50 protein-coding genes and 1 pseudogene (2 of these 51 running past the window's edge) are annotated in these 57,671 nt (G+C 70.2%); 31 read left to right on the plus strand and 20 right to left on the minus strand.

All coding sequences use genetic code 11. The features are described 5' to 3' along the window. The 8 genes from IEZ11_RS02660 to IEZ11_RS02695 form a co-directional block, all read right to left on the minus strand. A protein-coding gene (locus tag IEZ11_RS02660; protein WP_229712789.1) for a peptidase domain-containing ABC transporter crosses the window boundary here: on the minus strand, positions 1 to 863 show its beginning. It extends 1,501 nt beyond the left edge of the window; 863 of the gene's 2,364 nt are visible here — the first part of the coding sequence; the start codon lies at positions 861 to 863; its stop codon lies beyond the left edge, outside the window. Between the two features lie 2 nt (positions 864 to 865). Next, positions 866 to 2,230 carry a condensation domain-containing protein gene (locus IEZ11_RS02665; RefSeq protein ID WP_189260873.1) on the minus strand — a complete coding sequence of 455 codons (1,365 nt, stop codon included), beginning with the start codon at positions 2,228 to 2,230 and terminating at the stop codon, positions 866 to 868. Between the two features lie 392 nt (positions 2,231 to 2,622). Next, complete coding sequence (locus tag IEZ11_RS02670; RefSeq protein ID WP_189260874.1) at positions 2,623 to 3,477, minus strand: phytanoyl-CoA dioxygenase family protein; 855 nt, start codon at positions 3,475 to 3,477, stop codon at positions 2,623 to 2,625. Beyond that, the gene (locus IEZ11_RS02675) at positions 3,474 to 5,288 is read right to left on the minus strand and encodes a transketolase C-terminal domain-containing protein (protein ID WP_189260875.1); all 1,815 of its coding nucleotides are present in this window, start codon (positions 5,286 to 5,288) and stop codon (positions 3,474 to 3,476) included. Before IEZ11_RS02675 ends, IEZ11_RS02670 begins: the two co-directional genes overlap by 4 nt. Further along, positions 5,285 to 6,064, minus strand: a complete 780-nt coding sequence (locus IEZ11_RS02680) for a transketolase (RefSeq protein WP_189260876.1) — start codon at positions 6,062 to 6,064, stop codon at positions 5,285 to 5,287. Before IEZ11_RS02680 ends, IEZ11_RS02675 begins: the two co-directional genes overlap by 4 nt. A 34-nt stretch (positions 6,065 to 6,098) precedes the next feature. Beyond that, complete coding sequence (locus IEZ11_RS02685; protein WP_189260877.1) at positions 6,099 to 6,620, minus strand: NUDIX hydrolase; 522 nt, start codon at positions 6,618 to 6,620, stop codon at positions 6,099 to 6,101. Between the two features lie 74 nt (positions 6,621 to 6,694). Beyond that, positions 6,695 to 7,642 (minus strand): HAD family hydrolase, encoded by a 948-nt coding sequence (locus tag IEZ11_RS02690; protein ID WP_189260878.1) that lies wholly within the window; start codon positions 7,640 to 7,642, stop codon positions 6,695 to 6,697. Positions 7,643 to 7,652: 10 nt separating this feature from the next. Next, the gene (locus tag IEZ11_RS02695; RefSeq protein ID WP_229712778.1) at positions 7,653 to 8,402 is read right to left on the minus strand and encodes a class I SAM-dependent methyltransferase; all 750 of its coding nucleotides are present in this window, start codon (positions 8,400 to 8,402) and stop codon (positions 7,653 to 7,655) included. Positions 8,403 to 8,732: 330 nt separating this feature from the next. On the opposite strand from IEZ11_RS02695, the gene IEZ11_RS02700 reads away from it, so the two are divergent. The 13 genes from IEZ11_RS02700 (at position 8,733) to IEZ11_RS02760 (ending at position 20,627) form a co-directional block, all read left to right on the plus strand. Next, a complete protein-coding gene (locus IEZ11_RS02700; protein WP_189260879.1) occupies positions 8,733 to 9,512 on the plus strand; it encodes an SDR family NAD(P)-dependent oxidoreductase in 780 nt (259 codons plus the stop codon). A gap of 10 nt (positions 9,513 to 9,522) precedes the next feature. After that, on the plus strand, positions 9,523 to 10,329 hold the full coding sequence (locus IEZ11_RS02705; RefSeq protein WP_189260880.1) for a histidinol-phosphatase: 807 nt from the start codon (positions 9,523 to 9,525) through the stop codon (positions 10,327 to 10,329). A gap of 104 nt (positions 10,330 to 10,433) precedes the next feature. Continuing rightward, positions 10,434 to 11,588: an inositol-3-phosphate synthase gene (locus IEZ11_RS02710; protein WP_189260881.1), complete on the plus strand. Its 1,155-nt coding sequence runs from the start codon at positions 10,434 to 10,436 to the stop codon at positions 11,586 to 11,588. Between the two features lies 1 nt (position 11,589). Beyond that, positions 11,590 to 11,835, plus strand: a complete 246-nt coding sequence (locus tag IEZ11_RS02715; protein WP_189260882.1) for a phosphopantetheine-binding protein — start codon at positions 11,590 to 11,592, stop codon at positions 11,833 to 11,835. After that, entirely contained in the window at positions 11,832 to 12,929 is a 1,098-nt protein-coding gene (locus tag IEZ11_RS02720) for a phosphotransferase (protein WP_189260883.1), read from the plus strand. Before IEZ11_RS02715 ends, IEZ11_RS02720 begins: the two co-directional genes overlap by 4 nt. 227 nt (positions 12,930 to 13,156) lie before the next feature. Beyond that, complete coding sequence (locus tag IEZ11_RS02725; protein ID WP_189260884.1) at positions 13,157 to 13,981, plus strand: hypothetical protein; 825 nt, start codon at positions 13,157 to 13,159, stop codon at positions 13,979 to 13,981. Between the two features lie 173 nt (positions 13,982 to 14,154). Continuing rightward, positions 14,155 to 15,387, plus strand: coding sequence for a methionine adenosyltransferase (locus IEZ11_RS02730; protein ID WP_189260885.1), 1,233 nt, complete (start codon positions 14,155 to 14,157; stop codon positions 15,385 to 15,387). Continuing rightward, positions 15,384 to 16,478 carry a nucleoside-diphosphate kinase gene (locus IEZ11_RS02735; protein WP_189260886.1) on the plus strand — a complete coding sequence of 365 codons (1,095 nt, stop codon included), beginning with the start codon at positions 15,384 to 15,386 and terminating at the stop codon, positions 16,476 to 16,478. Before IEZ11_RS02730 ends, IEZ11_RS02735 begins: the two co-directional genes overlap by 4 nt. Further along, positions 16,475 to 17,143 (plus strand): P-loop NTPase family protein, encoded by a 669-nt coding sequence (locus IEZ11_RS02740; protein ID WP_189260887.1) that lies wholly within the window; start codon positions 16,475 to 16,477, stop codon positions 17,141 to 17,143. The genes IEZ11_RS02735 and IEZ11_RS02740 overlap by 4 nt, the downstream gene beginning before the upstream one ends. Further along, a complete protein-coding gene (locus IEZ11_RS02745) occupies positions 17,143 to 18,435 on the plus strand; it encodes a DegT/DnrJ/EryC1/StrS family aminotransferase (protein ID WP_189260888.1) in 1,293 nt (430 codons plus the stop codon). Before IEZ11_RS02740 ends, IEZ11_RS02745 begins: the two co-directional genes overlap by 1 nt. 240 nt (positions 18,436 to 18,675) lie before the next feature. Then, positions 18,676 to 18,828, plus strand: a complete 153-nt coding sequence (locus IEZ11_RS02750; RefSeq protein ID WP_189260889.1) for a hypothetical protein — start codon at positions 18,676 to 18,678, stop codon at positions 18,826 to 18,828. Positions 18,829 to 19,417: 589 nt separating this feature from the next. Further along, complete coding sequence (locus IEZ11_RS02755; protein ID WP_189260890.1) at positions 19,418 to 19,651, plus strand: response regulator transcription factor; 234 nt, start codon at positions 19,418 to 19,420, stop codon at positions 19,649 to 19,651. Between the two features lie 61 nt (positions 19,652 to 19,712). Further along, complete coding sequence (locus IEZ11_RS02760; protein ID WP_189260891.1) at positions 19,713 to 20,627, plus strand: JmjC domain-containing protein; 915 nt, start codon at positions 19,713 to 19,715, stop codon at positions 20,625 to 20,627. A gap of 225 nt (positions 20,628 to 20,852) precedes the next feature. On the opposite strand, the pseudogene IEZ11_RS02765 reads toward IEZ11_RS02760, so the two are convergent. The 3 genes and pseudogenes from IEZ11_RS02765 to IEZ11_RS02775 form a co-directional block, all read right to left on the minus strand. Further along, a pseudogene (locus IEZ11_RS02765) lies at positions 20,853 to 21,179 on the minus strand (transposase); the annotation flags it as partial. Between the two features lie 265 nt (positions 21,180 to 21,444). Then, positions 21,445 to 22,095 (minus strand): MBL fold metallo-hydrolase, encoded by a 651-nt coding sequence (locus IEZ11_RS02770; protein WP_189260892.1) that lies wholly within the window; start codon positions 22,093 to 22,095, stop codon positions 21,445 to 21,447. A gap of 44 nt (positions 22,096 to 22,139) precedes the next feature. Continuing rightward, on the minus strand, positions 22,140 to 22,829 hold the full coding sequence (locus IEZ11_RS02775) for a maleylpyruvate isomerase family mycothiol-dependent enzyme (protein WP_189260893.1): 690 nt from the start codon (positions 22,827 to 22,829) through the stop codon (positions 22,140 to 22,142). A 225-nt stretch (positions 22,830 to 23,054) separates the two neighbouring features. Between IEZ11_RS02775 and uvrA the strand changes: the two genes are divergently transcribed. Then, on the plus strand, positions 23,055 to 26,111 hold the full coding sequence (uvrA, locus tag IEZ11_RS02780; protein ID WP_189260894.1) for an excinuclease ABC subunit UvrA: 3,057 nt from the start codon (positions 23,055 to 23,057) through the stop codon (positions 26,109 to 26,111). Between the two features lie 209 nt (positions 26,112 to 26,320). On the opposite strand, the gene IEZ11_RS02785 is transcribed toward uvrA, so the two are convergent. Then, positions 26,321 to 27,232: a carbohydrate kinase family protein gene (locus IEZ11_RS02785; RefSeq protein ID WP_189260895.1), complete on the minus strand. Its 912-nt coding sequence runs from the start codon at positions 27,230 to 27,232 to the stop codon at positions 26,321 to 26,323. Then, entirely contained in the window at positions 27,229 to 28,386 is a 1,158-nt protein-coding gene (locus IEZ11_RS02790) for a LacI family DNA-binding transcriptional regulator (RefSeq protein ID WP_189260896.1), read from the minus strand. Before IEZ11_RS02790 ends, IEZ11_RS02785 begins: the two co-directional genes overlap by 4 nt. Before the next feature lie 323 nt (positions 28,387 to 28,709). Here IEZ11_RS02790 and IEZ11_RS02795 point away from each other — a divergent pair, with 323 nt between their 5' ends. Continuing rightward, positions 28,710 to 29,138, plus strand: coding sequence for a Rieske (2Fe-2S) protein (locus IEZ11_RS02795; protein WP_189260897.1), 429 nt, complete (start codon positions 28,710 to 28,712; stop codon positions 29,136 to 29,138). A gap of 47 nt (positions 29,139 to 29,185) precedes the next feature. Here the strand turns inward: IEZ11_RS02795 and IEZ11_RS02800 are convergent, their stop codons facing one another. After that, positions 29,186 to 30,133 (minus strand): hypothetical protein, encoded by a 948-nt coding sequence (locus tag IEZ11_RS02800; protein WP_189260898.1) that lies wholly within the window; start codon positions 30,131 to 30,133, stop codon positions 29,186 to 29,188. Positions 30,134 to 30,721: 588 nt separating this feature from the next. On the opposite strand from IEZ11_RS02800, the gene uvrC reads away from it, so the two are divergent. The 12 genes from uvrC to pgi all read left to right on the plus strand — a co-directional run bounded on the left by uvrC (position 30,722) and on the right by pgi (position 46,493). Then, positions 30,722 to 32,872 (plus strand): excinuclease ABC subunit UvrC, encoded by a 2,151-nt coding sequence (gene uvrC, locus IEZ11_RS02805; RefSeq protein ID WP_189260899.1) that lies wholly within the window; start codon positions 30,722 to 30,724, stop codon positions 32,870 to 32,872. After that, the gene (rapZ, locus tag IEZ11_RS02810; RefSeq protein ID WP_189260900.1) at positions 32,869 to 33,915 is read left to right on the plus strand and encodes an RNase adapter RapZ; all 1,047 of its coding nucleotides are present in this window, start codon (positions 32,869 to 32,871) and stop codon (positions 33,913 to 33,915) included. Before uvrC ends, rapZ begins: the two co-directional genes overlap by 4 nt. Next, entirely contained in the window at positions 33,912 to 34,979 is a 1,068-nt protein-coding gene (locus tag IEZ11_RS02815) for a gluconeogenesis factor YvcK family protein (RefSeq protein WP_189260901.1), read from the plus strand. The genes rapZ and IEZ11_RS02815 overlap by 4 nt, the downstream gene beginning before the upstream one ends. Then, positions 34,970 to 35,959 (plus strand): DNA-binding protein WhiA, encoded by a 990-nt coding sequence (whiA, locus tag IEZ11_RS02820; RefSeq protein ID WP_089100932.1) that lies wholly within the window; start codon positions 34,970 to 34,972, stop codon positions 35,957 to 35,959. Before IEZ11_RS02815 ends, whiA begins: the two co-directional genes overlap by 10 nt. 168 nt (positions 35,960 to 36,127) lie before the next feature. Further along, complete coding sequence (locus IEZ11_RS02825; RefSeq protein WP_189260902.1) at positions 36,128 to 39,082, plus strand: M14 family metallopeptidase; 2,955 nt, start codon at positions 36,128 to 36,130, stop codon at positions 39,080 to 39,082. Between the two features lie 274 nt (positions 39,083 to 39,356). After that, positions 39,357 to 40,367: a type I glyceraldehyde-3-phosphate dehydrogenase gene (gene gap, locus IEZ11_RS02830; protein ID WP_189260903.1), complete on the plus strand. Its 1,011-nt coding sequence runs from the start codon at positions 39,357 to 39,359 to the stop codon at positions 40,365 to 40,367. Between the two features lie 151 nt (positions 40,368 to 40,518). Then, the gene (locus tag IEZ11_RS02835; RefSeq protein WP_189260904.1) at positions 40,519 to 41,730 is read left to right on the plus strand and encodes a phosphoglycerate kinase; all 1,212 of its coding nucleotides are present in this window, start codon (positions 40,519 to 40,521) and stop codon (positions 41,728 to 41,730) included. Between the two features lie 6 nt (positions 41,731 to 41,736). Further along, the gene (gene tpiA, locus IEZ11_RS02840; protein ID WP_189260905.1) at positions 41,737 to 42,513 is read left to right on the plus strand and encodes a triose-phosphate isomerase; all 777 of its coding nucleotides are present in this window, start codon (positions 41,737 to 41,739) and stop codon (positions 42,511 to 42,513) included. Positions 42,514 to 42,615: 102 nt separating this feature from the next. Beyond that, positions 42,616 to 42,846 carry a preprotein translocase subunit SecG gene (gene secG, locus IEZ11_RS02845; RefSeq protein ID WP_229712790.1) on the plus strand — a complete coding sequence of 77 codons (231 nt, stop codon included), beginning with the start codon at positions 42,616 to 42,618 and terminating at the stop codon, positions 42,844 to 42,846. Positions 42,847 to 43,056: 210 nt separating this feature from the next. Beyond that, positions 43,057 to 43,392, plus strand: coding sequence for an RNA polymerase-binding protein RbpA (locus IEZ11_RS02850; RefSeq protein WP_003976875.1), 336 nt, complete (start codon positions 43,057 to 43,059; stop codon positions 43,390 to 43,392). A gap of 121 nt (positions 43,393 to 43,513) precedes the next feature. After that, complete coding sequence (locus IEZ11_RS02855) at positions 43,514 to 44,770, plus strand: MFS transporter (protein ID WP_189260907.1); 1,257 nt, start codon at positions 43,514 to 43,516, stop codon at positions 44,768 to 44,770. Between the two features lie 70 nt (positions 44,771 to 44,840). Beyond that, complete coding sequence (gene pgi, locus IEZ11_RS02860) at positions 44,841 to 46,493, plus strand: glucose-6-phosphate isomerase (protein WP_189260908.1); 1,653 nt, start codon at positions 44,841 to 44,843, stop codon at positions 46,491 to 46,493. Positions 46,494 to 46,563: 70 nt separating this feature from the next. Here pgi and pgl read toward each other — a convergent pair whose 3' ends face one another. The 5 genes from pgl to tkt are packed head-to-tail and all read right to left on the minus strand — an operon-like array spanning position 46,564 to position 53,226. Further along, complete coding sequence (pgl, locus tag IEZ11_RS02865) at positions 46,564 to 47,346, minus strand: 6-phosphogluconolactonase (protein ID WP_189260909.1); 783 nt, start codon at positions 47,344 to 47,346, stop codon at positions 46,564 to 46,566. Then, positions 47,343 to 48,464, minus strand: a complete 1,122-nt coding sequence (gene opcA, locus IEZ11_RS02870; protein WP_189260910.1) for a glucose-6-phosphate dehydrogenase assembly protein OpcA — start codon at positions 48,462 to 48,464, stop codon at positions 47,343 to 47,345. Before opcA ends, pgl begins: the two co-directional genes overlap by 4 nt. Continuing rightward, positions 48,461 to 49,984, minus strand: a complete 1,524-nt coding sequence (zwf, locus tag IEZ11_RS02875) for a glucose-6-phosphate dehydrogenase (protein WP_189261112.1) — start codon at positions 49,982 to 49,984, stop codon at positions 48,461 to 48,463. Before zwf ends, opcA begins: the two co-directional genes overlap by 4 nt. A 3-nt stretch (positions 49,985 to 49,987) precedes the next feature. Then, positions 49,988 to 51,106: a transaldolase gene (gene tal / locus IEZ11_RS02880; protein WP_189260911.1), complete on the minus strand. Its 1,119-nt coding sequence runs from the start codon at positions 51,104 to 51,106 to the stop codon at positions 49,988 to 49,990. 32 nt (positions 51,107 to 51,138) lie between these two features. Then, entirely contained in the window at positions 51,139 to 53,226 is a 2,088-nt protein-coding gene (gene tkt, locus IEZ11_RS02885; protein WP_189260912.1) for a transketolase, read from the minus strand. A 377-nt stretch (positions 53,227 to 53,603) separates the two neighbouring features. Here tkt and IEZ11_RS02890 point away from each other — a divergent pair, with 377 nt between their 5' ends. The 4 genes from IEZ11_RS02890 to IEZ11_RS02905 all read left to right on the plus strand — a co-directional run bounded on the left by IEZ11_RS02890 (position 53,604) and on the right by IEZ11_RS02905 (position 57,011). Continuing rightward, entirely contained in the window at positions 53,604 to 54,557 is a 954-nt protein-coding gene (locus IEZ11_RS02890) for a heme o synthase (RefSeq protein ID WP_189260913.1), read from the plus strand. Positions 54,558 to 54,612: 55 nt separating this feature from the next. Continuing rightward, on the plus strand, positions 54,613 to 54,933 hold the full coding sequence (locus IEZ11_RS02895) for a hypothetical protein (protein ID WP_189260914.1): 321 nt from the start codon (positions 54,613 to 54,615) through the stop codon (positions 54,931 to 54,933). Between the two features lie 152 nt (positions 54,934 to 55,085). After that, entirely contained in the window at positions 55,086 to 56,192 is a 1,107-nt protein-coding gene (locus IEZ11_RS02900; protein WP_189260915.1) for an amidohydrolase family protein, read from the plus strand. 54 nt (positions 56,193 to 56,246) lie between these two features. Beyond that, positions 56,247 to 57,011 (plus strand): nucleotidyltransferase domain-containing protein, encoded by a 765-nt coding sequence (locus IEZ11_RS02905; protein WP_189261113.1) that lies wholly within the window; start codon positions 56,247 to 56,249, stop codon positions 57,009 to 57,011. Here the strand turns inward: IEZ11_RS02905 and IEZ11_RS02910 are convergent. Continuing rightward, on the minus strand, positions 56,966 to 57,671 hold the 3' portion of the coding sequence (locus IEZ11_RS02910) for a COX15/CtaA family protein (protein WP_189260916.1). It continues 320 nt past the right edge of the window; the window shows 706 of its 1,026 coding nt (coding positions 321-1,026); its start codon lies off the right edge, out of view — the gene reads right to left on this strand; it ends in the stop codon at positions 56,966 to 56,968. The two genes, IEZ11_RS02905 and IEZ11_RS02910, sit on opposite strands and share 46 nt — an antisense overlap.

Below are 57,671 nucleotides of genomic sequence, written 5' to 3' on the forward strand. Positions count from 1 at the left end.
ACCAGCCCGACGGCGAGGAACTCCAGGTGGCCGACGGCGTGCCCCGGCGCCACGCTCTCCACCACGTAGTTCGTGGCCAGCGGGGTGGCGAGGTTGAAGCCGAGCAGCAGCAGCGAGCACACCACGAAGGGCGTCCAGCGGCGCGTTCCGGGAAGGAACAGCCGCAGATAGCGCCAGGGCCGGGCGGTTCCGGCCGGGCGCTTCGGGGTATGCCCCGCGGAGGGATTTTTCAGCGGCGGGGTCAGGACCAGCGCCACACCGGTGAACGAGTCTCCGACCTGCTCCAGCGGCAGCCGCCTGCGGCCGTGCTGCGGGTCGACGAGGTAGACCCACGGCCCGCTGACCCGCTCCAGCACCACGAAGTGGTCGAAGTTCCAGAACAGGATGGCGCCGGTGGGCAGATCGTGCAGCCGCTGCAACGGCACCCGCACGCCCCGTCCCTCGAACCCGTACCCGCGGGCGACGTCCAGGAGCCGGCGGGCGGAGACGCCGTCCCTGCCGGTGGCGGTGGCATCACGCAGGTCCCGCACCGGCACGTCGACTCCGTGCAGGGCCAGCACCATGGAGAGGCTGGCCGCACCGCAGTCGCTGGTCTGCGCCTGGAGCCGCACCGGCACGCGCCGCCGATCGCGCGAGGGCAGCAACCTTTCGGCCAGGCGCCGCACCAGGAGCGGACGGCTCAGCAGTCGGCCAGTCTCCAGTGCCTGGCCGCACTCCCTGGATCCGCCGCGTGCCTTGACCGCCTGACGGCGGTAACGCAGCGGGCCGGAACGGGACGCCGCGGCCGGTGACGGGGTGTTCGCCGCGGGTGCGCCGTCCCTGTTCTGGGGCGACGCCGACCGGGGCGGGGAGGATGGGGACATGGTCACGAGGGGTCTCCCGGGAAGACGGCCCACGGCGATTCCGGGCGGGCAACGGCGCCGAGCGCCGAGTTCAGGTCCGCCGTGAAGCGGTCCGCCTGCGCCACCGAGAACTCACGGGGATCGAAACAGAGGACGAACGTCACGCCCTGGCCGTATTCGTTGATGATGAAACTGATGCCGTCGCAGGTGTAGCTGACGTGGGGGGCGAAAGCGTTGTGCGTGACACGCAGCCCGCCGGGACCGGCGTCCACGAAACGCTCTCCATGCAGGGTGTAGCGGACTGTGGCCTCGCGAAGACCGCCGCCCGCCCGGCCCGGCAGGTTCTGCGCCCGGTACAGATCGGCGTACGAGATGTGCTGATGACGCATCGTCTGCATCAGCTCGGAGCCGATCCGGCGAAGAAGCGTCGTGAATTCCTCCGAGCGTTCGACAAGAATCGGAAGACCCCGTGAGAATTTTCCCACGATGGCCCGTTCCCCGGCGCTCCGTGTGTCCAGTGGAAGCGTCATCGCCAGACCGGCCCGCGTCGTGCGCAGGAAAAAGGTCCGGGCGAAATGGGCGAGCGCAAACTGGAAGAACGTCACTTTGGCCTCCCGGCAGCTTCGCTGGACGGAGGCGACGGCCGGGCCGGGAATGAACGAAAAACGTGTGATCGCGGGAGGCGCCGGGCCGTCGGAGGGGGCGCCGGCTCTGCTCCCGGAATCCTCCGGGGGGTTGTCGGACAGCGCGGCCATGGTCTCGAATTTCCGCGACCAGTAGCGGTGCTCGACCGTGGCGGAGCGCTGGGCGTGCTTCTCACGGGCCTGCCCGATCGCGGCGAGCAACCCGTCCCCTTCGGCATCGCTCACGTAGTCCTGGCCCGCCAGCGCCGCGCCGTAGGCCTCCCACAGCCGGCCGCGGAAGAGGGACCGGCTGGCGAGGTCGGCGGTCAGCGCCGGCAGATCGGCGGTGAACGCGTGCAACTGCTCGGAGTAGCGGAAGAGACGGAAACGGAAGGGAGGCCGGCTCGTCAGGTCGAAGGGCTCCGAGAGGGCCCGGGCGCGGACCCCGGCCACGTACGTCCCGAACTGCTCGGGTGAACGGGCCTTGATCCGGCGGGCGTCGAGCAGGCCGTCGGGCGGGGGCGCATCGGCGAGCCACTGCACGGGCCGTCCGTCGGATGCCGGGCCCACCCGCAGCCGCAGGGCCTCGTGCATCCTCACCAGCGTCGACAGAGCGCGATGCAGGGCCCGCACGTCCAGCGGGCCCTCAATCCGCTCGGAGAGCTGAACGACCTTCATGGGCTGCCGTTTCTCCTGCTGCCGCCCGTACTCGTGCTCCTGTGCGTAGGAGAGCTCCGACGCGCCGCCGGTTCGCTGCTGGGTCACTGGGCTGCCTTTCCGTGCGTGCTCCAAACGCGACGGTGGCCGGGACAGGCGCGCAGCGCCCTCCCCGGCCACCGTGCTCACTCAACGGGTTTGTTCAGCGAGCTCAGATGCACGCGGAGGCGATGACGGGCGCCGTGCCGCCGACGATCTCGTCGAGCTCCTCGTCCGTGAGAGAGTCGATTTCGACGGTCTCGAAAGAAACATTCTCCATATGCCTACTCCTTTGTTGTGAAGGAATCCCCGGACAAAGATGTCGTTCCGGAGTTCACCGGAACAGCATCCACGTGACAGTTCGAGTGACGGTAATTCCGGGGCACAGGAAGAAAATATCAGGACGGCGCCGGACCATTCCAGTCACGCAAGTTCGTGACACGCGGACCGGAATACGCGACTTACCGAGCGCCCTTCGCGTCGCGCGCCAGAATATCCCGCTTGGACCTCAGCCGGCGCATTGCCTCGGCGCGGGAGATGGGGTGCGCGTCGTCCCACTCGATGGTGCGGCGCATCATTTCACGCAGCGTCGGATGGACCGTTTCGAGATAGCCGGGCTCGCGCATGAATTTCCACGAGGTCTGGCCGCCCACCGGCTCGTCCGCGGCCTGGAGGTTCATGTGGAGAGTCCGGCGGGGGCCGCCGTTCTCGCAGGAACCCCGGTGTACCGCGTGGTGGTTGAAGAAGAGGACGTCGCCCGCTTCGCACGGCACCAGCACCTCTCCCGGCAGCTCTCCGCTGCCCAGACGGCCGATCTCCTCGCGCTCGGCGTCGGTGAGAGGCCTGCGGTGCGAACCGGGCACCACACGAAAGGCGTCGTCCGCGGTGAGGCAGACGTTGAACTGGACATGGGTGGGCCGGCCCGACGCCTCGTGGTACTCGTGCTCCTCGTTGTCCTTGTGCCAGCTCAGCTCGTAGTCCACCATCTCGGGTGACCACAGCGCGTGCGCCGTCCAGAACCGCAGACGCGGGCCCAGCACCTCCTGCACGAAGCCCAGCAGGCCCGGATGGGCGAGAACCTCGGCGAGCCGGTCGTCGTACAGCTCGGGAGTCATGATGTTGCTGACACCCCACACGTCGATCGGGCCCGGCGGGCGCGAACTGTAGCGCACGGCATGCTTCTCGGGACCGGCCAGGACGGTGGTCCTGAGCTCCTCGAGGGCGGCCAGGGCCGGCGCCACCTCGGCGGGGGAGAACAGGCCGGGGACACGGACGAATCCGTCCCTCCGGAAGGCGTCCGCCTGCGCACTGGTCATCGGCTCTCCTCCTTGCTCTTGGCGCACACGAGAACCAGGTGCCGCGAGGTGGCGGTCCACGGCTCGCCGGCGAAACCCCCGTACCGCTGAGTCACGGTGAACCCGCCCTTGGCCAAAAGCCGCTCGGCCTGCTCCAGGGTGAGCATCCGGCTGTGCCTGGTCACCCGCTCGACGTGTTCGACGCCGTCCCGGCGGTACTCCATCTCGTCCACCAGGACCTGGCTGACCGGATCGTATTGCCGGGCCCGGCTCACCTCGACGGCCTGGCCACTGCGCGGGTCGCGGTACTGGAAGGCGGGGCGCCACCGGCCGTCCGCCTCGGCCGTCAGAGTGGCTGCCGGGTTCACCATGTCGAGGGCGAAGACGCCGTCGTCGGCGAGGTGTTCGCGCACCCGTGCCAAACAGGCGGCGATGTCGCTGTCGTTCAGCAGGTGACTGATCGAGTCGCACGGCAGCAGGACCAGGCGGAAACGCCGTCCCAGGTCGAAGTCGCGCATGTCGGCTTCGTGCAGCTTCAGGGGCAGCCCGGGGTTCCGCTTGCGCTCGGCCTCGCGCAGCATGGCAGGGGCGACGTCGATTCCCGTGACGTCGTGTCCGTCCTTTGCCAGCGGAATGCTGATCCGGCCGGTGCCGGTAGCCAGTTCGAGGACATCGGGACCGTGCCGGCGGGCGAGATCGCGCCAGAACGGCACGTCATCGGCGTAGTCGGCATAGCGCTGGTCGTACACTGCCCCGTCGTAGCAGAGATCGTCGACCAGAGCGGCGGCCTTCACGGGGCTCGGCCGCCGGGCGCGCGACGCGGACAGGAACCAGGCCAGCACATGCTCGGAACCGGGAACGTGGAGGACCTGCTTGAGGTAGTCCGCGCTCCCGGGGCGGCCGGGGTAGCGATCGGGCAGCCCGATGCGGCGGAAGGGCACACCGCCTCCCGCTTCCGCGACCGTCTCGGCGACCGCGCTGCCCAGGCCCCCGATCACCGAATGCTCCTCGAACGTGGCGATGGGGCGCCCCTCCGCGACGAGTTCCTCCACCCGCGCCGTGTCCAGCGGCTTGATGGAGGGCATGCTGACCAGCCGTACGGCAAAGCCCTTGCGGCGCCACTCGTCGACCCAGGCGACCGCCTGCTCCAGAACGTGACCGGTGGCGATCAGGGTGCCGAGATCGCCCTCACGCAGCACCGCGGAGCGGCCGAGCCGGATGCGGGTGCCCTGCGGATGCAGGACGGGCAGCACCGTGCTCTCCATCGGCAGGCGGATGTAGGCGGGCCCCGGCAACTGGTCGATCTCGGCCAGCAGATCGAGGAGTTCGGTGCGATCGCCCGGCGCGACCACGGTCATGTTGGGCAGGGCACGCAGGACCGCGATGTCCTCGATGGAGATGTGGGCGTTGCCGTACATCGCCCGGCTGAAGCCGGCGCTGGTGCCGATCAGCCGCAACCGCGCGTTCGCGTGGGCCGCGTCCAACCGGATCTGGTCGAACGGCCTGTACAGCAGGAACGTGCTGATGTTCGACAGGTAGACGTTCTTGCCGGACTGGGCCAGTCCGGAGCCGATGGACACGGCGTTCTGCTCGGCCATCCCCACGTTGACGAAGCGGTCCGGATACCGCTGGGGGAAGGGATCCGACTCGGACATGCTGTCCGCGGTGATGTAGTACAGGTCCTCGTCCACCGCGGCCCGGTCGGTGATGAAACGCCCGAACAGCTTGCTGACACCCTCCTCCTCCACAAAGCCGGCCGCGGGACGCGACGGCTCCGCCGCCTCTGCCGCCACTGCCGTGGAGCCGGCAGCGGGCATGACCGGGGCGCTCACCGCAGCTCCCGCAGGGCCTGCGCGAGTTCGGGCCTGGTGATCCTCCGGCCGTGCCAGGACACGTCGTTCTCCATGAATGTCAGTCCCTTCCCCTTGACCGTGTGAGCGACCACGCAGCGAGGGCCCTGCCTGGGCCGCAGCAGGACGTCCGCGAGCGCGTCGCAGTCGTGTCCGTCGACGTCGTGGGCGTCCCAGCCGAAGGCCGCGAAACGCCCGGAAGCGCCGGAGCGGGGCATCAGTGCCTCGGACGACGAGAACGCCTGGAAGCCGTTGTGATCGACGATCAGCGTGAGATTGTCCAGTCCCAGCGCGGGGGCCAGCGTCGCCGCCTCCCACACCTGGCCTTCCTGGCACTCACCGTCACCGGCCAGGACATACACCTGGTACGGGCGGTCCATCGACTGCGCCGCCAGCGCCATGCCGATACCCAGGGAGAGGCTGCGTCCCATGGACGTGGTGGAAGCCTCGACGCCCGGCAGCAGTTCCGAGCGTTCCGTGACCGGGAACAGGCCGCCGTCGGCCTTGTAGGCGGCCAGCCGCTCGGAGGGGAAGAACCCCCGGTCGGCGAGGACGGTGTAAAGAACCGCCGACGCGGTGCCCTTGCACACGAACCGGTCCCGGCCCTCCCAGTCGGGCCGGGCGGGGTCGACGTTGAGCACCCTCGAGTAGAGGGTGTGCACGATCTCCACCGCCGAGAGATTCCCGCCGATGTGCGCGCTTTCGGCCTGCGCGACCATCTTGATCATCGAGCGCCGGATGTCCTGTGGAGTGATCACACCATTCCTTTCTGTACGGTTCGGGTCCGATCGGTCATGGGGCCAGGTCGATCGGCTCGGCGGGCGCGCCGTCGGTGAGCAGGTCGACGAGCCTCGGGTGCAAGTCGTCGGGGATCAACCGGTCCGCCGTCGAGGCGAGTTCGTCCAGCGACCACCAGTGGTGCCCGACGATGGAGGTGCGTTCGTTCTCGGTGAAGCCGTCGGTGCTGATGTCGAAGGCGGGGACGCGGGCCAGGTAGTAGCGCTCATGGAAGAGGTAGGCGACGCCTCCCATCGACCCGGTCTTGCGCCGCCGCCACACCTCCGTCCTGGGAACGAGCCCGGTCAGCCCGGTCTCCTCCGCGACCTCGCGCGTTCCGGCCTGCTCGTAGGTCTCACCGTCCTCCACGCCGCCGCCGACCGGATACCAGAACGTGTGCCCGTCGCTCTCGTCCTGGCTGGAGAAGAGCAGCAGACGGTCGGCCTCGTCGAGCAGCAGCACCCGCACCGTGGGCCGCAGGACGAGTTCCGCTTCAGCGGGCTCGGCGTGTGCTTCATGCGCTGTTCTCTCGTGCACTTTCGAGTTCCTTTCCTTCAAAAACCTGACGACCACGCCCCGTGGGACATGTCCCGGGACGCCGGGCGTCGTCCTCAGGGACGTCCGGGTCGTGGGTCCTGATACGGGGGGTGCGTGCTCTTCGGCGCCGGCCTGCGGTGAGCCCCCGAGCACGGCGTGACATCACGTCGACGGGAGACGCCACGGGAGACGGCGGCCTGCGACAGGCGGGCCGCGCTGTCGGGGCCGAAGCCGGACAGGAAGTCGGCGAGAGGCTGGTCGAGGCAGACATGAGCACAGCGGGCGCAGACCTCGTCCGCCCCCTCCACCGCCACCCCCAACCGGCACGAGGCCAGCAGGCAGGCGTCGTTGAACGCGTCACCGAAGGCGGTCACCGCGTCCAGACCCGGACGCCCCGCCCGGTTTGCGAGATGGGCCGCGAGCCCGGACGCCTTGCACGTCCCACGCGGACGGATCAGCAACGCGGCGAACGGACCGATGCGGTCGGTGTCATGCCGCACCGCGAGCAGCCGGGCGAGGTCCTCAGGCGCGTCGAACACCGTGATCGCCGTCACCTCCCCCAGGGCGTGGGCCGGCTGGGGGTCCACCGTGACGACGGAGCGGCCCAGCGCGTACATGCGCGTGTACAGCAGGGCCGCGCGCCGGGACGAGGCGACGAGTTCACCGCCGGTCTCGGCCACGAGGTCACGCGCGCCGGCGTCGACAAGGGTGCGTACGACGCCCGCCGGCAGCCACCGCAATGCCGTGACCCGGCCGGTCGACCGCCGCAACACCACGGCGCCGTCCCCGAGCAGAACCTCGTCCGCGAGCACGGACGACGGAAGACGGGCCAGCGCGAGCTCGCGGAAGGAACGGACAGCCCGGCCGCTGACCACCAGCGGAGCCAGGCCGCTCGCGGCGAGTTCGGCGAGGCGGTCGGCCAGCTGTGGCCGTAACCGGCCACGCGCGTCGAGCAACGTCCCGTCGAGATCGAACGCCGCGAAACGCACGGCAGGCAAAGACTTGGCTGCGGCGACGACCATGGGGGGCGGCTCAGACGATCTGGTACTGGCGCAGGACGCGCGTTGCACCGTAACTGGCCGGCACCGGCCGGCCCGTCGACGGCGAGATGCTCGTGGTCCGGGCCACTCGCACCGGCTTGCGCCGGTCGGTGAGCAGCCGATGACCGCCGAGCGCCCGGTCCAGCAGGGCGGCGCCGTCCTCCTCGCCGACGAGCAACCGGCCCGGCGGGCGTTCCCCGGTGGAGTACGTGATGTCGCACAGGAGAGTGACCAGCACCGAACCGCCCGCTCGGGTCCGGCTGGCGAGCAGCGCGACCGTCTCCTCGACGCGCTCGGGGTCGGCACTGCTGTGATGGACCGAGTCGAAGCAGACGACGGCGTCGAGTGTCGACGGCGTCAGCTCGCGCAGCCAGGCGAACGCGTCACCCTGGATGACGTCGCAGCAGTCGATCCGCTCCTCGTCGACCGCGCCTTGGAGCGCGGCGACAGCGTGGGCGCTGTGGTCGATCGCGGTCACCCGCAGGCCCTGGCGGGCGGCGTGCAGAGCATGCCGGCCCGCACCGCACCCGAGGTCCGCCAGGTGAGGCCGCGGCCCGTCGGCCGAGGGGGCCAGCGCGTCGATCATCGCGCGCGCCGTGTCGGAGGGCGGACGAATTCCCTCTCGGGCCCAGACGTCCCGGTACACCAGGCGGTCACGGGCCGTCTGGCTCGCCCCGGTCGGCCGGGCACCGGGCTCCGACGCCGCGGCGGACCGGGCGGGAATCAGCCGGGATATTTCCATGGAAGTCCCTCGCATTGTTGGCTGAAAAGGCTTTGATGGTCTGCGCGCCTTCTGCCGAAGGGCCGTGGTCTTCGACCTGGTGTGACGGGATGAGGACATCGCAGCGGACGCTTTGCGTTTGATCTGCGGTGCGGTCGATTGTAGTCGGCGATACGGAGCGGCACACGCCGCAGGGCGTCACGAGATTTCGCTACTTTTGTGTCCTGCACCCCCTGTGACAGGCTGCTCGCCATAAGAAGCGCGGTGTTGTCCGGCAGTCGCCTCGCCGTACATGCCCCGAGACCGGGGCTGTCCATCGCGCCGCTCAGGCACCGTACTTGGGAGTGAAGAATGCGAGGGCTCGCGGGAAAGACTGTTATCGTCACCGGCGGCGCGCAGGGAATCGGGCGCGCGGTGGTCGACAGGGTTGTCCACGAAGGCGGAAACGTGGTGATCGCCGACTGCCATGCGGAATTCGGAAAGTCGGCCGCCCAGGAAGCCGACGAGATCGCGGGCCGACCTGCCGCCCTTTTCGTCCACACCGACGTGTCCGACGAGGAATCGGTCCGAAGCATGACCGAAAAAACGGTCGAGCATTTCGGCGGCCTCGACCAGCTGGTGAACTGCGCCGCAGTGTTCATCATGCGCGGCCTGGAGGCCACCGTCGAGGAATGGCGTCGGATCATGGACGTCAACATCATGGGCCAGGCGCTGTGCGTGAAGCACGCGGCACCGCACATGCGGGCACGCGGCGCGGGGTCCGTCGTCAACATCGCCTCGATATCCGGGCACATCGCGCAACCGGGATACCTGACGTACAACGCGACCAAGGCGGCGGTGGCCAACATGACCCGCTGCATGGCGATGGACCTGGCACCGGACGGCATCCGCGTGAACGCGGTCAACCCCGGCACGGTCTGGAACAAGAACAACGAACGCTTCCACCGCGAGCAACTCGGGATGGACCGCGCCGAGGCGGACGCGGACCCGGAGATCGGCGGCCGGCACATGCTGGGCCGCACCGCGGACCCCGAGGAGATCGCGTCCGCCGTGGCCTTCCTCCTCTCGGACGAGGCCAGTTACATCACCGGCGAGAACCTGATGGTCGACGCCGGCTACACGGCGATGTGAGGCGAGTGCGTTGATCTTCGACCTGCACACCCATCACCGCCGTTGCGGTCACGCCCGCGGAGAACTGCGGGACTACGTCGAGGCGGCGCTCGCCGCCGGCTTGGACACCCTGGGGTTCTCCGACCACTCGCCCTTCTTCGCCCAGGAAGCGGACCACCACAAGCCGTGGGTGGCGATGGCCAGGTCGGAGTTCGGGGCATACCTGGCCGAAGCGGCCCGGCTGCGCGAGGAGTACCGCGGCCGCATCCGGCTGCTCATCGGGGTGGAATCGGACTTCTTCCCGGAACACGCGCGGCTCTATGCGCAGACGTACGCGGGCCTCGACCTCGACTACATCATCGGCTCCGTGCACGTCGTAGGCGACACGGACATCTTCCACCTGGACCGATGGGCCGACGTCACCGAGGAATCTCTGCTCGCGGAGAAGGAGCGGTACTGCGACCTCGTCGCGGCCTCGGCCCGGTCGGGCATGTTCGACATCCTCGGCCACATCGACGCCCTACGGGGCAACTACCCCCGCTTGGACGAGATCGAGACGCCGGCCGAGGAACGCATGATCGAGGCCATTGCCGAATCCGGTGTCGTGGTGGAGGTCAACACTTCCGGAGACACCAAGCGGTGCGGCGGCTGGTATCCGAGCGACCGTTTGCTCCGGCGGTTGCGGGAACACGACATACCGCTGACCTTCGGCTCCGACGCCCACGATCCTGAACGCGTCGGGGACCGGTTCCAGGAAGTCCGCCGGCGCCTGCGGGCACTCGGCTACCGCGAATGGCACGTCTTCGAGCGCCGCCAACCCCGCCCGATCCCCCTGTGACCGCACCCGGCACGACGACCGGCACGACGGGCTGACCGACAACGCCCCGAACACCGGCGGAAATCCCAAAGAACTCTGCTTTCGCACTGATCGTGAGGTGTCTGATGACCAAACGCAACGTCAAGGTCGCGCTCGCCGGCGCCGGCTCGTGCGCGTCGAGCTTCGTCCAGGCGGTGGCCGCCTCCGCCCTCACCTGTGGTGAGGGACAGCCGGGCGTGATGTACGACCGGATCGGGGGTTACCACCTGTCCGACCTGACCTTCGTGGCGGCCTTCGAGGCGGATGCGAACAAGATCGGACGGGACCTCGCCGACGCCCTGCGCCAGCACCCCACCGTGGCCGTCCAGCACGTCCAGGTGCCCGACACCGGCGTGCTGGTCCGTCCCGGACCGGCACTGGACGGCATCGCCGGACGACTGGCTGACGTCGTCGACGTCGCACCGGCCGCGCGGACGACCACGGTTGAGGACGTCACCGCCGAACTGCGCAGGACGGCCGCCGACGTACTGGTGTGCTTCCTGCCCACAGGGGCCACCCACGCCGTGCGGGCCTATGCGCGTGCGTGCGCCGCGGCCGGCACGGCGTTCGTCAACGCGACGCCGGAGGCGGTCGCCAACGACGCCGACCTCGCCGCCCTCTTCGAGGACAGCGGCGTCCCCCTGCTCGGCGACGACCTGCGCAGCCACCTCGGGGCGACCACCCTGCACACCGCGCTGCTCGACCTGCTCATCGGCCGCGGACTCACGGTCAAGGACACCTACCAGCTCAACGTCGGCGGCAACACCGACTTCCTCAACCTCTCGGACCCCGTGCGGTCGGCCAGCAAGCAGGCCTCCAAGCGCCGCGCCCTCACCAACGCGGGGATCGACGCGACCGATGTGGCCGCCGGACCCAACGGCTATGTGAAGCACCTCGGCGACCGCAAGGTGTGCTTCCTGCGTATCGAGGCCGAGAACATCATCGGCGCGCCCGTCGCCATGGAAGTGCGGCTGGAGGTCGAGGACAGCCCGAACGCGGCGGCCGTGATCGCCAACGCCGTGCGGGTGGCGAAGGCCGCGGCCGACCGCGAACTCGCCGGCGTGGTCGACCCGGTCTGCGCCTTCCTCTTCAAGAGCCCCCGCGAGGGCATGTCCGAGCCGCAGGCACTCGCCGGCTTCCGCGCCTTCGTCACCGCCGTGCAGACGGAGCCCGGCGACGTCCACGCACCACTGCTCTTCACCGCTTCGTTGAACAACCACTCTCTCGTGAGGACGGCCTGACATGGACCGGAAGATCGTGCAGGACATCATCCGCACCGAGCTGGAGCGGCTGCTGGGCACCGCTGTGACGTTCGGCGACGACGAACCGCTCGTCGACCACGGGCTCGACTCGCTCCTCAGCGTGGAACTCACCCTCAACCTGGAGGACGCCTTCGCCATCACCTTCGAGGACGACGAGCTGTCGTTCGAGAACTTCGCCTCCGTGGCGGCCGTCACCGACCTCGTCCAGGCGAAGGACTCGGCGTGACCGCCGAGGTCACGGCCGGGCACCCGGCCGCCTCCGGCCCGGTGCCCGCCATGGCCGGGCCTGCGGACAAGACCGGCTGGCAGCCATGCGCCCCCGGCGCCCCCGGCCCGACAGTCCTCCTCACCGGCTGGGGCCTTCACGCCTCCCACGCCGAGCGGCTGTACCGCGAAAGCCTCAACGACCTCTGGCGGCTGCACACCGACCAGGGTGTCTTCATTCTCAAGGCGCTCGGCCAGCCCGCCACCACCGCCTGGCTCGACTTCCAGACGGCGGCCGGCGAACTGGCCGCCGGGGCCGGGCTCCCCGTCCCGCTGCCCGTGCCGACCCCCGACGGCGCCCCGACGGTGCACCGCCACGGCCGGCAGTGGCAGCTCCGCCCCTACCAGCAGGGACGGCCCTTCGCCCCCGACTCACCCGGCCACCTCGCGCAGACCGCACAGGCGCTGAACACACTGCACCGGCTGCCGGTGACGGCATTCGGGCACGCCCCGACGTGCCCCGGCGACGAGACCGCGTTCTGGCGCGCCGCTGGCGAGGAACCCTGGAACCACCTCGACCGTGCGCTCGCGCACGTGCTCACGGCGCCGGAGCGGGCGAACGCCCTGTCCACCTGGCGCACTGTCCACCAGCGGGCCCTCGCCGAGCTGGACGGCGCCGGATACGACACCCTGCCCGCCGTCCTCACACACGGCGAGATCGCCGGCTCCAACCTGGTCTTCGACCAGGAGGGCACACTGCGCGCGCTCCTGGACTGGGACGCCGTCCAGCTACGACCCCGTGCGTACGACCTGGCGAAGGCGGCGCTGTTCCTCGGCCGTGTGGCCCGCGGCAGCCTGGACATCGATCCGGACCGCGCCGCCACCGTGGTCGCGGACATCGCCGGCGGGCAGCCACTGGAGGACCGTGAGGCCGCGGTCCTCACCCCGCTCCTGGAGCTGTACTTCGTGCCCACACCCGAACGGCTGCACCGCATGGCGTACACCGCCCCCCAGCACCTCGACTGGTACGTCCACTGGACCCTCGACGGGGCCCACCGCGCCCGCCGTCTGCTGGCCCCGGTGATCCGGCGCCTCGTCGGCGCGAGCACGCCATGACAGCCGTGCGCAGTCCGGGCCGGGCCGGCGAGCATACTGCGGTCCACCTGTCCGTCCCCGGCGCACAGGTGCACCTGACGGGACCCGCGCGCCTCGTGAGCGGCGCGGCGACCCGGCTGGCGCCGTTCGTCGTCTCTTCGGACCCGGGCCTGTTGGATCAGCCGGGAGACACCTGGTCGATCCAGCACACGACCGACGCAAGGACGGACACAGGCGGACTCGAACACGTGACGATCACCACCCCCACGGAGCCCACGGCCACGCTCGCAGTGGACCACGAGCGACGCCGCCTGATCCTCGACCCCGCCTGCACCCTCGAGTTCGCCACACACCTCGCCGCCCGGTACGCGAGAATCCTGCTGCGCCTGCAACGGGCCACGCGGGCGCAGGAGCTGTTCCTGCACGCCGGGATGGCGGCGAGCGCGCCGGGCGCCGGCAAAGCCGACCGCGGCATCGCCGTGATCGGGCCCAAGCGCGCGGGGAAGACCTCCACCGTCATGGCGGCCATGCGCGCCGGCGCCGCCTTCGTCGGCAACGACGACCTCAGCGTCACCCGATCCCACGACGGATGGACCGGGCACGGCTGGCCCCGGTCGGTCTCCGTACGATCCGACACCTTCACCGCTCTGGGGATCTTGCCGCCCGAGCGATCCGCCCACCCGGCCCGCAGGAACCGGCCGCAGGAACCGGCCGCAGGAACCGACCCGGTCATGCTGCTGCCCTCGGAACTGGCGAGCCTGCTGGGCACACCCGCCGTCCGCCTGTCGGCACCGCTCACAGCACTGGTGTTCCCCCGCTTCGCCCCCGACGCCGGAGACACCGCACTACGGGAACTGACCCCTGCTCAGACGGCGCAGCGCCTGCGGAGTGAACTGCCCGTCCAAGTGGTCAAGCAGGCCGACTTCCTGCTGCCCCACTTCCCGCGTCCCTCGCCCGCCGAGACGGAAGAGACATGGCGGGCCCTCGCCACCGACGTACCAGGCTTCGAGCTGGCCCAGTCCTTCACCGGCCTGACCGCCGGAGCCCGGCGCCTGAAAAGCCTCTGGAGCTGAGGACCGCCCGCCTCCCGACACCCGACACGGCCCCGGCCCGGTCCGTGACACGCCCCCCACGCACCGCACGCGGCACCCCACGGTCGAGCAGGTCCATCCGCCGAGCACCCCCGCACCGATCCGTCCCCCGACCCTGAACAGGGCCGTTCGGCCCACCCGAATGAGGAGCAGCCATGTCCGCAGCCACTACTCCGCACAGCGTCTCGGTGTATGCCGACCACGCCCAGCAGATCGAGGAGCTGCCCTACGAGCTTGTAGAGCGCAAGGGCATCGGGCACCCCGACACGATGTGTGACGCCATCGCGGAGCGCGCCTCCCAGCTGTACTCCCAGTACTGCCTGGAACACTTCGGCCGGGTGGCACACCACTGGTTCGACAAGGTGATGATCTTCGGCGGAGAGGCCCACCTGGAGTACGGCCGAGGCGAGCTGACCAACCCGTACACCGTGCTCTTCGCCGGCAAGGGCGCCTACCGGTGCGGCGACCAGCCCATCCCCCTGGAACAGATCCTGCGACAGGCCGCCGCCGAGGTCCTCGACGCGGTGAGCACCGGCTTCGACGCCGACCGCCACCTCGTCATCGACTGCCGGATCGTGGACCACCAGGGCGCGGGGCGCCGCAACTCCCGCTACCGCCCGCAGTCCGCGGACGACCTGATCGCCATCGGCGACCCCGGCCTGGTCTCCAACGACACCAACCTCCTGCACGCGTACGCGCCCTTCAGCCGGCTGGAACAGGCGGTGCTGGACGTGGAGCGGTTCATCAACGGGCCCGACTTCAAGGGCCGCAACGCGGACACCGGCTGGGACGTCAAGGTGTTCGGCAGCCGCAGCGGCGAGGCGTTCAACTTCGTGGTGAACATGCCCTTCCTCGCAGGCCACATCACCTCCTTCGCCCACTACCTGGAGCGCAAGAAGGCCTGCCAGGCCGAGATCCTCGCCCTGCTCACCCGGAGCGTGGGCATCGCGCCGACGCTCACGGTCAACCCCACGGACCGCAACGGCCTGCCCTACCTCACCGCACTGGGTTCGGTCGCGGACACCGGCGACGTCGGCGCGGTAGGCCGGGGCAACCGCGTGACGGGGCTGATCACACCGATGCGATCGATGAGCATCGAGGCACCGGCCGGCAAGAACCCGCTCGACCACACGGGCAAGCTGTACGGCGTCCTGGCGAGGCAGCTCGCGGTCCGGCTGCACGACCTGCTCGGCAAGCCGGTCGAGACACACATCTTCACCTCCAAGGAAGCCCCGCTCAACCGGCCCGACGAGGTGGTGGTCCGGGTCCACGGGCTCTCGCAGGACCCGGCCGAGGAAGACCTCGTCCGCAAGACCGTGGACGACGCGCTGGCCGACACCGCCGAACTGACCCGCGAAATCATCGTCACCGGGGTGACGATGTGGTGACAGCACACCATTCGCTCGCCACCGACCTCCTCGCGGCGGTCGCCGCCGTCACCACGGACGGCCCCGCCGCCGCAGGGGCCGGCTGGGTCCGCCACTACACTCCGCCGGGCCCGGACGACGGCAGCCAGTTCCTGCTGATGCTGAAACCGGAACTGCTCGCGGAGGCCTCCACAGACGCCTCGGACGGCGGCGGACTGCTGGGCCGGGTACTGGACCGGCTGGCCGCCGGCGGCCTGCAGCTGGGCGCCGTCCGAGTGGTCGGCGCGGCCGAACTCACTGCGCGGTGCATGGTGGAGCACCACTACGCCGTTCTCAACCGAGTCTCCACCCAAGGCCTCGACGCCCTACCGCCCAACGCCCGGCACCGGCTCGCCCAGCGGTACACCCAGGACACCACCGAGCACTCGGACACCGTACGGACCCGCATCCTCGGCGGCCACCAACTGCTCGCGCAGCGCCCCGACCTGACGGCGACGGCCCTGGACGCGTTCGCCCGCAACCTGCCGGTCGCCAAGGCCGCGGCCGGGGTCTACACGACGGAACTCCTGCTGGACGGCGAGAGGTTCGTGGTACTCAACGCCTTCCACCCCCTGCAGCTGGCCCACTTCCAGCAGCCCGGCGGCGCGGTCGCCGTCCTGACCTGCACGACGCACCGGCCCACCGACCTGGTGCGACGCGAAGTGATCGGCGCGACCGACCCGGCCCAGGCACAGCCCGGCTCGGTCAAGCACATGCTCTACCAGGACCGCGCCACGTTCACCGAATGGAAGGTTTGCACGCGACTCAACGGCGTCCACCTGTCTCCCGGACCGGTCGAAGCGATGTTCACCATCCAGAGGTACTTCACCGACGACTGGACGCCGATGCCCCTCGCCCACACGACGCTGGGCATGAGGCTGCTGGCCACCGGCGCGGACGAGCGCGCACTGTCGGCGCTCGGCGACAACCCGGTGGTCGAGTACGGCGGCGGTGGACACCTCTTCGACGTCACGGAGGACCTGACCACTCAGGAGTGCGAGCACATGCTGCTCCGCCTGCTGGAGCGCCCGCCGGCCGCCCGCCCGTACGCGGACCAGGAGACGACGGCATGACCCGCGACCCCGAGGACACGGACCTGCCCGGATGCGCCTCGGCGCCCCAGCGGATCTGGCTGCTCGGGCCGCCCGGCGCGGGCAAGACCACACTAGGCCGACGGCTCGCCGAGGGACTCGCCTGCCCCCACCACGAACTGGACGCGTACTTCTGGCACCAGGGATGGACCCGCGCCGACAGCGATGGATTCCACGCCGCGGTGACCGAACTGGCGGCAAGGGAGACGTGGATAATCGACGGGCAATACCACGACGCGCACCCGGTGCTGGCCTCGCGAGCCGACACCGTCATCTGGCTGGACGTCCCGCTGGGCGTGGCCCTGTGGCGGGTGACACGCCGCACGTTGCGCCGTCTGCTCACCCGGACGGCGCTGTGGAACGACAACCGGGAGACCCTTGGCAGCGCCCTGGGGCTGCTGGTGTGGACCGCGCGCAGCCACCGCAATGTCGCCGCCGTCAACCGGCCGCTGCTGGCCCGCCTCGCGGCCCGTGACGTGCGCACGGTCCGCACCGCCTCGGCACAGGCCGCACTCACCGAACTGCTCGGCGCGCACCCGGCCGCTCCGGCAGCACGCCGGACCGCCGGAAGGACCCCGGCAGCTCCCTCCTCCGAACCGCCGGCTTCGGACGGAACCGACCCCCTCGCACCCGCCAGGAGACAGTGATGCCGCCCCCGCACACCACCACACTGGCGCTACTCGGCGGCGAACCCACGACAAGCAGGCTGCCGGACCCGCAGCCGAGGCCGCCCACGGAGGAGGACCTGGCCCTCGTCACGGCAATGCTCCGCCGGGGCGAGGGCGCCTACGTCGGCGACGAAGGCCAGGTACGCGAACTGGAAAGCGAGTTCGGCCAGCTGGTCGGAGCACGACACGCACTCGCCGTCAACTCCGGTACGTCCGCGTTGTACTCCGCGTTCTTCGGGATAGGCCTCGAACCCGGCGACGAGGTGCTCGCACCCACCTACACGTTCCTCGCCACCGTGATGCCGTTGTTCGCCGTGAACGCCGTACCCGTCCTCGCCGACGTGGACGAGCGGACCGGGAACCTCGACCCGGCCGACCTGGAAAGGCACCTGACCCCCCGCACCAGGGCCATCGTCGTCACCCACCTCAACGGCGTGCCCGCCGACATGCCCGCGCTGACGGCGTTCGCACGCCGGCACCAACTCGCCCTCGTCGAGGACTGCTCGCAGGCGCATGGCGCGATCTGCGCCGGGAAGCACGTGGGCTCGTTCGGCGACGCGGCCGCATTCAGCCTGCAGGCGAAGAAGACGGTGAGCGCCGGGACGGGTGGCATTCTGCTCACCAACGACCAGCGGGTGTACGAACGCGCCGTGATGCTGGGGCACTTCCTCGACCGCGCCGAACAAGCCGTGACCAGCGACGAGTACGCCCGCTTCGCAAGCACCGGGTTCGGCCACAACCTGCGCATGCACCCGGTCGGCGCCGCCCTGGCCCGAGGCTCGCTGCGAGCACTCCCCGAGACACTGCGCATCCGGAAGGCGAACTACGACCTCCTGGACCAGTTGCTGACCGGCATCCCCGGCCTTTGCCCACCGGTCCGCGAGCCCTACATGGACGAGCTCGGCTACTACAGCTACCAGCCGCTGTACGTCCCCGAGGAACTCGGCGGCCTATCCGCCGAGTTGTTCGTGCGCGCGGCGGTCGCGGAAGGGGTGCCGCTGTCAAAGCCGCGCTCAGCACCACTGCACTGCACGCCCGTCTTCACAGACCCCAGCTGGCACTCCCGGACCTTCACCCCGCACGCCGGCACGGACCGCGGCTACCGGCACTACCGCACAGAGCAGTTCCCCGGCTCGCTGCGCTACCTGGAGCGCGCTCTGCGCCTGCCGGTGTACTCGACCGACATCCGCGACCACGCGGAACGCTGGGCGCAGGCGCTGGCCAAGGTGGCCACACAGGCACACGTGCTCCGGGCCTACGAGTCACGCTGAGCCCGCGCCCCGGCAGCACCTCGCCCACTGGCCTGAGCTGCGCAAGCGCGCGGTAACTGGGCGACCACCCGCACGGCCCCCTGCGCGGGGGCGAGCAGCTCGTCCCAGGGGCCGGAGGTCCCGGGGAGTCCGGACGAGGTACGAACGGCCCTGAACCGGCAAGCGGCGCGGCGCCGCTGCAAGCTGATCATGTGCCAGCCGGGCGGGAGCTCGCGCAAGCCGAAGGCGACGTCCGAGGCGATGCAGCACGACGCCTCCCTCCACGAACTCTTCGGACGGCTCATCGCCTTCGGCCGTGAGGTCGCATTCATCCCCGTACAGGACGAGCCCTGGGGCGCCGTCGTGGTGTGGGGCCGGCATCCGACGACCTGCACGGACGGTCTCTTCTCATAGGCCGGGTGTTCGCCGGTGCGGGGCAGGAGCATCCAGGGCCCGCTTCCCGAGGTCTGGTGGACCAGAACGGCGCAGGGAGCCCGAGCCGCACGCTCAGCTGGGCCTGCTTGCTGAGGACGGTTCGCACGGGCCTGCCCAGCTGAGCGGCGAGCCTCTGAGCCGGCAGCATCCGGTCCGCATATCCCCACCGACTTCTGCGTGGTCGCAGGTGACGCCTCCCGGCGACCTTCCGCGGGCTTTCCGCCGACGACTGGCCAGAGCGCTCCCAGCGTTGCCCCCGCTACTCGCCCTCGTGTTTGCCGCTGGAGGTCCACAGAATTCAGATAAGTCTGGTTCGGCCTGTTCTGCTCGCCATTCCCCATGCTGCCAGGCCACTTGCTGAAGAGGGAGCGTGCTGGAGACCGGCGCCGACGCGATGACATTCTCGTCATGGGTCGCGGGCCGAAGTGGCATGTAATGCCACAAAGAATTGCTTCTCATGACTTTTCTTATAACCCCGTCATAGGCGACAACTCCTGGGGAGGGTGAGCGATCGCGCCCCCATGCTTCAACCGGAAATCGCGCTGTCCCGAAGAATCAGGGAGTCACGGTGAGCTCGACTAACTCGACACAACCCCTAATCACTCCTCGCGAAAAGCAGGTTCTCTCGCTCCTCGCCGAAGGTCTCACATACGGCAGTATCGCCAGAAGGCTCGGGATCAGCCCGCGTACCGTCGACACGCACTTGCGCCGCCTGCGGGCAAAGACAGGGGCGGCCAACCGCATGCAACTCGCCGTCATGAGCCACCTCTGGGGAAACAGCAGCATGCAGAGCGCTGGCTGACGGCACACCTCATGCAGTCGGCACACGCTGGGCGCGCATTTTCTCACGAAATAGGAATCCCATGAATTCGACCGAAATGCATCGTTGGGTGGGCGATGTCGAGGCATTTGGCTCCACGTATTGGCGGCGAGAACCCGCGGTTTTCGACACGGCGCCGCCTCCACCCATGAGCCTTGACGACATTGACGCCGCTCTGGCCGGGGGAACGCTCAGGTCTCCCCACGTCGAGATGGTCCGAGCGGGTAAGGACATGGCGCTCAAGGAATACACGGAAGCAGGTGAAGTGGGTTCGAAACCGGTCGTCGGTTTTGCTGACAGCACAGCGATACTCGCCCTTCTGCAGAAGGGAGCGACACTCCTTCTGCGGAACACCGAGCAGTGGCACCGCCCCACGGCCGAACTGGTAGCTCGGCTCGCAGACGAGGTGGGCCGGCGAGTGGAGGCCTTCTTCTTCGTCACGCCACCGGGAGGGCAAGGGCTTGCCGTGCATCGGGATGACGCGGATGTGCTCCTCCTGCAAGTGGCGGGCAGCAAGCGGTGGACAGTCCGAAGCGGCCCGCCTGATCACCATTGGCAGGCCGGAGAGGTGTCGGGAGACGCTGGCCCCGTTCTACTGAACGCCACAGTGACCAAAGGGCAAGTGCTCTACATCCCGCGCGGATATGCCCATTCCGCTGTGGGCGATCAGGGCTTGTCGGCTCATCTCTCCCTGACCGTCCGGGAGATAGGCGGACTTCACCTCACGCGCGCCATACCGCGACTGCTCTGCGAAGGGGTGCGGCTGCCTGCGCGCCCCCTTGAGGAGTCCGGACTGCTGGAGTCCGCGAGCAGGCTACTCGAGGCCGCACGTGAGCGGCTGGCGACCCTCGAGCCGTGCGACCTGGTGCGGTACGCGCGGGTGATGCAGCGTGACCAGAAGCTCAACAACACAGAACCCGCATCCGTGGCCCGATTCGCTGAACAACTGACCGAATAAAAATGCCTCCTCCGCAACCCAGGGTGGTGTGATGGGGCGGCTGTCGTCGCCCAGTTCTCATGGGTTGTTGCCGTGGCTGTGAGCTGGTGCTTCTCAGTTCTTCTGGGTGATGTTCGTGGTGTTGTATGTGAGCCGCGTCAAGCTCTCCGGTCGTGTCCCTCGCCGTGGTGTGGGGGATCGGCTGACGGGCGTTTTCGGGGTTTTGGGTAGCGCGAGGGCGCTTTCGGGGAGTTCGCGGTAGATCTCGCCCATGCTGCCTTCGGGGAGGTGGCGGCGGGGGAAGGCGATCCAATCGTCGTGCATCTCGAAGCGCACTGCGGTGACCAGTCGGATGAGCGCGTCGTCGTTGGGGAAGATCCGGACGACGTCGATCCTGCGCTTGATCTCCCGGTTCACCCGCTCCAGCGGGTTCGTCGACTGGATCTTCTTCCCGTGCCTGGGCGGGAAGTCCGCGAACGCGGTCAGATCCTCCTTCGCCTCCAGCGGCATCGCTTTGACCTTCGGGAACTGAGTTCCGAGCATGTCGGCAACGGTGTCCAGCTGAGTGCGCACGACGAGACTGACGCTCTTGAGAGCGAAGGAGCCGAGCCGACCCGGGGCCGCAGGATCATGCGTCGAATCGCACGCATCGTCACGCCTGCCCTGCCCTGCCCTGCCCGCAGCTGCGGCGGCGGGTGCCGATGCAGCTGTCCAGGCGGCCGTCGCGGCGGGTACGGAGCTCTTCGGCTGACCGTCCTCGCGCGGTGGCTGGTGGCTCCGACCGACTGCCAGGGACGCGGCTATTCCCCAGGGGCCACCGGGTGGCGATGCCGCCGACCTACCAGCCCCGCTCGTGCCACTCGCCGAGGTGAGGCCGCTCGGCGCCGAGCGTGGTGTCGTTGCCATGGCCCGGGTAGATCCAGGTCTCGTCCGGAAGCACGAAGACCTTCGCTTCCAGGCCCGACATCAACGACTCGAAGTCCTCGGGGCGTGTTGTCCGCCCAGGCCCCCCGGGGAAGAGGCAGTCCCCGGTGAAGACGTGCGGATGGCCGTGCGGGTCGTCGTAGACCAGGGCGATGGAGCCCGGGGTGTGCCCGACCAGATGGCGGGCGGTCAGCTCGACACGGCCGACCCGGATCACGTCGCCGTCGCCGACCAGGACGTCGGTGCTGACCGGAATGCCGGAGGCGTCCTCGCGGCCCGCGTACGTCCGCGCACCGGTCGCGGCGACGACCTCGGCCAGCGCCTGCCAGTGGTCGCCGTGCTGATGGGTGGTGACGACGGACGCGATGCCGTCGTCACCGATCATGCCCAGGAGCGTCTCCGCGTCGTTCGCCGCGTCGATCAGCAGTTGCTCGTCGGTGGCGCGGCAACGCAGCAGATAGGCGTTGTTGTCCATCGGACCGACCGCGATCTTGGTGATCATCAGGTCCTTGAGCTCGTGCACGTCCGCCGGTCCGCCGACCGTCACCGCTCCGCTGTACGTCATGGCGATCAGCCTATAGCGGCGAGCGGGCGCCGATGCGCCGCGCGTCACAGCGGCGGAAGCACGGGCAGGGTGCCGCCCTTCACGACCAGCGCCGAGCCGTCGCGGCGGCCGGCCAGCCACCCCAGCAGGTCGGCGGCGGATCCCTGCACGGCGACCGGCTCACCCGGCGCGCCGCCGCCGGTGGTCCAGACCCGGCCGCTGTCGCTGCGCAGACCGGTCGACGGGACCTCCCGGTGCCCGCCGAAGCGCTCCGCGAGAAAGTCGATCTCCCGCTCGGTGAACTCCGTCGGCAGGTCCTCCAGCTCGTACCCGATCCCGAGGTCGGCATGGTGCAGCTCCACCTCGGCCCAGCGGCGGAACGGCACCCGGGCCGCGCTGTCGGTGACCCCGTTGCGCAGCTCCACCGTGCGCGTCCAGTCCGCGGGCCCGGCCGCACGGGCCCGGAACCCGGCGTGGCTCTCGCGCAGGTCGTCGAGGTGCACGGCGAGCGCGCGCGGCGCGTCACGCTCGATGTCGGCGTCCCGTGCCCCGGCGGAGGCGTACATGGGACGTCCGTCCAGGACGTTGGCGAGCGCGTCCGCGTTGCGGGCGAGGTGGGCCAGGACATGGCCGACCGTCCAGCCGGGCAACCGTGACGGTCGCGCGCCGACCGCGTTGTCCAGCGCGGCGACCGCGGTGAGGAGCCGTTCGGTCGCTTCCTGTAGGGACGCCAGGTCATGAGCGTGATCAATCATGGGGCTGACAGTAGCCCCGCCACACCTTCGGGTGAAGGTTTCACGCGAGCTGCGTAAATCGAATGCGCGTGCTATATCGTCGGTGGCGGCGTCGGGCATGCTGGATGGTCCGGGATTGTTCGCACATCCAGGAATCCGACCGGCGTTGTCAGTGGCTCCCCCTAGTCTGAAGAAGGCACGGGGCCCTGCCCCTGCCACTTCTCTCAAGAAAGGTGCGGACCGGCTGTGGCCGACCGTCTCATCGTCCGTGGCGCGCGCGAGCACAACCTCAAGAATGTCTCGCTCGACCTGCCGCGTGACTCGCTCATCGTCTTCACGGGGCTGTCCGGGTCGGGCAAGTCCTCACTGGCCTTCGACACGATCTTCGCCGAGGGCCAGCGTCGCTACGTGGAATCGCTCTCCTCGTACGCCCGCCAGTTCCTCGGGCAGATGGACAAGCCGGACGTGGACTTCATCGAGGGCCTGTCCCCGGCGGTGTCCATCGACCAGAAGTCCACCTCGCGCAACCCACGCTCGACGGTCGGCACCATCACCGAGGTCTACGACTACCTGCGGCTGCTCTTCGCGCGCATCGGCAAGCCGCACTGCCCCGAGTGCCGGCGCCCGATCTCCCGCCAGTCGCCGCAGGCCATCGTCGACAAGGTCCTGGAGCTGCCGGAGGGGAGCCGCTTCCAGGTGCTCTCGCCGCTGGTGCGCGAGCGCAAGGGCGAGTTCGTCGACCTCTTCGCCGACCTCCAGACCAAGGGCTACAGCCGTGCACGGGTGGACGGCGAGACCATCCAGCTCTCCGAACCGCCGACCCTGAAGAAGCAGGAGAAGCACACCATCGAGGTGGTCATCGACCGCCTCACGGTGAAGGACACCGCCAAGCGCCGCCTCACCGACTCCGTCGAGACCGCGCTCGGCCTCTCCGGCGGCATGGTCGTGCTCGACTTCGTCGACCTCCCCGAGGACGACCCGGAGCGCGAGCGCATGTACTCGGAGCACCTGTACTGCCCTTACGACGACCTGTCCTTCGAGGAGCTGGAGCCCCGCTCCTTCTCCTTCAACTCGCCCTTCGGCGCCTGCCCCGAGTGCACCGGTATCGGCACCCGCATGGAGGTCGACCCGGAGCTGATCGTCCCGGACGAGGACAAGTCGCTCGACGAGGGTGCCATCCACCCCTGGTCGCACGGCCACACCAAGGACTACTTCGGCCGCCTGATCGGTGCCCTCGCGGACGCGCTGGGCTTCCGCACCGACATCCCCTTCGCCGGGCTGCCGCAGCGCGCCAGGAAGGCCCTGCTCTACGGCCACAAGACCCAGATCGAGGTCCGCTACCGCAACCGGTACGGCCGTGAGCGCGTGTACACCACGCCCTTCGAGGGCGCCGTGCCGTTCGTCAAGCGCCGGCACAGCGAGGCCGAGAGTGACGCCAGCCGCGAGCGCTTCGAGGGCTACATGCGCGAGGTGCCCTGCCCGACCTGCCAGGGCACGCGCCTGAAGCCGCTCGTCCTCGCGGTCACGATCATGGACAAGTCGATCGCCGAGGTCTCGGGCATGTCCATCAGCGACTGCGCGGACTTCCTCGGCGAGCTCAAGCTCAACGCCCGCGACAAGAAGATCGCCGAGCGGGTGCTGAAGGAGGTCAACGAGCGGCTGCGGTTCCTGGTCGACGTCGGCCTGGACTACCTGTCGCTGAACCGCGCGGCCGGCACCCTCTCCGGTGGCGAGGCCCAGCGCATCCGCCTGGCCACCCAGATCGGCTCCGGTCTCGTCGGCGTCCTGTACGTCCTCGACGAGCCGTCGATCGGCCTGCACCAGCGCGACAACCACCGGCTGATCGAGACCCTCGTCCGGCTGCGCGACATGGGCAACACGCTCATCGTCGTCGAGCACGACGAGGACACCATCAAGGTCGCCGACTGGGTCGTCGACATCGGCCCCGGCGCCGGCGAGCACGGCGGCAAGGTCGTGCACAGCGGCTCCCTCAAGGAACTGCTGGCCAACGACGAGTCGCAGACCGGCCAGTACCTGTCCGGCCGGAAGTCGATCCCGCTGCCCGACATCCGCCGCCCGCAGGACCCGTCCCGCCGGCTCACCGTGCACGGCGCCCGGGAGAACAACCTCCAGGACATCGACGTGTCCTTCCCCCTGGGTGTGTTCACGGCCGTCACGGGTGTCTCCGGCTCCGGCAAGTCGACGCTGGTCAACGACATCCTGTACACGCACCTGGCCCGCGAGCTGAACGGCGCGCGGAACGTCCCCGGCCGGCACACGCGCGTGGACGGCGACGACCTCGTCGACAAGGTCGTGCACGTCGACCAGTCGCCCATCGGCCGCACCCCGCGCTCGAACCCGGCGACGTACACCGGCGTCTTCGACCACATCCGCAAGCTGTTCGCCGAGACCACCGAGGCGAAGGTCCGCGGCTACCTGCCCGGCCGCTTCTCCTTCAACGTCAAGGGCGGCCGCTGCGAGAACTGCGCGGGCGACGGCACCATCAAGATCGAGATGAACTTCCTCCCGGACGTCTACGTCCCGTGCGAGGTCTGCCACGGCGCCCGGTACAACCGGGAGACCCTGGAGGTCCACTACAAGGGCAAGTCCATCTCCGAGGTGCTGAACATGCCGATCGAGGAGGCCACCGAGTTCTTCGAGGCCGTCCCGTCGATCGCCCGTCACCTCAACACGCTGAAGGACGTCGGCCTCGGCTATGTCCGCCTCGGCCAGTCCGCGACCACCCTGTCCGGCGGTGAGGCGCAGCGTGTGAAGCTCGCCAGCGAGTTGCAGAAGCGCTCCACCGGGCGCACCGTCTACGTCCTCGACGAGCCGACCACCGGCCTGCACTTCGAGGACATCAGCAAGCTGCTGAAGGTCCTCGGGGGCCTCGTCGACAAGGGCAACACGGTCATCGTCATCGAGCACAACCTCGATGTGATCAAGACCGCCGACTGGGTGGTCGACATGGGTCCGGAAGGCGGTGCCGGCGGCGGACTCGTCGTCGCGGAGGGCACACCCGAGGAGGTGGCCGGCGTCCCGGCCAGCCACACCGGCAAGTTCCTGCGCGAGATCCTCGGCGCCGACCGCGTCAGCGACGCCAGCTCGGTGAAGGCCCCGCGCAGGGCGCCGGCGAAGAAGACGGTCGCGGCGAAGACGACGGCCAGGAAGACGGCGACCGCCACGACCGCCACGACCGCCACGACCGTCACGACCGCCGACAACGCGACGGCGAAGAAGGCGGCCGGAGCCACGAAGAAGGCGACGCCCGCGAAGAGGACGACACGGGCCCGCAAGGCCTGAGGCCGCCGAGGCCGCCGGACGGACGGTTCGGAAAAATCCAGAAAAGTGCGGTGCCCCGCGGGAACTTCCCGCGGGGCACCGCTCGTTCCATCATCAGCCGCCCGATTCCCGCGGCCACGGTGAACCTTGACTCCTCAACAGCGAGATCAGAGCGAGATCAGTGCGATCGGCGGCATCGTGGGAAGCGGCGCGAGCGAGCCGAACACCCCCTACTGGTCCGTGAGTTCGGCGGCATACGGCGGTTCCGCGCCCGCCCGGGAGCAGGTGATCGCGGCTGCCCGCGCCGCGAAACGCAGCAGACTCGTCCAGCCGTCGGAGCCCAGTCCCAGGAGCGCCTCAACCGACAGGGCGTCCTGCGCCGCCAGGCCGTGCAGCAAAGCCGCGTTCACCGTGTCGCCGGCGCCGATCGTGTCCACGACGGCGACCTCCTCACCAGGGACGGCGTACACGGTGCCGTCGCGGGTGAAGGCGCTGAGACCGTCACCGCCGTGGGTGATCACCACGGCCGAGGGGCCCGCCGACAGCCATTCGTGCGGGGTGCCGCCCAGCCACAGAGCGTCCTCCTCCGAGAGCTTGAGGAGGGTCACCGAGGGCAGCCAGCTCTTGAAACGCGCCCGGTAGGCGTCCGGATCCGCGATCAGACTCGCCCGGATGTTCGGGTCGAGCGCGGTGAACAGGCCCTGCCCGGCCGCTTCGCGCATCAGTTCCTCATAGGCGCTCGCCCCCGGTTCCAGGACGAGCGAGAGCGTGCCGAAGGAGACGGCACGGGTCGTGGCGGGAAGACCGGCGGGGGCGGTGAACAGGCGGTCGGCGGTGCCCTCGACATAGAAGGAGTAGGAGGCCGAGCCCTGCGGACCGATCGTGGCGGCCGCGAGGGTGGTCGGTTCCGGACCGCGCTCCACGAGGGAGACGTCCACACCCGCCTGCCGCAACCCGTCCAGCAGGGCCGTGCCGAAGGCGTCGGCGGAGGCGCGGGAGCAGAACGCGGTGGGGGAGCCGAGGCGGCCGAGGGCCACGGCCGTGTTGTACGGGCCGCCGCCGAGCGCCGGTTGCAGGGCCGCGAGGGCGCCAGTGCCCTGCGGCACCAGGTCGATCAGTGCTTCACCGGCGACGACGATCACGAGAGGGTTCCTTTCTCCGGGTGTTCGGGGTGTTCGGGGTGTTCGGGGCGTTCGGGGTTCTCGGGCTGCCCGGGGTGCCGGGGGCGCGCGGACCGTGGGGCCCGTGGTCCCCGCGCGGCTGCCGGCCCCGCGCAGCCCTCCTCCGGGCACCCGCACGACGTCCGGTGCGCGAAGGTGCACGGCAGCCGTACGGTCCGGGCCGGCCGGTCGGGTGAGGCCAGCCGTTCGAGGAGCACCCGGACCGCCTCGGCGCCGAGCTCCCTGCTGGGCTGGGCGATGGCGGTGAGCCGGGGGGAGAAGAGGTCGGCCCAGGCGAAGTCGTCGAAGCAGCACAGGGCGATGTCGTCCGGTACGGAGAGGCCCCGCGCGCGCAATGTGCGCAGAGCGCCGATGGTCATCGCGTTGTTGGCGGTGACGAGCGCCGTGGGCGGGGCGGCGAGCGACAGCAGCGCGGCGGTGGCCTGCTCGGCGCCCGAGGATGCGGAGTCGCCGGGGGCGATCAGGGTGTCGTCGAGGGGCAGTCCGGCCGTGGCCAGCCCCTGCCGGTAGCCGGAGATCCGCTCGCCGGTGGTGCTCAGTCCGGGCAGCCCCGCGACCAGCCCGATCCGGCGGTGCCCGAGACCGGCGAGGTGGGTGACGAGCCGGGCCATCGGCCCGGTGTTCTCGGCGCAGACCTGGTCGAAGGGCGGGGCGCTGTCCGCACGGTCGTCGATGACCCGGTCCAGGAGGACGGTCGGCACGGCATGGCGGCCGAGGTAGTCGAGGAGTGCCCGAGGGGCGGCGGAGGGGGCGACGATCAGGCCGTCGACGCGGCGCTCGTGGAGGAGCTGGACGACCTTGCGTTCATGCTCGGGGTCGTCGTGCGGGTCGGCGATGAGCAGGCTGTAGCCGTGCTCCAGGACGGCGGCCTCGACGCCCTGGAGGATCTCCGTGAAGTAGGGGTTGCTGATCGCCGACACCGCGAGCCCGATGGACCGGGTGCGGGAGGTCACCAGCGAGCGGGCGAGGGTGTTGGGCGTGTAGCCCAGCTCGTCGATGGCGTCGAGGACTGCCTGACGGGTGTGGGGCAGCACCGGCCGGGTGTCGTTCAGCACGTGGGAGACGGTCGCCACGGAGACACCGGCGCTCCGCGCGACGTCGGCCATGGTGGGCATGAGGCTCCCCTCGTCGCTTCCCGTCGCCTCCGGACCTGGGCAGGAACTCCTCGGTTCCGGCTCGGGCCACCGGGATCCGCTCAGCCTTCCGTGGGCCCTGGGCCGGGAAGCTACCTCATGCGACGCGTCCGCGTAAACGCTTGCGCAAGCGTTTACGTCCTGCCGGGTCAGCCCCAGGCCCAGCCCCGTCCCCTTCACGCTCCAGTGCCGCACCCCACCCCGAAGCGGGACGATCCACCCAGGTAGGGTCGTCCCGCACCGCACCGCACCGCACCGCACCGCCCTGCACCGCTCTCACCGCACCGATCCGCCAGGAGCCTTTTGTGACCGCGTGTCCCTCTGCGAGTCGCCGTACCGTCCTGCGTGGAGCGGCCGTCACCTCGGTCGCCGGGCTGGGGGCGGCTGCCTGCAAGGCACCCGGCGGGGCGGCCACGGCGCAGGCCACGCCGACCGCGCCGGTCGACCTCGGAGCCGAGAGCGAGGTCGCGAGGGGCGGCGCCCAGCTCTACCGGGATCACAACGTGGTCGTCAGCCGGTCCGCCGGCGGCGTCCTGAAGGCGTTCAGCACGATCTGCACGCACGCGGGGTGCCCGATCAACAGACTCCAGGACACGACATTGGTCTGCCCCTGTCACGGCAGCGAGTTCGACGCCCTGACCGGGAAGGTGGTGCGGTCGCCGGCCACCGAGCCGTTGGACGAACTGCCGGTGAAGACGGCGAACGGCCGGATCGTGGCGGGACCCGGCGCCTGATCCCGGGGAACCGGGGGCGGGGCGAGGGGCGGGGTCTCAGCGTCGGCTCACTCCCAGTCCCAGCCGATCCCCAGCAGGCCCGGCCGTACCCGGGGCTCGACCAGGTGGACGGAGCGGTGCAGCCCGCTCAGCGGCAGGGTCTGCCGGCCGCTGCGCGGGGCCGCCGCCGAGTGCTGGGCGAACCGGTGGCAGCGGGTCGGCAGCGCGTCGGCGGCGAAACGCACCTGAAGGGTGTACTGGCCGCCGGGAAAGCCGAAACCGCGGACGTACTCGCGTGAGACACCGGCCGTGCCGTCCTCGACGGCGTAGCGGAACAGGAAGGTGTCGCCGGAGCGCAGCCGGGTGCCGAAGAGGAGTTCGGCGACGAGGAGCCCGGTCTCCTGGTCCGAACGGACGCGTCCCGCGCGGCAGTTCTCCAGTGCGTGCACGGTCATGTGCTGCGGGGCGCAACCGGGGTCGCCGTGGTGGACGGCGACGAAGCGGTCGACGCCGTCCCGGTGGGCGCGGACGATGTGCTGGGACTCGCGGGCGGCCAGTTCACGGTGGCCGCCGATCCGTATCCGCTCGTGGTGTCCCAGGGTGTGCAGGCCGCCGTCGAGGGACCAGTCGAGCTCGTCCTGCAACCGGTCCAGGACGTCACAGGCCTCGATCAGCGAGCGGTACGAGCGGGTGGCGGGGCGGCGCGCGGTCGGGCCCTGGTCGGTCTCGGCGAGCAGCCGGATCAGGGACTCGTCCGGGAGCTGGAGGATCTCCTCCAGTGCGCGGACGGCCCGCAGCGACTCCGGGCGCTGGGGGCGGCGGGCACCCTGCTGCCAGTAGCTCAGACTGGTGACCCCCACTTTGACGCCGTAGCGCGACAGGTGGTGTTGCACGCGCTGGAGCGGCAGCCCCCGGGCGGCGATGGCGGCGCGCAGGGCCACATGGAAGGGGCCGCCGCGCAGGGCCGAGTCCAGTTCCGCGGTGGCGACGTCCGCGTGCTGTGTGCCGTGCCGCATGCAGAGGGCCTTTCTGTCGGGGGGTTCAACGGCTGGTCAGGCCGTTGACGCGGTTCGGGGCCAGCCCGTCGGTGCCGGGGCGGCGGCACCAGGGGGGGTACGCCGCGTCCGCTGGCCGTCGCTCACGGCCCCGAGTTCCCCCGCATTGAAGCGTGTTGACCAATCCCCGACAACACCTTCGGCCGGTCCGGAGCGCCCACCTGGCCGAGGCACGACCCCGTGACCGGCGGGATTGCGCGGGCGCGGCGATAGCGCCGTCGGCCAGGAGGCCGGAGATCGTTCGTGCGGAAGGCGCAGATTTGGGGAGGAAGCCGCGCGAGATCCGTCACGATCGGCCCGGCGGCTCCGTGCCGGTCACGCACCGGGCCCGCGAGTGCGGCATGCCGGAACGGCTCGCGACGTCACCGAGGTGTCCGATTCCGTGATCCGCTCTCCAGGCGACCAGGCGACCAGGCGACCAGGCGACCAGGCGACCAGGCGACCAGGCGACCAGGCGACCAGGCGACCAGGCGACCCCGGGAGACCTCTGCTCGGACGGTTGTCCACAGGCCCGTCGCGGTGTCGGTGCTCGCCAGTAGGGTGTGAGACATGGCCGACCCCTCCAGCTACCGCCCCAAGCCGGGACAGATCCCCGACTCTCCCGGGGTGTACAGGTTCCGTGACGAGCACCGTCGGGTGATCTACGTCGGAAAGGCGAAGAGCCTGCGCCAGCGCCTGGCGAACTACTTCCAGGACCTGGCGAGCCTGCACCCCCGCACCCGGACGATGGTCACCACCGCCACGTCCGTGGAGTGGACCGTGGTGTCCACGGAGGTCGAGGCGCTCCAGCTGGAGTACTCCTGGATCAAGGAGTACGACCCCCGGTTCAACGTGAAGTACCGCGACGACAAGAGCTACCCGTACCTCGCGGTGACGATGAACGAGGAGTTCCCGCGGGTCCAGGTGATGCGCGGTCACAAGAAGAAGGGCGTGCGCTACTTCGGGCCGTACGGCCACGCGTGGGCGATCCGGGACACCGTCGACCTGCTGCTGCGCGTGTTCCCGGTGCGCACCTGCTCGGCCGGGGTGTTCAAGAACGCCGCCCGCACCGGCCGCCCCTGTCTGCTCGGCTACATCGGCAAGTGCTCGGCCCCCTGCGTCGGCCGGATCTCCCCGCAGGACCACGGCGAACTGGCCGAGGAGTTCTGCGACTTCATGGCCGGCCGCACCGGTACCTACCTGCGCCGTCTGGAGAAGCGGATGACGGAGGCCGCCGAGGAGATGGAGTACGAGCGGGCCGCCCGGCTGCGCGACGACATCGAGGCCCTGAAGAAGGCCATGGAGAAGAGCGCGGTCGTGCTCGCCGACGCGACCGACGCCGACCTCATCGCCGTCGCGGAGGACGAGCTGGAGGCGGCCGTGCAGATCTTCCACGTGCGCGGCGGACGCGTGCGCGGGCAGCGCGGCTGGGTGACGGACAAGGTGGAGGACGTCACCACGGGTGCCCTTGTCGAGCACGCCCTCCAGCAGCTGTACGGCGAGGAGACCGGGGACGCCGTCCCCAAGGAGGTGCTGGTCCCGGCCCTGCCCGAGCCGGTCGAGCCGGTCCAGCAGTGGCTCACCGACCGCCGCGGGGCCAATGTCTCGCTGCGCATCCCGCAGCGCGGCGACAAGAAGGCCCTGATGGAGACCGTGCAGCGGAACGCGCAGCAGTCGCTCGCCCTGCACAAGACCAAGCGTGCCTCCGACCTCACCACCCGCTCGCGCGCGTTGGAGGAGATCGCCGACGCCCTGGACCTGGACAGCGCCCCGCTGCGCATCGAGTGCTACGACATCTCGCATCTCCAGGGCGACGACGTGGTGGCCTCCATGGTCGTCTTCGAGGACGGCCTCCAGCGAAAGAGCGAGTACCGCCGCTTCCAGATCAAGGGCTTCGCCGGCCAGGACGACGTGCGCTCCATGCACGAGGTGATCACCCGCCGCTTCCGCCGCTACCTCGCCGAGAAGGAGCGGACCGGCGAGTGGGCGGAGGACGACGCCGAGGACACCCGCACGGACCAGGGCACCCCCGCCCCCTCCGAAACCGGAGGGGAAAGCGGAACGGAAAACGGAATCGGAACCGACCCCGACGCCGCCCCGGTCAACGGTTTCAAGGACGACGACGGACGCCCCAAGAAGTTCGCCTACCCGCCCCAGCTCGTGGTCGTCGACGGCGGCCGGCCGCAGGTCGCCGCCGCCCGGCGGGCGCTGGACGAGCTCGGTATCGACGACATCGCCGTCTGCGGTCTCGCCAAGCGCCTCGAAGAGGTCTGGCTGCCCGAGGACGACGACCCCGTGGTCCTGCCCCGCACCAGCGAGGGCCTCTACCTCCTCCAGCGCGTCCGGGACGAGGCGCACCGCTTCGCCATCACCTACCAGCGCACCAAGCGGGCCAAGCGGTTCCGCTCCGGCCCCCTGGACGACGTACCGGGCCTCGGCGAAACCCGCAAACAAGCGTTGATCAAGCATTTCGGCTCGGTGAAGAAGCTGCGGTCCGCCACAATCGAGCAGATCCAGGAAGTACCCGGGATAGGCCGCAAGACGGCCGAGACCATCGCGGTGGCCCTCGCCCAGGCGGCCCCGGCCGCACCCGCCGTGAACACGGCGACCGGAGAGATCATGGATGACAGGGAAGACGAGGCGCCCGAGACGACGGCGGACGCCTCGGGGGAGCCCGTACCCGCGGGCGCCCCGGACGATCGACGGGGCCAGGAGAGATGACCGAGCGCGACGCACACCCCACAGCACAGCGAGATCCGGCGTTCAGTGAGACGCAGGGCGAGCCCGAGGAAGCGCACGACGAGGCGCGCCAGGACCGGCCGCACGAAGCGGAAGCCGAAGCGGTCCAGGAAAACGGAGCAGAAGTGAGTACGGACGTCACCCCGGCCGGGGTGCCCGAGGCGGCCATCCCCGAGCTGGTGATCATCTCCGGCATGTCGGGAGCCGGCCGTTCGACGGCGGCGAAGTGTCTGGAGGACCTCGGCTGGTTCGTCGTGGACAACCTCCCGCCGGCCCTCATCCCCACCATGGTCGAGCTGGGCGCCCGCTCCCAGGGCAACGTGGCGCGGATCGCGGTCGTGGTCGACGTGCGCGGCCGGCGCTTCTTCGACAACCTGCGCGAGTCCCTCGCCGACCTGGACAGCCGGAGCGTCACCCGCCGGATCGTCTTCCTGGAGTCCTCCGACGACGCTCTGGTCCGCCGCTTCGAGTCGGTGCGCCGCCCGCACCCCCTCCAGGGCGACGGCCGGATCGTCGACGGCATCGCGGCCGAGCGGGAGCTGCTGCGCGAGCTGCGCGGCGACGCCGACCTGGTGATCGACACCTCCAGCCTCAACGTGCACGAGCTGCGCGCCAAGATGGACGCCCAGTTCGCCGGTGAGGAGGAGCCCGAGCTGCGGGCGACGGTGATGTCGTTCGGGTTCAAGTACGGCCTGCCGGTCGACGCCGACCTGGTCGCCGACATGCGGTTCCTGCCCAACCCGCACTGGGTGCCGGAGCTGCGCCCGTACACCGGCCTCAACGAGGAGGTGTCGGCGTACGTCTTCAATCAGCCGGGCGCCAAGGAGTTCCTCGACCGGTACGCCGAGCTGCTGCGGCTGATCGCGACCGGGTACCGGCGTGAGGGCAAGCGCTACGTGACGATCGCCATCGGCTGCACGGGCGGCAAGCACCGCTCGGTCGCCGTGTCCGAAAAGCTCGCCGCCCGCCTGGCCGCCGAGGGAGTGGAGACCGTAGTCGTGCACCGGGACATGGGGCGCGAGTGACCGAGCGCACTCCACGGCTGAGCCGGCTGCGCCGGATGGTGCCCGAGTCCCGCACGGGCCGTCCCGTCGAGGCCCGCGGCGCCCGGCCGCGCCGTCGCGGCACCCAGCCCAAGGTGGTCGCCCTGGGCGGCGGCATGGGACTGTCCGCGTCGCTCGCGGCCCTGCGCCGGATCACCGGCGACCTCACCGCCGTGGTCACCGTGGCCGACGACGGCGGCTCCAGCGGGCGTCTCCGTGACGAGCTGGGCGTCCTTCCCCCGGGTGATCTGCGCAAGGCGCTCGCCGCCCTGTGCGGTGACGACGACTGGGGTCAGACCTGGGCCCGGGTCATCCAGCACCGCTTCCAGTCCAAGGGCGACCTGCACGAGCACGCGGTCGGCAACCTGCTGATCGTCGCCCTGTGGGAACAGCTCGGCGACCACGTCCAGGCCCTGGACCTGGTCGGCAGGCTGCTCGGCGCGCACGGACGCGTGCTGCCGATGTCCGCGGTGCCACTGGAGCTGCAGGCCCTGGTCAAGGGGCACGATCCGGAGCGGCCCGAGGAGGTGGACATCGTCCGGGGGCAGGCCACCGTGGCGCTCACGCCCGGCGAGGTGCAGTCCGTGCACCTGGTGCCGCACGACCCGCCGGCCGTGCCCGAGGCGGTCGAGGCCGTGCTGGACGCGGACTGGGTGGTGCTGGGCCCGGGATCGTGGTTCTCGTCGGTGATCCCGCACCTGCTCGTCCCCGATCTGCTGGACGCGCTCACCGAGACCAAGGCCCGTAAGGTCCTGTCCCTGAACCTGGCGCCCCAGCCGGGAGAAACCGAGGGCTTCTCTCCGCAGCGTCATTTGGAGGTTTTGGGGCGACACGCCCCTAAACTCGCCCTGGACGTGGTGCTGGCCGACGAGGCCGCCGTGCCCGACCGCGACTCGCTCACCGAGGCCGCCAAGCGGCTGGGGGCCGCGGTCGAGCTGGGCCCCGTGGCCCGGACCGACGGTTCACCCCGGCATGACCCGGAGCTGTTGGCCGCCGCGTACGACCGTATTTTTCGGATGCATGGAAGGATCGGCCCATGGCGATGACGGCAGCGGTGAAGGACGAGATCTCCCGGCTACCCGTCACCCGGACCTGCTGCCGGAAGGCGGAGGTCTCCGCCATTCTGCGGTTCGCGGGCGGCCTCCACCTGGTGAGCGGGCGCATCGTGATCGAGGCGGAGCTGGACACCGCGATGGCGGCCCGGCGCCTCAAGCGGGACATCCTGGAGATCTTCGGCCACAGCTCCGAGCTGATCGTGATGGCACCCGGCGGGCTGCGCCGCGGCTCGCGGTACGTCGTGCGGGTGGTGGCGGGCGGCGACCAGCTGGCCCGCCAGACCGGCCTGGTGGACGGCCGGGGCAGGCCGATCCGGGGCCTTCCCCCGCAGGTCGTCTCCGGGGCCACCTGCGACGCCGAGGCGGCCTGGCGCGGCGCCTTCCTGGCGCACGGTTCGCTGACCGAGCCCGGCCGCTCCTCCTCCCTGGAGGTGACCTGCCCGGGCCCGGAGGCCGCGCTCGCGCTGGTCGGCGCCGCCCGTCGGCTGTCCATCGCCGCGAAGGCCCGTGAGGTGCGCGGGGTGGACCGGGTGGTCGTCCGTGACGGTGACGCGATCGGCGCCCTGCTGACCCGTCTCGGTGCCCACGAGTCGGTGCTGGCCTGGGAGGAGCGCCGGATGCGCCGCGAGGTCCGCGCCACCGCGAACCGCCTCGCCAACTTCGACGACGCCAACCTGCGCCGCTCCGCCCGTGCGGCCGTGGCCGCCGGGGCCAGGGTCCAGCGGGCCCTGGAGATCCTCGCCGACGAGGTTCCCGAGCACCTCGCGGCGGCCGGCCGGCTGCGCATGGAGCACAAGCAGGCCTCCCTGGAGGAGCTGGGCGCGCTCGCCGACCCGCCGCTCACCAAGGACGCCGTCGCCGGCCGGATCCGTCGTCTGCTCGCGATGGCCGACAAGCGGGCGTCCGATCTGGGCATCCCGGGCACCGAGGCCAACCTCTCCGAGGAGCTGGCCGACAACCTCGCAGGCTGAGGCACCGTCACCCCGTCGGTGCCGGCGTCCGTGACGGTCGCCGGCACCGGTGTTTGCATCTCTTTTAAGCCACCGTGAACTGGCCATGAGGCAGCCTTGACTGGATCATGAAGTGTCATGAGCCTGGCAGGAGTTCGCCGTCGTGGCGAACCACTGCTAGGGGGGTTCATGAGACACAGAGCGAGATCGATCCTCGCTGTCGGCGCGCTCCTGATCGGCGGGGCCGCGCTCGCGCCCGTGGCCCAGGCGCAGAACGGCGGTTCCGGGAAGACCGACCCCGACCAGGTCAAGGTCTTCCACGCGGACGTCACCAAGAAACAGATTCCCCTTCTGCTCGAAGCCGGGCAGGACGGCAATGAACTCGGTGACCAGGTCACCGGATCCGGCAGGACGGAGGTCGAGCTGTACCTGACCGACCAGCAGGCGAAGAAGCTGGCGAAGCAGGGCGTCGACCTCACCGAGCACACGGTGTCGGCCAGGGCCGAGGCGCGGGCCGAGAGCGCCGCGCAGGGTGTGTTCCGCCCGTACGGCGGCGCCGGCGGTCTCGAGGCGGAGATCCTCGCGACCGCGCAGGCCAACCCCGGTCTCACCAAGGTCGAGTCCATCGGGAAGACGGTCGACGGACAGGACATCCTCGCGCTCAGGCTGACCAAGGGCGCGAAGAGTTCGAAGGACGGCTCCAAGCCCTCCGTGCTGTACGTGTCCAACCAGCACGCGCGCGAGTGGATCACGCCGGAGATGACCCGCCGGCTGATGCACTACTACCTGGACAACTACCGCACCGACAAGCGCGTCAAGAAGATCGTCGACTCGACCGAGCTGTGGTTCGTGCTGTCCGCCAACCCGGACGGCTACGACTACACCTTCCAGAACTCCGACACCCGCCTGTGGCGCAAGAACCTGCGGGACGTCAACGGCGACGGGGTCATCGGCACGGGTGACGGCGTCGACCTCAACCGCAACTTCGGCTACAAGTGGGGCTACGACGACGAGGGTTCGTCCCCCAACCCCACCAGCGAGACCTACCGCGGCGCGAGCCCCGAGTCCGAGCCCGAGACCAGGGCGCTGGACGTCTTCGAGAAGCGGATCGGGTTCACGTACGGCATCAACTACCACTCCGCCGCGGAGCTCCTCCTCTACGGCGTCGGCTGGCAGGTGGCCACCCCGACCCCGGACGACGTCCTCTACAAGGCGCTGGCCGGCACCCCGGACAACCCGGCGATCCCCGGCTACCACTCGCAGGTCTCCTCCGAGCTGTACACCACCAACGGCGAGGCGGACGGCCACGCGTCGAACGTCAACGGCATGGCGATGTTCACCCCCGAGATGTCGACCTGCCAGACGGCCTCGAACATCGATCCGAACGACGCCTGGAACGCCGCCGACTGCCAGTCGGTCTTCAACTTCCCGGACGACGAGAAGCTGATCCAGGACGAGTTCGAGAAGAACATCCCCTTCGCGCTCTCGGTCGCCGAGACCGCCGCCCACCCCGACCAGCCGGTCTCCTCGGTCGGCCTGAGCGCCGCCGACTTCACCCCGGCGACGTTCACCACGTCCTACTCGCGCGGCGCCGACCAGGAGGTCTCCGCCGTCGTCCGCAAGGCGATCCGTGACAAGGAGCTCAAGTACCGCGTGAACGGCGGCCGCACGCTGGACAGGGCGCTCAAGCCCTGGAAGGGCGGCGAGACCTACGGCGGTCACGACAACCTCTACTTCGACGAGTACCGGGCCAAGGTGAAGGGCGGCGACCCGGGCGACAGGGTCGAGGTGTGGTTCACCGGGAAGACGAAGAGCGGCAAGAAGGTCTCCAGCGCGCACTTCACCTACACCGTCGCCGAGCTGCCCAGGGCGGACACCCTGGTGGTCGCCGAGGAGGGTGCCAAGGCCACCCAGGCGCAGACCTACGTCGACGCGCTCAAGGCGGCCGGGCACAAGGCGGTCGTCTGGGACGTGGCGAGCCAGGGCGCGCCGGACGCGCTCGGCGTGCTGAAGCACTTCAGGACGGTCGTCCACTACTCGGGCACCAGCGGCCCCGGCAACGACACCCAGCTCCAGCTGCGCGCCTACCTCAACGAGGGCGGCAGGCTGATCGAGGCGGGGGAGCTGGCCGGCGGCAGCGTGAACCTCGGTGACGGCACCCCGTCGGACGACTTCAGCCAGTACTACCTGGGCGCCTACTCCCGTACGTCGACACCCGGGGCCACCGGCTTCACCGGCTCCGGCACGCTGGACGGCTTCAGCGGGGCCCTGAGCGGCACGTCCGCCAACCCGCTCGACAAGGCGGGGACCTACGCCGTCACCTCCGACGAGCTCTCGCCCGGCACGTACCCGCAGTTCGCCAGCTCGGGCGCGGGCCAGTTCGCCGGGACCGTCAATCCGTACGGGCCGTACTCCGGGTCGTACATGGCCGCGGCCGTGCACACCGACGACGCCTACAAGCGCCTCACCCGCACCATCGACCTCACCGGTGTCACCGCGGCCGAGCAGCCGGCCCTCAGTGCCAAGCTGCTGTGGGACACCGAGCCCGGCTACGACCACGCGGTGGTCGAGGCGCACGTCGTCGGCAGCGACGACTGGACGACCCTGCCCGAGAAGGGCGGCGCCACCAGCAGCGCGGTACCGAGCGAGTGCGGGGCCGGCTTCCTGATCGCCGAGCACCCGTGGCTCAGGCACTACCTGACCATCGCGGACAACCAGTGCACCGCGGGCGGCACCAGCGGCGCCTGGAACAGCTTCACCGGCAGCTCGGCGGGCTGGCAGCCGGTGAGCTTCGACCTGAGCGCCTATGCGGGGAAGTCCGTCGAGGTCTCCCTCGCCTACATCACCGACCCGGGCACCGGCGGGCACGGCGTCCTCGTCGACGACGCCTCGCTCGTGGTCGGCGGCACGGCCACCGAGACCGAGGGCTTCGAGACCTCCCTCGGTCCCTGGAGCGTCACCGGACCGCCCGCGGGCAGCCCGGCCGTCCTCAAGGACTGGGAGCGGACCGGGGCGCTGTTCAAGACCTACGGAGCCGTCACCACCGACCGCACCGTGCTGCTCGGTTTCGGCCTGGAACAGGTGAGTTCCGCGGCCGATCGTGCCGCTCTGGTGAAGAAGGCGTTGACAGCACTCGACAACTGACCCCGACGGCAATCGACATGTGAGCCGACCCGCTCACGAACGAGTGAAACGGCGGTAAAAACTGGTCGACATTCCGTGACAAAACGGTGTGATACGACCCTCGATCCGAGGTGGTCCGTACCCCTACTGGCGGGTACGGACCGCCTCGCCGTGTATGAGGCATCTGGATGTCACCGCGGGAGCCTCAGGGAGGTAGGGTCATGGGTGGTCGGGGACATCCCAAATACAGCTCGCCGGCACCGCATGGCCGGCGTACCAACGAGGAGATCGGTTCGTGACGATCCGCGTAGGCATCAACGGCTTCGGTCGTATCGGTCGCAACTACTTCCGCGCGCTGCTGGAGCAGGGCGCTGACATCGAGATCGTGGCTGTCAACGACCTGGGTGACACCGCGACCACCGCGCACCTGCTGAAGTACGACACGATCCTCGGCCGGCTCAAGGCCGAGGTGACGCACACCGCCGACACGATCACCGTCGACGGCCACACCATCAAGGTGCTGTCCGAGCGCAACCCCGCCGACATCCCGTGGGGCGAGCTGGGCGTCGACATCGTCATCGAGTCGACCGGCATCTTCACCAAGAAGGCCGACGCCGCCAAGCACATCGCCGGCGGCGCCAAGAAGGTCCTCATCTCGGCTCCGGCCAAGGACGAGGACATCACCATCGTGATGGGCGTCAACCAGGACAAGTACGACGCGGCCAACCACCACGTCATCTCCAACGCCTCCTGCACCACCAACTGTGTGGCGCCGATGGCCAAGGTGCTCGACGAGAACTTCGGCATCGTCAAGGGCCTGATGACGACGGTCCACGCGTACACCAACGACCAGCGCATCCTGGACTTCCCGCACTCGGACCTGCGCCGCGCGCGGGCCGCCGCCGAGAACATCATCCCGACCACCACCGGTGCCGCGAAGGCCACCGCGCTGGTCCTCCCGCAGCTCAAGGGCAAGCTGGACGGCATCGCCATGCGCGTCCCGGTCCCGACCGGATCCGCCACCGACCTGGTGGTGACGCTCCAGCGCGAGGTCACCAAGGACGAGGTCAACGCCGCGTTCAAGAAGGCCGCCGACGACGGCGACCTGAAGGGCTACCTGGCCTACACCGAGGACCCGATCGTCTCCTCGGACATCGTCGGCGACCCGGCCTCCTGCACCTTCGACTCCTCCCTGACCATGGTCCAGGAGGGCAACACGGTGAAGATCCTGGGCTGGTACGACAACGAGTGGGGCTACTCCAACCGCCTCGTCGACCTCACGGTCTTCGTCGGCAACCAGCTCTGATCGGCCGAACAGGCACCTCGATGCGGTAGCAGGGCTCGGGCAGCGCACGGTCGCGCCGCCCGGGCCCTGACGCGCGTAAGGATCGACCCGGCCGCATACGGTTCGATCAGTCCTCGTACGATCAAGAGCCCTCCTGTAGGAGTCCCCAACCATGAAGACGATCGACGAACTCCTCACCGAAGGGGTCGACGGCAAGCGGGTCTTCGTCCGCGCCGATCTCAACGTCCCGATGGCCGACGGTCTCATCACCGACGACGGCCGGATCCGCGCTGTCCTGCCCACCGTCAAGGCCCTGGCCGACGCGGGCGCCAAGGTGGTCGTCGCCTCCCACCTGGGCCGCCCCAAGGGTGCCCCGGACCCGAAGTTCTCGCTGCTCCAGGCCGCCGAGCGGCTCGGTGAACTGCTCGGCGCCCCGGTCGCGTTCGCCCAGGACACCGTGGGCCCCGCCGCCCACGACGCGGTGAACGGCCTGCAGCCCGGCCAGGTCGCGGTCATCGAGAACCTGCGCTTCAACGCCGGCGAGACGTCCAAGGACGACACCGAGCGCGGCGAGTTCGCGGACCGGCTGGCCGCCCTCGCGGACGTCTACGTCGGCGACGGCTTCGGCGCCGTGCACCGGGGGCACGCCTCCGTCTACGACCTCCCGGCCCGGCTGCCGCACTACGCCGGCTACCTCATCGCCACCGAGGTCGGCGTCCTGAAGAAGCTCACCGAGGACGTCAAGCGCCCCTACGTGGTGGTGCTCGGCGGCGCCAAGGTCTCCGACAAGCTCGCCGTGATCGACCAGCTGCTCGGCAAGGCCGACCGCATCCTGATCGGCGGCGGCATGGTCTACACCTTCCTGAAGGCCAAGGGTTACGAGGTCGGCAGCTCCCTCCTCCAGGAGGACCAGCTCGCGACCGTCACCGAGTACCTGGAGCGCGCCGAGAAGACCGGCGTCGAGATCGTCCTGCCGGTCGACACCCTGGTCTCCGCCGGGTTCCCGGACCTGTCGGCCAAGGCGCCGTCCCACCCCGCCACGGTCGCCGCGGACGCCATGCCGGCCGGGCAGATGGGCCTGGACATCGGCCCGGAGACCGGCAAGCTGTACGCCTCGAAGCTCGCCGACGCGGCCACCGTCTTCTGGAACGGCCCGATGGGCGTCTTCGAGCACCCCGACTACGCCGAGGGCACTCGGGCCGTCGCCCAGGCCCTCGTCGAGTCCAAGGGCTTCACCGTCGTCGGCGGCGGGGACTCCGCAGCCGCCGTGCGCATCCTCGGCTTCGACGAGAACGCGTTCGGACACATCTCGACCGGTGGCGGCGCCTCCCTCGAATACCTTGAGGGCAAGACGCTCCCCGGCCTCGCCGCACTGGAGGACTGACCCCGTATGACCACTCGCACGCCGATCATGGCGGGCAACTGGAAGATGAACCTCAACCACCTCGAGGCCATCGCGCACGTCCAGAAGCTCGCCTTCGCCCTGGCCGACAAGGACTACGAGGCCGTCGAGGTCGCCGTCCTGCCGCCCTTCACCGACCTGCGCTCCGTGCAGACCCTGGTGGACGGCGACAAGCTCAAGATCAGGTACGGCGCCCAGGACCTCTCCGCGCACGACTCCGGCGCCTTCACCGGCGAGATCTCCGGCCCCATGCTGGCGAAGCTGAAGTGCACGTACGTGGTCATCGGCCACTCCGAGCGCCGCCAGTACCACGCCGAGACCGACGAGATCGTGAACGCCAAGGTCAAGGCCGCCTACAAGCACGGCCTGACCCCGATCCTGTGCGTCGGCGAGGAGCTGGAGGTCCGCGAGGCGGGCAACCACGTCTCCCACACCCTCGCCCAGGTCGAGGGCGGTCTCAAGGACATCCCGGCCGAGCAGGCCGAGACGGTCGTGATCGCCTATGAGCCCGTGTGGGCCATCGGCACCGGCAAGGTCTGCGGCGCCGCGGACGCCCAGGAGGTCTGCGCCGCGATCCGCGCCAAGCTCGCCGAGCTGTACAGCCAGGAGCTGGCCGACCAGGTCCGTATCCAGTACGGCGGCTCCGTCAAGGCCGGCAACGTGGCCGAGATCATGGCGCAGGGTGACATCGACGGTGCCCTGGTCGGCGGGGCCTCGCTGGACGCGGACGAATTCGTCAAGATCGTACGCTTCCGCGATCAGTGAGTATGCGGTAAGCGGGATCCGTCGTACCCTTGCGGGGGCGCAGCTCTGTCGCTGCGCCCCCGCAGCCCATCCGAATCCGAGGAAGTTGGTCCAGCCGTGGTTTTGGCGTTCTCGATCGCCCTGATCGTCTTCAGCCTGCTGCTGATGCTGCTGGTGCTGATGCACAAGGGCAAGGGCGGCGGCCTCTCCGACATGTTCGGTGGTGGCATGCAGTCCTCCGTCGGCGGCTCCTCGGTCGCCGAGCGGAACCTGGACCGGATCACCCTGATCATCGGTCTGCTGTGGTTCGCGTGCATCGTCGTCCTCGGCCTCCTGATGAAGACGAACAGCTGATCCGCGACTCGCACACACGCACAATCCGCACGTAAGGCCCCATGTTCGGTACGCGCACCTGAGCGCGGCCTATCATGGGGCTTGCGTCTAGGTGCGGGGGCGGTAACTCCCACCACTGGACGCGCGTTGGGCCTTACGTAGACTGAGGCGCTCGCAACGAAGCGACACGCCGACTCGCTTCGCGGCACCATCACGCAGGGAGTTACGACCGTGGCAAGTGGCAACGCGATCCGAGGTAGCCGGGTCGGGGCGGGGCCGATGGGCGAGGCCGAGCGCGGTGAGTCCGCGCCCCGTCTGCGCATCTCCTTCTGGTGCTCCAACGGGCACGAGACGCAGCCGAGCTTCGCCAGCGACGCGCAGGTGCCCGAGACCTGGGACTGCCCGCGCTGTGGCTTCCCGGCCGGTCAGGACCGGGACAACCCGCCGGACCCGCCGCGCACCGAGCCGTACAAGACGCACCTCGCGTACGTACGGGAGCGGCGCAGCGACGCGGACGGCGAGGCGATCCTCGCCGAGGCACTCGCCAAACTGCGCGGCGAGATCTAGGAGTTGAGACCGGCCGGGTGCCCGAGGGCGCCTGGCCGGAGGTGTCTTCGCGGCCGGGTCCCGGCCCGTTGTCAGTGCTGCCCTCTACGGTTCGGGTATCGGCGAACCGCGGGGGGCGAGGATGACGACGGGCGAGGAGGCACTCGCGTGGCGCGGGGGATTCGGACGGCTGTGGACGGCCGCCGTGGTCTCCCGGTTCGGGGACGCGTTACGGACGTCCGCGCTGCCCCTGCTGGCCGCGCGCCTGACCGACGACCCGCTCGCCATCGCCTCGGTGACCGCCTGCGGCTATCTGCCGTGGCTGCTGTTCGGGCTGCTCGGCGGTGCCGTCGCGGACCGGGTGGACCAGCGGCGCGCCATGTGGGCCGTGGACTCGGTACGAGGGCTGCTGGTCGCCGCCTTCGCACTCGCCGTGGCGCTCGGTCACGCCTCGGTCCCGCTGCTGCTCCTGCTCGCCTTCGCCCTCACCACCCTGCAGACACTCTTCGACAACGCCTCCACCGCCCTGCTGCCCTCGCTGGTGGACCGGCACGCCCTGGGCAGTGCCAACGCCCGGCTGATGACCGGCCAGCAGATCGCCGGCGGGCTGCTCGGGGCACCGCTCGTGCCGCTGCTCCTGGCGGCCGGCGCGGCCATGCCCTTCGCGGCCGACGCCGGCACCTACCTGGCGGCCGCCGCCCTGGTCGCCTCCCTCCGGACACGGCCACCGGACCGGGCGCCACGCCCGGCGGGCAGCACGCTGCGCACGGAGATCGCCGAGGGCCTGCGCGCCCTGTGGCAGGACCGCGCCCTGCGGGCGGTCTGCGTCGCCACCCTGCTCTGCAACATCGGCATGGGCGCCCTGATCGCCACCCTGGTGCTGCACGTGACGCGCTGGCTGCACGCCGGCACCGCGGGTTACGCGGCCGCGATGACCGCGTACGCGGCCGGCAGCATCACCGGCGGCTTCCTCGCCCAGCGCATCGCCCGCCGCACCGGCCGGGTGCGGGCCCTGCTGGCCGCCGGGACGGTGCAGACGTCGGCCCTGCTGCTCATGGGCACCCTCCGGCACCTGGGCGCGCTGGTCGCCGGCATGCTTCTGCTCGGCGCGATGAACATGGTGTGGAACGTCAACCAGGTCACGCTGATGCAGCAACGCGCGCCCGAGTCGATGACCGGCCGGATCGCCGCCGCCTTCCGTACCTCCGCCACGTCCGGCGCGCCGCTCGGCGCCCTGCTCGGCGGAGCCGTCGCGGGAGCCTGCGGACTGAACGGCCCCGCGCTGCTGGCCGCCGTCCTCTTCGGCCTGGCCGTCACCTCGTTGATACCGGTGCGCAAGCCGGACGTACCTGTTGTTGCGCCGCGGGACAGCGCGACGGTAGGCCGAGCCCTGAGCTGATCAACTAGGTTGGAACGGCAGCGGCGCAGGCACGCACAGGACAGGTGCAAGGAAGAAGGCTGAAGTCGGAATGAACGCAGACGGCCGTACCAGGCTCAACCAGACGCCCGAGTGGACCGCGCTCGCCAAGCACCGGGAGGAGCTCGCCGGCACCCACCTGCGGGACCTGTTCGCCGCCGACCCGGGACGCGGCACGAACTACACCCTCCAGGTCGGCGACCTCCACATCGACTACTCGAAGCACCTGGTCAACGACGAGACGCTGCGGCTGCTGCGGGAGCTGGCCGCGGCCACCGACGTCTTCGGCCTGCGGGACGCCATGTTCCGCGGCGAGAAGATCAACATCACCGAGAACCGCGCGGTGCTGCACACGGCCCTGCGCGCCCCGCGCGACGCGGTGGTCGAGGTCGACGGCGAGAACGTGGTGCCGCAGGTGCACGCGGTCCTCGACAAGATGGGCGCCTTCGCCGACCGGGTCCGCTCGGGCGAGTGGACCGGCCACACCGGCAGGCGCATCCGCAACGTCGTCAACATCGGCATCGGCGGCTCCGACCTCGGCCCGGCGATGGCCTACGAGGTGCTGCGCAGCTTCACCGACCGCGACCTCACGGTCCGCTTCGTCTCCAACGTCGACGGCGCCGACCTGCACGAGGCGACCCGCGACCTGGACCCGGCGGAGACCCTCTTCATCGTCGCTTCCAAGACGTTCACCACGATCGAGACGATCACCAACGCCACCTCCGCCCGCAACTGGCTCCTCACCGAGCTGAAGGCCGGTCAGGAAGCGGTCGCCAGGCACTTCGTGGCCCTCTCCACGAACGGCGGGAAGGTGTCGGAGTTCGGCATCGACCCGGACAACATGTTCGAGTTCTGGGACTGGGTCGGCGGCCGCTACTCCTACGACTCCGCCATCGGCCTCTCGCTGATGATCGCCATCGGCCCGGACCGGTTCCGCGAGATGCTCGACGGCTTCCACCTGGTCGACGAGCACTTCCGCACCGCCCCCGCCGAGGCCAACGTCCCTCTGCTGCTGGGCCTGTTGGGCATCTGGTACGGCAACTTCCACGACGCCCAGTCGCACGCGGTGCTGCCCTACAGCCACTACCTCTCCAAGTTCACCGCCTACCTGCAGCAGCTGGACATGGAGTCCAACGGCAAGTACGTGGCGCGGGACGGCAAGGAGGCCGACTGGCAGACCGGCCCGGTCGTCTGGGGCACGCCGGGCACCAACGGCCAGCACGCGTACTACCAGTTGATCCACCAGGGCACCAAGCTGATCCCGGCGGACTTCATCGGCTTCGCCGAGCCGGTCGCCGAGCTGAGCGGTGAACTGAAGGCGCAGCACGACCTGCTGATGGCGAACTTCTTCGCCCAGACCCAGGCGCTGGCCTTCGGCAAGACCGCCGACGAGGTCCGCGCGGAGGGCGTGGCCGAGGAGCAGGTGGCGCACCGCACCTTCAAGGGCAACCACCCCACGACGACCGTCCTGGCGAGGCAACTCACCCCGTCCGTCCTCGGCCAGCTGGTGGCGTTGTACGAGCACAAGGTCTTCACCCAGGGCGCCGTCTGGAACATCGACTCCTTCGACCAGTGGGGCGTGGAGCTGGGCAAGGTCCTCGCCAAGCGCGTCGAGCCGGTCCTGACGGAGGGCGCCGAGGTACCGGGCCTTGACGCCTCGACGAAGGCGCTGGTGGCCAAGTACCGGGAGCTGCGCGGGCGTTAGGCCGGGCATGAGAGAACCCGTACGGCCGTCCGGGCCGTACGGGTTCTCTTCGGCACCTCTCAGTACCTCGTCACGGCGAAGCCGGCGGATACAGCGACCGGGGCAGCTGGGAGGCCGCTGTCGAGTCCAGGAGCCACAGGGTGCGCTGGCGGCCCCGGGCACCCGCGGCCGGGGCCTGGATCTCGCCCGCGCCCGAGAGGGCGATGACGACGGCCTCGGCCTTGTCCTCGCCCGCCGCCAGCAGCCAGACCTCGCGGGCCGAGCGGATGGCGGGAAGGGTGAGGGAGACCCGGGTGGGCGGCGGCTTGGGAGCGCCGTGCACGCCGACCACCGTGCGTTCCGTCTCGCGGACCGCGGGGAGTTCCGGGAAGAGCGAGGCCACGTGGGTGTCCGGGCCGACGCCCAGCATCAGGACGTCGAAGGTGGGCACCGAGCCGTGGTTCTCGGGGCCGGCCGCACGGGCCAGCTCCGCCGCGTAGGACTCGGCCGCCGCGTCCACGTCCGTGCCCCAGGGGCCGTCCGACGCGGGCATGGCGTGCACGCGCTTCGGATCCACCGGGACCTGGTCGAGCAGGGCGTCCCGGGCCTGGGTGACGTTGCGCTCCGGGTCGCCCTCCGGCAGGAAGCGTTCGTCGCCCCACCAGAGGTCGAGCCGGCCCCAGTCGATGGCGTCCCGGGCCGGGGCCGCGGCCAGCGCCGCCAGCAGGCCGTTGCCGTTGCGGCCGCCGGTGAGGACCACGGACGCCTCGCCCCGGGAGGCCTGGGCGTCCACGATCTTCGTGATCAGACGGGCCGCGGCGGCCTGCGCCATCAGCTCCTTGTCGCGGTGCACGACCAGCTGGGGAGTGCTCATGTCGCCTTCGCCCTCTTCTTCAGCGGCGCCCGTTCCTGGGACGCCGCCTCTGTCGCGGGAGCCTCGCCAGCGGCGGCGGAGGCTGCTGCTGCGTGGGTGACCGGTTCTCCTTTGGGCGACGGGTCGGTCGTGGCGGCGGCGGCCGGTTCCGGGGCGGCCGGGACCGGTTCCGGAGCCGACGCCGGAGCCGCGGAGGCGTTCAGGCGCTCCACGCCGAACCGCAGCGCCGACGCGTAGGTGTCGTCCGGGTCGAGCCGGCGCAGTTCCTCCGCGATCAGCTCGGCCGTCTCACGCCGCTTCAGCGCCACCGCACGGTCGGGCTGCCCGTCGATGGACAGGGTGGCGAGGGAACCGTCCGCGCGGTCGAGCGCGATCGCGCCCTCGCTGGTGTCGAGCCGGACCGCGGTCAGACCGGGGCCGGCCGACAGCGAGCGCTTGACGGGGACGTCCAGCCGGTCCGCGAGCCACATCGCCAGCAGCTCGCAGCTCGGGTTGAACTCCTCGCCCTCCACCTCGACCGCCTTGACCTCGCAGACCACCTGGTCCAGGGCGGCCGCCAGCATCGAGCGCCAGGGCGTGATCCGGGTCCAGGACAGGTCCGTGTCGCCGGGGGTGTAGGCGTCCGCGCGGGCGGACAGCTCCCGTACCGGCTGCTCGGAGGAGTAGGTGTCGGTGACCCGGCGCTGGGCGAGGGCGCCCAGCGGGTCCTTCGCCGGGTCGAGCGGGGCGTTCACCGGCCACCAGACGACGACCGGGGCGTCCGGCAGCAGCAGCGGCAGCACGACCGAGTCGGCGTGGTCGGCGACCTCGCCGTACAGGCGGAGTATGACCGTCTCGCCGCTGCCCGCGTCCGCGCCCACCCGGACCTCGGCGTCCAGGCGGGACGCCGTACGGTCGCGGGGGGAGCGGGAGACGCGCTTGATGACGACCAGCGTGCGCGAGGGGTGCTCGTGCGAGGCGTCGCCGGCGGCCTTCAGGGCGTCGTACGCGTTCTCCTCGTCGGTGACGATGACGAGGGTCAGCACCATGCCCACGGCGGGCGTGCCGATGGCCCGGCGGCCCTGCACCAGCGCCTTGTTGACCTTGCCGGCCGTGGTGTCCGTGAGATCTATCTTCATGGGCGGCGCCAGCTCCGTCCGTCTCGTGCCAGCATCTCGTCGGCCTCGGCGGGGCCCCAGGTGCCGGACTTGTACTGGGCGGGCCTGCCGTGCTTGTCCCAGTGCTCCTCGATCGGGTCGAGGATCTTCCAGGACAGCTCGACCTCCTCCGTGCGCGGGAAGAGGTTGGAGTCGCCCAGCAGCACGTCCAGGATCAGCCGCTCGTACGCCTCGGGCGAGGACTCGGTGAACGACTCGCCGTAGGCGAAGTCCATCGAGACGTCCCGGATCTCCATCGAGGTGCCCGGCACCTTGGAGCCGAAGCGGACCGTGATGCCCTCGTCGGGCTGGACGCGGATGACGATCGCGTTCTGGCCCAGTTCCTCCGTCGCCGTGTGGTCGAAGGGGGAGTGCGGGGCCCGCTGGAAGACCACCGCGATCTCGGTGACCCGGCGGCCCAGCCGCTTGCCGGTGCGCAGGTAGAAGGGGACGCCCGCCCAGCGGCGGTTGTCGATCTCCAGCTTCACCGCGGCGTAGGTGTCGGTCTTCGACCTGGTGTCGATGCCGTCCTCTTCGAGGTAGCCGATGACCTTCTCGCCGCCCTGCCAGCCGGCCGCGTACTGGCCGCGCACGGTCGACTCGCCCAGGTCCTTCGGCAGCCGTACCGCGCCGAGCACCTTCTCCTTCTCGGCGGCCAGCGCGTCCGCGTCGAAGGAGGCCGGCTCCTCCATGGCCGTCAGGGCCATCAGCTGGAGCAGGTGGTTCTGGATGACGTCACGGGCCGAGCCGATGCCGTCGTAGTAGCCGGCGCGGCCGCCGATACCGATGTCCTCGGCCATGGTGATCTGGACATGGTCCACGAAGGACCGGTTCCAGATCGGCTCGTACATGGTGTTGGCGAAGCGCAGCGCCAGGATGTTCTGGACGGTCTCCTTGCCGAGGTAGTGGTCGATCCGGAACACCTGGTCCGGTTCGAACACCTCGTGCACGACCTTGTTGAGCTCCTCGGCCGACTTCAGGTCGTGGCCGAAGGGCTTCTCGATGACCGCGCGCCGCCAGGAGCCGCCCGACTGGTCCGCGAGACCGTGCTTCTTCAGCTGCTGGATGACCACCGGGAAGGAGCGCGGCGGCACGGACAGGTAGAAGGCGAAGTTGCCGCCCGTGCCCTGTGCCTTGTCCAGCTCCTCGATGGTGGAGCGCAGCCGCTCGAACGCGTCGTCGTCGTCGAAGGTGCCCTGGACGAAGCGCATCCCCTGGATGAGCTGCTGCCAGACCTCCTCACGGAACGGCGTGCGCGCGTGGTCCTTGACGGCGTCGTGGACCTCGGCGGCGAAGTCCTCGTGGGCCCACTCACGGCGGGCGAAGCCGACCAGGGAGAAGCCCGGCGGCAGCAGACCCCGGTTGGCGAGGTCGTAGACGGCGGGCATGAGCTTCTTACGGGAGAGGTCGCCCGTGACGCCGAAGATGACCAGCCCCGACGGCCCCGCGATACGCGGGAGCCGTCGGTCTGCGGGGTCACGCAGCGGATTGCTGCTTGACAGGGTTCAGCCCTCCGAGGGGGCCAGGCGCTCCAGCTCCGCCTGGGTCGACTTGAGCAGGTCGTTCCAGGACGCCTCGAACTTCTCGACGCCCTCGTCCTCCAGTACCTGGACCACGTCGTCGTACGAGATCCCGAGCGCCTCGACGGCGTCCAGGTCGGCGCGGGCCTGCTCGTACGTGCCGGTGATCGTGTCGCCGGTGATGCCGCCGTGGTCCTCGACCGCGAGGAGGGTGGCCTCCGGCATGGTGTTCACCGTGTTCGGCGCGACCAGGTCGTCGACGTACAGGGTGTCCTTGTACGACGGGTCCTTCACGCCGGTGGAGGCCCACAGCGGGCGCTGCTTGCGGGCGCCCGCGCTCTCCAGCGCCTGCCAGCGGCCGGAGGAGAAGACCTCCTCGTAGGCCTGGTAGGCGAGCCGGGCGTTGGCCACCGCGGCCTTCCCCTTCAGGGCGAGCGCCTCGTCGGTGCCCAGGTCGTTCAGGCGCTTGTCGATCTCGGTGTCCACGCGGGACACGAAGAACGACGCCACCGAACGGATGAGCGACAGGTCGAGGCCGCGCTCCTTGGCCTTCTCCAGACCGGCCAGGTAGGCGTCCATGACCGCGCGGTAGCGCTCCAGCGAGAAGATCAGCGTGACGTTGACGCTGATGCCGAGGCCGATGACCTCGGTGATCGCCGGGAGGCCCGCCCGGGTGGCCGGGATCTTGATGAGCGTGTTGGGGCGGTCGACCAGCCAGGCCAGCTGCTTGGCCTCGGCGACGGTCGCCACCGTGTGGTGCGCCAGGCGCGGGTCGACCTCGATCGACACCCGGCCGTCCTGGCCGTCGGTCGCGTCGAACACCGGGCGCAGGATGTCGGCGGCGTCGCGGACGTCCGCCGTGGTGATCATGCGGATGGCCTCTTCGACGGTGACCTTGCGGGCGGCGAGGTCGGAGACCTGCTGCTGGTAGCCGTCGCCCGAAGAGATCGCCTTCTGGAAGATCGTCGGGTTGGTGGTGACGCCCACGACGTGCTGCTGGTCGATCAGCTCGGCGAGGTTGCCGGACGTGATCCGCTTGCGCGACAGGTCGTCCAGCCAGATCGCGACGCCTTCCTCGGAGAGGCGCTTGAGTGCGTCTGTCATGGAATTACATCTCCTACGTGTCGTATAAAGCGTCAGCGCTGGGCGGCGGCGATGGATTCCCTGGCCTTGGCGGCCACGTTCTCGGCAGTGAAGCCGAACTCCTGGAAGAGCACCTTGCCGTCGGCCGAAGCACCGAAGTGCTCCAGGGAAACGATGCGGCCGGCGTCCCCGACGTACTTGTGCCAGGTGAGGCCGATACCCGCCTCCACCGACACCCGCGCCTTCACGGACGGCGGCAGGACGCTGTCCCGGTACCCCTGGTCCTGCTCCTCGAACCACTCCACGCACGGCATGGACACGACCCGCGTGGGCACGCCGTCGGCCTCCAGACGCTCGCGCGCCTCGACGGCGACGTGCACCTCGGAGCCGGTGGCCATGAGGATGACCTCGGGCGAACCGTTCGAGGCCTCGAACAGGACGTAACCGCCCTTGACCGTGTCCTCGTTGGACTCGTACACCGGCACGCCCTGGCGGGTCAGCGCCAGACCGTGCGGGGCGCCCTTGCCGAAGACCTTCGTGTAGCGCCGGAGGATCTCGCGCCAGGCGATCGCGGTCTCGTTGGCGTCGGCCGGCCGGACCACGTTCAGGCCCGGGATGGCGCGCAGCGAGGCGAGGTGCTCGACCGGCTGGTGGGTCGGGCCGTCCTCGCCGAGACCGATGGAGTCATGCGTCCACACGTACGTCACCGGCAGGTGCATCAGCGCCGAGAGTCGCACGGAGTTGCGCATGTAGTCGGAGAAGACGAGGAACGTACCGCCGTAGACACGGGTGTTTCCGTGCAGGGTGATGCCGTTCATCTCCGCGGCCATGGAGTGCTCGCGGATACCGAAGTGGATGGTGCGGCCGTAGGGGTTCGCACCCGGCAGCGGGTTGTCCGCCGGCAGGAACGAGCTGTCCTTGTCGATGGTCGTGTTGTTCGACCCGGCGAGGTCGGCGGAACCGCCCCACAGCTCGGGGATCACGGCGCCGAGGGCCTGGAGCACCTTGCCGGAGGCCGCGCGGGTCGCGACGCCCTTGCCGGGCTCGAAGACCGGGATCTTCTCCTCCCAGCCCTTGGGCAGCTCGCCCGCGGCGATGCGGTCGAACTCGGCCGCGCGCTCGGCGTTGTTGTCCCGCCACAGCTGGAAGGTCTTCTCCCACTCGGCCTTGGCGGCCGCGCCGCGCTCCCCGGCCAGCCGGGTGTGGGCGATGACCTCCTCGGCGACGTCGAAGTTCTTCTCCGGGTCGAAGCCGAGGACGCGCTTGGTGGCCGCGACCTCGTCCGCGCCGAGCGCCGAGCCGTGGGCGGCCTCGGTGTTCTGCGCGTTCGGGGCGGGCCAGGCGATGATCGAGCGCATCGCGATGAAGGACGGCTTGTCCGTCACCTTCTTCGCGGCCTCGATCGCGTTGTAGATGGCGTGCGGGTCCAGGTCGCCGTCCGGCTGCGGGGCGATGCGCTGGACGTGCCAGCCGTACGCCTCGAACCGCTTGACGGTGTCCTCGGAGACGGCCGTCTCGGTGTCGCCCTCGATCGAGATGTGGTTGTCGTCCCACAGCAGGACCAGGTTGCCGAGCTTCTGGTGGCCGGCCATCGAGGACGCCTCGGCGGAGATGCCCTCCTGGAGGCAGCCGTCACCGGCGATGCAGTAGACGAAGTGGTCGAACGGGGACTCGCCCTGCGGCGCGTCCGGGTCGAACAGCCCGCGCTCGTAGCGGGCGGCCATGGCCATGCCCACCGCGTTGGCGACACCCTGGCCCAGCGGACCGGTGGTGGTCTCCACGCCCTTGGTGTGGCCGTACTCCGGGTGGCCCGGGGTCTTCGAGCCCCAGGTGCGGAAGGCTTCGAGGTCTGCCAGCTCAAGGCCGAAACCGGCCAGGTAGAGCTGCGTGTAGAGGGTCAGCGACGAGTGACCGGCGGACAGCACGAAGCGGTCGCGGCCCACCCATTCGGGGTCGGACGGGTCGTGCCGCATCACCTTCTGGAAGAGGGTGTACGCGGCCGGCGCCAAACTCATCGCCGTACCCGGATGGCCGTTGCCGACCTTCTGTACGGCGTCGGCGGCCAGGACGCGGGCGGTGTCGACGGCCCGCTGGTCCAACTCGGTCCAGTCGAGGTCTGTGGTGGTCGGCTTGGTGCTCACCCTGGGTCAGGGCTCCTCTCCACATGTTCGGTTACCGGTCCTCGGGCACACGCCCGTACCGGCTGCCGGTGCACTGGGTGCCCACCGGCCGTTGTCGAGCCTACCCCCGTAAGGACGTGCATTTTTTCGAGTGTTTCCAGACTGCCGGGACTCTCGGGGATCCGCCTCCCGACTGGCCGAGAAGGCATTCGGCACATGAATACGGAACCGCTCATCTGACTGCTCAACCGAGCCCCCTCGCCCCTCTTCCGAGACGCCCCCCAACACGACCCCACCCCCGCGAAGGTCGAGGTATGGGCAACGTCTAAAGTGGCGTGGTACGCGCGAGCCTTTACCGTGAGTTCACACGGCGGGCTCGCTGGGAGTCTCTGTCAGGGGTGTGCGTGACGGCCGTCGAATCCCGTCCAGCGGGGGTGCTCGGTGCGAGCGAGAGCCCGAGCCACCGGCCGTTCGGGGCCCGTGTCAAAGCTTTCGTGGCGCTGACCAAGCCGCGGATCATCGAGCTGCTGCTCATCACCACCGTTCCGGTGATGTTCCTGGCGCAGCAGGGCGTGCCCGACCTGACGCTGGTGTTGCTCACCTGTGTCGGCGGCTACCTCTCGGCGGGCGGCGCCAACGCCCTGAACATGTACATCGACCGGGACATCGACGCGCTGATGGACCGCACCTCGCAGCGTCCGCTGGTGACCGGCATGGTCAGCCCGCGCGAGTGCCTCGCCTTCGGTATCACCCTGGCGGTCGTCTCCACACTGCTGTTCGGTCTCACCGTCAACTGGCTGAGCGCCTGGCTGTCACTCGGAGCGCTGCTCTTCTACGTCGTCGTCTATACGATGATCCTCAAACGCCGTACCTCGCAGAACATCGTGTGGGGTGGCATCGCCGGCTGTCTGCCGGTGCTGATCGGCTGGTCGGCCGTCACGGACTCCATGTCGTGGGCGCCGGTCATCCTCTTCCTCGTCATGTTCTTCTGGACGCCGCCGCACTACTGGCCGCTCTCCATGAAGGTGAAGGACGACTACGCGCGCGTGGGCGTGCCGATGCTGCCGGTCGTCGCCTCCAACAAGGTGGTCGCCAAGCAGATCGTCATCTACAGCTGGGTGATGGTCGGGGTCTCGCTGCTCCTCACCCCGCTCGGCTACACCGGCTGGTTCTACACGCTGGTCGCCCTGGTGGCGGGCGGCTGGTGGCTGTGGGAGGCGCACGGGCTGCAGAACCGTGCGAAGGCGGAGGTGACGGGCGGCAAGCTCAAGGAGATGCGCCTGTTCCACTGGTCCATCACCTATGTCTCGCTGCTGTTCGTGGCCGTCGCCGTGGACCCCTTCCTGAGGTAGGGGTCACTCACCCCGGCCGTCGCCATTCGATCTACTCGTCGGTAGCATCCTGCCCATGGCAGACACGCAGCAGGTTGACCAGAAGGCCGAGCGCAAGGTGGCGCGCCTCGCCAAGCAGATCGGCACCTTCGCCAGGGCCCACGGCGGCGCCGAGGGCCAGGTGGCCTACATCGGCGAACGCGGCGCCCGCATCGTCCTGGTCGGCGAGGACGGCGGCTGGGGCGACCTGGTGGCCCCGACCCGGGAGATCGCCGAGCAGGCGGTCGCCAAGTCCGGCATCACGACCCACGAGTCCTTCGACGGCGAGTTCGCGGCGAAGGTGCAGACGGGCCCGTACGAGTGGAAGCGCATGGCCGGCATCCAGATCGGCGGCTGAGCAGGCGCCCCCTTGGGTGCGCGGGGAACTGCGCGAGCAACCGCATACGGCCCGCAGCCGCCGATCAACCGGTACTCCCTCCCCGAACCGCGACCTCCATCCCGGTTCCCCCGTTAAGACGGTTAAGCAACCGTCCACCTCGGGGAGCCCGGATGATCGAGACGCCGTCCCTGGTGGACCAGTACTGCCACGGAGTCCTCCGCACCGAGCTGGGCCTGGGCACCTTCGAGGCCCAGCTCGCCCGCACCGAAGGCCCCCCGGCCCCCGGCACCACCCTCTTCGACACCCAGACCGGTTTCGCGGTACGGCGCTGGTGCCCCCCGCTGCTCGGCCTGGAACCGCACTGCGCGCCCGCCCGCTACCTGGCCCGGCGCCGCGAGGTCGGCGTCCTGGAGGCAGGCCGCCGTCTGCTGCGCGGCAGCGGCATCACCACCTACCTCGTCGACACCGGCCTGCCCGGCGACCTCACCGGCCCCGCCGAGATGGCCTCGACGGGCGACGCGCGAGCCCGCGAGATCGTCCGCCTGGAACTCCTCGCCGAGCAGGTCGCCGACACCTCCGGCACCGTCGAGTCCTTCCTCGCCAACCTCGCCGAGTCGGTGCACGGCGCGGCGGCGAACGCGGTCGCCTTCACCTCCCTCGCCGGGCTCCGGCACGGCCTGGCCCTGGCCCCCGAGCCCCCCGGCCCCGGTGAGGTGCGAGGCGCGGCCGGCCGCTGGCTGGCGGGCCGCCGGGTCGGCGGCGAGCTGACCGACCCGGTGCTGCTGCGCCACCTGCTCTGGATCGCCGTGGCCTCCGGTCTCCCCCTCCAGCTGCACGCGGGCCTCGGCGAGCCCGGCGCCCGGATCGACCGCACCGACCCGGTCCTGCTCACCGACTTCGTCCGGGCCACCGCGGGCCTGGGCACCGACCTGATCCTCCTGCACGGCTACCCGTACCACCGGCACGCCGCCCACCTCGCCGGCGTCTTCCCGCACGTCTACGCCGACTCGGGCGCGGCCCTGGTCCGCACCGGCGCCCGCGCCGCGACGATCCTCGCCGAGATCCTGGAGCTGGCCCCCTTCGGCAAGATCCTCTTCTCCAGCGGCGCCCACGGCCTGCCCGAGCTGCACGTGGTCGGCGCCCGCCTCTTCCGCGACTCCCTCACCCGGGTACTGGGCACCTGGGTCGCCGAGGGCGCGTGGTCGCTGGGCGACGCGCAGCGGGTGGCCGGGCTGATCGCGGCGGGGAACGCGAAACGGGTGTACGGGCTGGAGTGACCTGTACAGACTGGGCACGTGGACAACGAGACGCCGGACAACGAGACGCCGCACATCGAGGCGTCGCACATCGAGGCGTCGGACACCGGGACGTTGGTGAGCCGCTTCCTCCGCGAACTGACGCCGCTGCGGCCCGTCGCCGTCTGGGCGCACGGCTCGCTGGCCGGGGGCGACTACCAGGAGGGCCGCAGCGACCTGGACCTGATCGCGATGCTGCCGGGCAAGGTGACCGCGGGCGTCGTGTGGAGGATCGCCGCGGCGCACGCCCGGCTGCGCAGGCTGCCGCTCGCCGCCGCCCTGCACTGCACGTATCTGACCGCGTCCACCGCGGCCGACCCCGCCCGGCGCCATGTCACCTTCGCGCACCAGGAGCTGTTCAGGCGGTCGGTCACCCCGGTGACCCGGCGCGAGCTGCACTCCTTCGGGCGGGTACTGCACGGGGGTACGCCCTCCGCACTGCTGCCGCCGGTGACGGACCGGGAGCTCGGCGACTTCGTCCTGCGCGACCAGCGGGACTTCTGGCGCCCCGCCGTGGACAACGCCCCGCTGTGGACCCGGGACATCTGGGTCGACCTGGGCCTGGTCACCTTCGCCCGCGCCTGCGTCACCGTCCGCGAGGGCCGCCTGATCTCCAAGCGCGAGGCGCTGGACCTGCTGCCCGGCCTGGGCGCCCCCGCCGAGGTCGTCGAGGACATTCGGAGCCGCCGTTACGGCGCCCCCGTGCGGCCGCCCAACGAGGAGTGGACGGCGCGCCGGGCCCGGCTGACCCGGGACTACCTGGGCCCGGAGATCGACGCGCTCACGGCGTCGTACGACTGAGCGGGCAGTGCGGCGTCGCCCGTGACGTCGGCGCGCTCCCGCAGCGACAGCAGGACCCGCAGCACGCCGATCCACACCAGGCAGGAGCCGAACATGTGCAGGCCGACCAGGACCGTCGGCAGGTGCGTGAAGTACTGGACGTAACCGATCACGCCCTGCCCGAGCAGGATCAGGAACAGCTCGCGGACGCGGTCCCGCGGCCCCTGGGGCGCGCCGACACCCTTGAGGAAGAACCACAGCGCGAAGGTCAGCGACACCACGATCCAGGCGAACACCGCGTGCAGCTCGGCGACGCCCGACCAGCTGACGTCGATGCGCTCGACGTCACCGGAGTCGCCCGGGTGCGGTCCCGCGCCGGTCACCACCGTGCCCGCGGCGATGAGCAGCAGCGACACCGCCACCAGGGCCCACACCAGCTGCTGCACGGCCTTGCCGACCAGCGGCCGGGGCTCCCCGTCGCCCTCGCGGGTGCGCTGCCACATCAGGGCGGCGACCGTGATGAGGGCGGTCGCCAGCAGGAAGTGCGCGGCGACGGTGTACGGGTTGAGGCCGACGAGCACCACGATGCCGCCGAGGATCGCGTTGCTCATCACGAGCCAGAACTGCGCCCAGCCCAGCCGGGTCAGACTGCGCCGGAACGGCTTCTGGGACCGGGCGGCG

It is taken from the genome of Streptomyces fuscichromogenes (genome assembly GCF_014645815.1).
GTDB lineage: Bacteria > Actinomycetota > Actinomycetes > Streptomycetales > Streptomycetaceae > Streptomyces > Streptomyces fuscichromogenes.

Bases quoted from the DNA above. Each gene is read 5' to 3' on its own strand.
- IEZ11_RS02775 (WP_189260893.1), bottom strand. From the start codon at position 22,829: ATGATTGATCACGCTCATGACCTGGCGTCCCTACAGGAAGCGACCGAA.
- IEZ11_RS02740 (WP_189260887.1), top strand. From the start codon at position 16,475: ATGACCCGCGACCCCGAGGACACGGACCTGCCCGGATGCGCCTCGGCG.
- IEZ11_RS02825 (WP_189260902.1), top strand. From the start codon at position 36,128: ATGAGACACAGAGCGAGATCGATCCTCGCTGTCGGCGCGCTCCTGATC.
- IEZ11_RS02770 (WP_189260892.1), bottom strand. From the start codon at position 22,095: ATGACGTACAGCGGAGCGGTGACGGTCGGCGGACCGGCGGACGTGCAC.
- IEZ11_RS02760 (WP_189260891.1), top strand. From the start codon at position 19,713: ATGAATTCGACCGAAATGCATCGTTGGGTGGGCGATGTCGAGGCATTT.
- IEZ11_RS02790 (WP_189260896.1), bottom strand. From the start codon at position 28,386: ATGCCCACCATGGCCGACGTCGCGCGGAGCGCCGGTGTCTCCGTGGCG.
- IEZ11_RS02895 (WP_189260914.1), top strand. From the start codon at position 54,613: ATGGCAGACACGCAGCAGGTTGACCAGAAGGCCGAGCGCAAGGTGGCG.
- IEZ11_RS02715 (WP_189260882.1), top strand. From the start codon at position 11,590: ATGGACCGGAAGATCGTGCAGGACATCATCCGCACCGAGCTGGAGCGG.
- IEZ11_RS02750 (WP_189260889.1), top strand. From the start codon at position 18,676: ATGCAGCACGACGCCTCCCTCCACGAACTCTTCGGACGGCTCATCGCC.
- uvrC (WP_189260899.1), top strand. From the start codon at position 30,722: ATGGCCGACCCCTCCAGCTACCGCCCCAAGCCGGGACAGATCCCCGAC.
- rapZ (WP_189260900.1), top strand. From the start codon at position 32,869: ATGACCGAGCGCGACGCACACCCCACAGCACAGCGAGATCCGGCGTTC.
- tal (WP_189260911.1), bottom strand. From the start codon at position 51,106: ATGACAGACGCACTCAAGCGCCTCTCCGAGGAAGGCGTCGCGATCTGG.
- IEZ11_RS02835 (WP_189260904.1), top strand. From the start codon at position 40,519: ATGAAGACGATCGACGAACTCCTCACCGAAGGGGTCGACGGCAAGCGG.
- opcA (WP_189260910.1), bottom strand. From the start codon at position 48,464: ATGAAGATAGATCTCACGGACACCACGGCCGGCAAGGTCAACAAGGCG.
- IEZ11_RS02855 (WP_189260907.1), top strand. From the start codon at position 43,514: ATGACGACGGGCGAGGAGGCACTCGCGTGGCGCGGGGGATTCGGACGG.
- pgi (WP_189260908.1), top strand. From the start codon at position 44,841: ATGAACGCAGACGGCCGTACCAGGCTCAACCAGACGCCCGAGTGGACC.
- tpiA (WP_189260905.1), top strand. From the start codon at position 41,737: ATGACCACTCGCACGCCGATCATGGCGGGCAACTGGAAGATGAACCTC.
- IEZ11_RS02700 (WP_189260879.1), top strand. From the start codon at position 8,733: ATGCGAGGGCTCGCGGGAAAGACTGTTATCGTCACCGGCGGCGCGCAG.
- IEZ11_RS02800 (WP_189260898.1), bottom strand. From the start codon at position 30,133: ATGCGGCACGGCACACAGCACGCGGACGTCGCCACCGCGGAACTGGAC.
- IEZ11_RS02695 (WP_229712778.1), bottom strand. From the start codon at position 8,402: ATGGAAATATCCCGGCTGATTCCCGCCCGGTCCGCCGCGGCGTCGGAG.
- whiA (WP_089100932.1), top strand. From the start codon at position 34,970: ATGGCGATGACGGCAGCGGTGAAGGACGAGATCTCCCGGCTACCCGTC.
- IEZ11_RS02745 (WP_189260888.1), top strand. From the start codon at position 17,143: ATGCCGCCCCCGCACACCACCACACTGGCGCTACTCGGCGGCGAACCC.
- IEZ11_RS02730 (WP_189260885.1), top strand. From the start codon at position 14,155: ATGTCCGCAGCCACTACTCCGCACAGCGTCTCGGTGTATGCCGACCAC.
- IEZ11_RS02710 (WP_189260881.1), top strand. From the start codon at position 10,434: ATGACCAAACGCAACGTCAAGGTCGCGCTCGCCGGCGCCGGCTCGTGC.
- IEZ11_RS02690 (WP_189260878.1), bottom strand. From the start codon at position 7,642: ATGGTCGTCGCCGCAGCCAAGTCTTTGCCTGCCGTGCGTTTCGCGGCG.
- pgl (WP_189260909.1), bottom strand. From the start codon at position 47,346: ATGAGCACTCCCCAGCTGGTCGTGCACCGCGACAAGGAGCTGATGGCG.
- IEZ11_RS02670 (WP_189260874.1), bottom strand. From the start codon at position 3,477: ATGACCAGTGCGCAGGCGGACGCCTTCCGGAGGGACGGATTCGTCCGT.
- IEZ11_RS02900 (WP_189260915.1), top strand. From the start codon at position 55,086: ATGATCGAGACGCCGTCCCTGGTGGACCAGTACTGCCACGGAGTCCTC.